Annotated in this window: 54 protein-coding genes (2 of these 54 cut by a window edge); 33 read left to right on the top strand and 21 right to left on the bottom strand. The window is 61.6% G+C overall.

Annotation, left to right across the window (positions count from 1 at the left end; genetic code table 11):
- Positions 1-95, bottom strand: the 5' end (the start) of a protein-coding gene (locus tag HUS66_RS17660) for a hypothetical protein (protein WP_217487946.1). Its footprint begins 223 nt before the window's first position; only the first 95 of its 318 coding nucleotides appear in the window; its start codon is at positions 93-95; its stop codon lies off the left edge, out of view.
- A gap of 14 nt (positions 96-109) precedes the next feature.
- Between HUS66_RS17660 and HUS66_RS07495 the strand changes: the two genes are divergently transcribed.
- Positions 110-382: an acylphosphatase gene (locus HUS66_RS07495; protein WP_175070291.1), complete on the top strand. Its 273-nt coding sequence runs from the start codon at positions 110-112 to the stop codon at positions 380-382.
- Positions 383-435: 53 nt separating this feature from the next.
- Here the strand turns inward: HUS66_RS07495 and HUS66_RS07490 are convergent, their stop codons facing one another.
- From HUS66_RS07490 to HUS66_RS07480, 3 genes are read right to left on the bottom strand one after another with little or no spacing between them, the layout of a single operon-like run.
- The gene (locus HUS66_RS07490; protein WP_175070290.1) at positions 436-1377 is read right to left on the bottom strand and encodes a nucleoside hydrolase; all 942 of its coding nucleotides are present in this window, start codon (positions 1375-1377) and stop codon (positions 436-438) included.
- A gap of 59 nt (positions 1378-1436) precedes the next feature.
- Positions 1437-2375, bottom strand: coding sequence for a ribokinase (locus HUS66_RS07485; RefSeq protein WP_175070289.1), 939 nt, complete (start codon positions 2373-2375; stop codon positions 1437-1439).
- Positions 2368-3309, bottom strand: a complete 942-nt coding sequence (locus HUS66_RS07480) for a D-2-hydroxyacid dehydrogenase (RefSeq protein ID WP_175070288.1) — start codon at positions 3307-3309, stop codon at positions 2368-2370. Before HUS66_RS07480 ends, HUS66_RS07485 begins: the two co-directional genes overlap by 8 nt.
- A 405-nt stretch (positions 3310-3714) precedes the next feature.
- On the opposite strand from HUS66_RS07480, the gene HUS66_RS07475 reads away from it, so the two are divergent.
- The 14 genes from HUS66_RS07475 (at position 3715) to HUS66_RS07410 (ending at position 15463) form a co-directional block, all read left to right on the top strand.
- Positions 3715-3981 (top strand): FmdB family zinc ribbon protein, encoded by a 267-nt coding sequence (locus HUS66_RS07475; RefSeq protein WP_175070287.1) that lies wholly within the window; start codon positions 3715-3717, stop codon positions 3979-3981.
- A gap of 50 nt (positions 3982-4031) precedes the next feature.
- Complete coding sequence (gene aspS, locus HUS66_RS07470; protein ID WP_175070286.1) at positions 4032-5816, top strand: aspartate--tRNA ligase; 1785 nt, start codon at positions 4032-4034, stop codon at positions 5814-5816.
- Between the two features lie 85 nt (positions 5817-5901).
- Positions 5902-6651, top strand: a complete 750-nt coding sequence (locus HUS66_RS07465) for a YebC/PmpR family DNA-binding transcriptional regulator (protein ID WP_175070285.1) — start codon at positions 5902-5904, stop codon at positions 6649-6651.
- Between the two features lie 27 nt (positions 6652-6678).
- On the top strand, positions 6679-7224 hold the full coding sequence (gene ruvC / locus HUS66_RS07460) for a crossover junction endodeoxyribonuclease RuvC (protein WP_175070284.1): 546 nt from the start codon (positions 6679-6681) through the stop codon (positions 7222-7224).
- A gap of 247 nt (positions 7225-7471) precedes the next feature.
- Positions 7472-8086: a Holliday junction branch migration protein RuvA gene (gene ruvA / locus HUS66_RS07455; protein ID WP_175070283.1), complete on the top strand. Its 615-nt coding sequence runs from the start codon at positions 7472-7474 to the stop codon at positions 8084-8086.
- A gap of 79 nt (positions 8087-8165) precedes the next feature.
- The gene (ruvB, locus tag HUS66_RS07450; protein WP_175070282.1) at positions 8166-9215 is read left to right on the top strand and encodes a Holliday junction branch migration DNA helicase RuvB; all 1050 of its coding nucleotides are present in this window, start codon (positions 8166-8168) and stop codon (positions 9213-9215) included.
- Positions 9212-9607: a tol-pal system-associated acyl-CoA thioesterase gene (ybgC, locus tag HUS66_RS07445; RefSeq protein WP_175070281.1), complete on the top strand. Its 396-nt coding sequence runs from the start codon at positions 9212-9214 to the stop codon at positions 9605-9607. Before ruvB ends, ybgC begins: the two co-directional genes overlap by 4 nt.
- 101 nt (positions 9608-9708) lie before the next feature.
- On the top strand, positions 9709-10386 hold the full coding sequence (tolQ, locus tag HUS66_RS07440; protein WP_175070280.1) for a protein TolQ: 678 nt from the start codon (positions 9709-9711) through the stop codon (positions 10384-10386).
- A gap of 15 nt (positions 10387-10401) precedes the next feature.
- The gene (gene tolR / locus HUS66_RS07435; protein ID WP_175070367.1) at positions 10402-10842 is read left to right on the top strand and encodes a protein TolR; all 441 of its coding nucleotides are present in this window, start codon (positions 10402-10404) and stop codon (positions 10840-10842) included.
- 9 nt (positions 10843-10851) lie between these two features.
- Positions 10852-11970, top strand: coding sequence for a cell envelope integrity protein TolA (tolA, locus tag HUS66_RS07430; RefSeq protein WP_175070279.1), 1119 nt, complete (start codon positions 10852-10854; stop codon positions 11968-11970).
- Positions 11970-13253 (top strand): Tol-Pal system beta propeller repeat protein TolB, encoded by a 1284-nt coding sequence (gene tolB / locus HUS66_RS07425; protein WP_175070278.1) that lies wholly within the window; start codon positions 11970-11972, stop codon positions 13251-13253. The genes tolA and tolB overlap by 1 nt, the downstream gene beginning before the upstream one ends.
- Before the next feature lie 54 nt (positions 13254-13307).
- Entirely contained in the window at positions 13308-13847 is a 540-nt protein-coding gene (gene pal, locus HUS66_RS07420) for a peptidoglycan-associated lipoprotein Pal (protein ID WP_175070277.1), read from the top strand.
- Positions 13848-13883: 36 nt separating this feature from the next.
- On the top strand, positions 13884-14675 hold the full coding sequence (gene ybgF / locus HUS66_RS07415; RefSeq protein WP_175070276.1) for a tol-pal system protein YbgF: 792 nt from the start codon (positions 13884-13886) through the stop codon (positions 14673-14675).
- A 26-nt stretch (positions 14676-14701) separates the two neighbouring features.
- Positions 14702-15463, top strand: a complete 762-nt coding sequence (locus tag HUS66_RS07410; RefSeq protein WP_175070275.1) for a YciK family oxidoreductase — start codon at positions 14702-14704, stop codon at positions 15461-15463.
- Positions 15464-15564: 101 nt separating this feature from the next.
- Here the strand turns inward: HUS66_RS07410 and HUS66_RS07405 are convergent, their stop codons facing one another.
- The 3 genes from HUS66_RS07405 to HUS66_RS07395 all read right to left on the bottom strand — a co-directional run bounded on the left by HUS66_RS07405 (position 15565) and on the right by HUS66_RS07395 (position 18532).
- Positions 15565-16233 (bottom strand): HAD-IA family hydrolase, encoded by a 669-nt coding sequence (locus HUS66_RS07405; protein WP_175070274.1) that lies wholly within the window; start codon positions 16231-16233, stop codon positions 15565-15567.
- Complete coding sequence (ubiG, locus tag HUS66_RS07400) at positions 16230-17057, bottom strand: bifunctional 2-polyprenyl-6-hydroxyphenol methylase/3-demethylubiquinol 3-O-methyltransferase UbiG (RefSeq protein WP_175070273.1); 828 nt, start codon at positions 17055-17057, stop codon at positions 16230-16232. Before ubiG ends, HUS66_RS07405 begins: the two co-directional genes overlap by 4 nt.
- 143 nt (positions 17058-17200) lie before the next feature.
- The gene (locus HUS66_RS07395) at positions 17201-18532 is read right to left on the bottom strand and encodes a TRZ/ATZ family hydrolase (RefSeq protein WP_175070272.1); all 1332 of its coding nucleotides are present in this window, start codon (positions 18530-18532) and stop codon (positions 17201-17203) included.
- Between the two features lie 71 nt (positions 18533-18603).
- Between HUS66_RS07395 and mtnA the strand changes: the two genes are divergently transcribed.
- The 3 genes from mtnA (at position 18604) to HUS66_RS07380 (ending at position 21953) form a co-directional block, all read left to right on the top strand.
- Positions 18604-19668 (top strand): S-methyl-5-thioribose-1-phosphate isomerase, encoded by a 1065-nt coding sequence (gene mtnA, locus HUS66_RS07390; RefSeq protein ID WP_175070271.1) that lies wholly within the window; start codon positions 18604-18606, stop codon positions 19666-19668.
- Between the two features lie 92 nt (positions 19669-19760).
- Positions 19761-20651 carry a UTP--glucose-1-phosphate uridylyltransferase GalU gene (galU, locus tag HUS66_RS07385; RefSeq protein ID WP_175070270.1) on the top strand — a complete coding sequence of 297 codons (891 nt, stop codon included), beginning with the start codon at positions 19761-19763 and terminating at the stop codon, positions 20649-20651.
- Between the two features lie 3 nt (positions 20652-20654).
- Positions 20655-21953: a nucleotide sugar dehydrogenase gene (locus HUS66_RS07380; protein WP_175070269.1), complete on the top strand. Its 1299-nt coding sequence runs from the start codon at positions 20655-20657 to the stop codon at positions 21951-21953.
- 49 nt (positions 21954-22002) lie between these two features.
- On the opposite strand, the gene HUS66_RS07375 is transcribed toward HUS66_RS07380, so the two are convergent.
- Positions 22003-23079, bottom strand: coding sequence for an alcohol dehydrogenase family protein (locus HUS66_RS07375; RefSeq protein ID WP_217487945.1), 1077 nt, complete (start codon positions 23077-23079; stop codon positions 22003-22005).
- A gap of 174 nt (positions 23080-23253) precedes the next feature.
- A complete protein-coding gene (locus tag HUS66_RS07370; protein ID WP_175070268.1) occupies positions 23254-23832 on the bottom strand; it encodes a superoxide dismutase in 579 nt (192 codons plus the stop codon).
- A gap of 312 nt (positions 23833-24144) precedes the next feature.
- On the opposite strand from HUS66_RS07370, the gene HUS66_RS07365 reads away from it, so the two are divergent.
- The 4 genes from HUS66_RS07365 (at position 24145) to msrA (ending at position 31590) form a co-directional block, all read left to right on the top strand.
- Positions 24145-24993: a hypothetical protein gene (locus HUS66_RS07365; protein WP_175070267.1), complete on the top strand. Its 849-nt coding sequence runs from the start codon at positions 24145-24147 to the stop codon at positions 24991-24993.
- 1 nt (position 24994) lies between these two features.
- Complete coding sequence (gene tamA, locus HUS66_RS07360) at positions 24995-26866, top strand: autotransporter assembly complex protein TamA (RefSeq protein WP_175070266.1); 1872 nt, start codon at positions 24995-24997, stop codon at positions 26864-26866.
- A gap of 21 nt (positions 26867-26887) precedes the next feature.
- Entirely contained in the window at positions 26888-30889 is a 4002-nt protein-coding gene (gene tamB, locus HUS66_RS07355) for an autotransporter assembly complex protein TamB (RefSeq protein ID WP_175070265.1), read from the top strand.
- A gap of 65 nt (positions 30890-30954) precedes the next feature.
- A complete protein-coding gene (msrA, locus tag HUS66_RS07350) occupies positions 30955-31590 on the top strand; it encodes a peptide-methionine (S)-S-oxide reductase MsrA (RefSeq protein WP_175070264.1) in 636 nt (211 codons plus the stop codon).
- Here the strand turns inward: msrA and HUS66_RS07345 are convergent.
- The 9 genes from HUS66_RS07345 to can form a co-directional block, all read right to left on the bottom strand.
- The gene (locus HUS66_RS07345) at positions 31571-32608 is read right to left on the bottom strand and encodes a hydrolase (RefSeq protein ID WP_175070263.1); all 1038 of its coding nucleotides are present in this window, start codon (positions 32606-32608) and stop codon (positions 31571-31573) included. The two genes, msrA and HUS66_RS07345, sit on opposite strands and share 20 nt — an antisense overlap.
- Positions 32609-32678: 70 nt before the next feature.
- On the bottom strand, positions 32679-33983 hold the full coding sequence (pepQ, locus tag HUS66_RS07340; protein WP_175070262.1) for a Xaa-Pro dipeptidase: 1305 nt from the start codon (positions 33981-33983) through the stop codon (positions 32679-32681).
- Positions 33984-34018: 35 nt separating this feature from the next.
- Positions 34019-34927 carry a LysR family transcriptional regulator gene (locus HUS66_RS07335; RefSeq protein ID WP_175070261.1) on the bottom strand — a complete coding sequence of 303 codons (909 nt, stop codon included), beginning with the start codon at positions 34925-34927 and terminating at the stop codon, positions 34019-34021.
- 76 nt (positions 34928-35003) lie between these two features.
- Positions 35004-35999 carry an ABC transporter ATP-binding protein gene (locus HUS66_RS07330; RefSeq protein ID WP_254628746.1) on the bottom strand — a complete coding sequence of 332 codons (996 nt, stop codon included), beginning with the start codon at positions 35997-35999 and terminating at the stop codon, positions 35004-35006.
- 80 nt (positions 36000-36079) lie between these two features.
- Complete coding sequence (locus HUS66_RS07325; RefSeq protein ID WP_175070259.1) at positions 36080-37102, bottom strand: ABC transporter ATP-binding protein; 1023 nt, start codon at positions 37100-37102, stop codon at positions 36080-36082.
- A gap of 10 nt (positions 37103-37112) precedes the next feature.
- Positions 37113-38048, bottom strand: a complete 936-nt coding sequence (locus HUS66_RS07320; protein ID WP_175070258.1) for an ABC transporter permease — start codon at positions 38046-38048, stop codon at positions 37113-37115.
- 26 nt (positions 38049-38074) lie between these two features.
- A complete protein-coding gene (locus HUS66_RS07315; RefSeq protein WP_175070257.1) occupies positions 38075-39121 on the bottom strand; it encodes an ABC transporter permease in 1047 nt (348 codons plus the stop codon).
- Between the two features lie 108 nt (positions 39122-39229).
- Positions 39230-40804 carry an ABC transporter substrate-binding protein gene (locus HUS66_RS07310; protein ID WP_175070256.1) on the bottom strand — a complete coding sequence of 525 codons (1575 nt, stop codon included), beginning with the start codon at positions 40802-40804 and terminating at the stop codon, positions 39230-39232.
- Positions 40805-40979: 175 nt separating this feature from the next.
- Positions 40980-41636, bottom strand: coding sequence for a carbonate dehydratase (gene can / locus HUS66_RS07305; RefSeq protein ID WP_175070255.1), 657 nt, complete (start codon positions 41634-41636; stop codon positions 40980-40982).
- 148 nt (positions 41637-41784) lie between these two features.
- Here can and gorA point away from each other — a divergent pair, with 148 nt between their 5' ends.
- The 4 genes from gorA (at position 41785) to HUS66_RS07285 (ending at position 45895) form a co-directional block, all read left to right on the top strand.
- On the top strand, positions 41785-43146 hold the full coding sequence (gorA, locus tag HUS66_RS07300; RefSeq protein ID WP_175070254.1) for a glutathione-disulfide reductase: 1362 nt from the start codon (positions 41785-41787) through the stop codon (positions 43144-43146).
- 284 nt (positions 43147-43430) lie between these two features.
- Positions 43431-44009: a diaminobutyrate acetyltransferase gene (gene ectA / locus HUS66_RS07295; protein ID WP_175070253.1), complete on the top strand. Its 579-nt coding sequence runs from the start codon at positions 43431-43433 to the stop codon at positions 44007-44009.
- Positions 44010-44137: 128 nt separating this feature from the next.
- Entirely contained in the window at positions 44138-45403 is a 1266-nt protein-coding gene (gene ectB / locus HUS66_RS07290; protein WP_175070252.1) for a diaminobutyrate--2-oxoglutarate transaminase, read from the top strand.
- A 93-nt stretch (positions 45404-45496) separates the two neighbouring features.
- The gene (locus HUS66_RS07285; RefSeq protein WP_112055311.1) at positions 45497-45895 is read left to right on the top strand and encodes an ectoine synthase; all 399 of its coding nucleotides are present in this window, start codon (positions 45497-45499) and stop codon (positions 45893-45895) included.
- A 183-nt stretch (positions 45896-46078) separates the two neighbouring features.
- On the opposite strand, the gene HUS66_RS07280 is transcribed toward HUS66_RS07285, so the two are convergent.
- From HUS66_RS07280 to HUS66_RS07270, 3 genes are all read right to left on the bottom strand, one after another.
- A complete protein-coding gene (locus HUS66_RS07280) occupies positions 46079-46624 on the bottom strand; it encodes a DUF3833 domain-containing protein (RefSeq protein ID WP_175070251.1) in 546 nt (181 codons plus the stop codon).
- 183 nt (positions 46625-46807) lie between these two features.
- Positions 46808-47155 carry a putative quinol monooxygenase gene (locus HUS66_RS07275; protein ID WP_175070250.1) on the bottom strand — a complete coding sequence of 116 codons (348 nt, stop codon included), beginning with the start codon at positions 47153-47155 and terminating at the stop codon, positions 46808-46810.
- Between the two features lie 126 nt (positions 47156-47281).
- Entirely contained in the window at positions 47282-47482 is a 201-nt protein-coding gene (locus tag HUS66_RS07270; protein WP_175070249.1) for a hypothetical protein, read from the bottom strand.
- Between the two features lie 408 nt (positions 47483-47890).
- Between HUS66_RS07270 and HUS66_RS07265 the strand changes: the two genes are divergently transcribed.
- The 7 genes from HUS66_RS07265 to hisI form a co-directional block, all read left to right on the top strand.
- Positions 47891-49015, top strand: coding sequence for an efflux RND transporter periplasmic adaptor subunit (locus HUS66_RS07265; protein ID WP_175070248.1), 1125 nt, complete (start codon positions 47891-47893; stop codon positions 49013-49015).
- Entirely contained in the window at positions 49015-52080 is a 3066-nt protein-coding gene (locus HUS66_RS07260; RefSeq protein ID WP_175070247.1) for an efflux RND transporter permease subunit, read from the top strand. The genes HUS66_RS07265 and HUS66_RS07260 overlap by 1 nt, the downstream gene beginning before the upstream one ends.
- A 173-nt stretch (positions 52081-52253) precedes the next feature.
- Positions 52254-53102: an ATP-dependent zinc protease family protein gene (locus tag HUS66_RS07255; protein WP_175070246.1), complete on the top strand. Its 849-nt coding sequence runs from the start codon at positions 52254-52256 to the stop codon at positions 53100-53102.
- A 73-nt stretch (positions 53103-53175) separates the two neighbouring features.
- A complete protein-coding gene (locus HUS66_RS07250) occupies positions 53176-54684 on the top strand; it encodes an inactive transglutaminase family protein (protein WP_175070245.1) in 1509 nt (502 codons plus the stop codon).
- 4 nt (positions 54685-54688) lie between these two features.
- Entirely contained in the window at positions 54689-55666 is a 978-nt protein-coding gene (locus HUS66_RS07245; protein ID WP_175070244.1) for an alpha-L-glutamate ligase-like protein, read from the top strand.
- Between the two features lie 126 nt (positions 55667-55792).
- Positions 55793-56263: a Fur family transcriptional regulator gene (locus HUS66_RS07240; RefSeq protein WP_175070243.1), complete on the top strand. Its 471-nt coding sequence runs from the start codon at positions 55793-55795 to the stop codon at positions 56261-56263.
- 12 nt (positions 56264-56275) lie between these two features.
- Positions 56276-56427: the beginning of a phosphoribosyl-AMP cyclohydrolase gene (gene hisI / locus HUS66_RS07235; protein ID WP_175070242.1), read on the top strand. Its footprint extends 289 nt past the window's final position; 152 of the gene's 441 nt are visible here — the first part of the coding sequence; its start codon is at positions 56276-56278; its stop codon lies beyond the right edge, outside the window.

Below are 56427 nucleotides of genomic sequence, written 5' to 3'. Positions count from 1 at the left end.
CCGAAATAGTTGTACATAAAAGCTGTATAAATGTAGCCCAGGTATAATTTTGGCTGTAGCAACATGACCTGGTTGTGCCTGGTTGCTGTGGACATCAAGGAGACCATGAATGAGCAAGTGCTGCCTGAAGGCGCTGGTCACCGGCAAGGTACAGGGCGTCTGGTATCGCAGAGCGACTCAGCAACAGGCGTTAGAGGCAGGGGTGGCAGGACACGCCCGTAACTTGGAAGATGGGCGTGTCGAGGTGTTGCTATGCGGCGAGTCCAGCGACGTCGATGCGGTCGTCCGGTGGCTGTGGGAAGGACCACCGAACGCCCAGGTCACTGATGTGGTTGTAGAAGACGTCGGTTGGCAGGATCTCGACGCCTTCATCACGCTCTAGGCCGCTATTCCCAGGCCTGAGGGCATGGCGCCAAGTCAATTGCCAGTCGAAAGTTACTTGAGCGTATCGACCATCCAGTCAATCACTGCGGGACCATCTGCGCTCAGGCAGGCGGTGATGATTGGCGTCTGGGACCAGCGCGGTGCCAGGAACTCGCGGCTTTCAGGTGCGAACACTGTCTGCCCTTCGGCGATGCCTTCCGTGACCACGTTGAGATGGCCCCTGGCGGTTGTGAAGAGCTCGGGCCGAATGAGATAGGCCAGCGCGCAGCTATCGTGAGGGCAGCAACCGTCAATGCCAAGCGCCTGCTGGTAGAAGGCCCGGTAGAAGGCGTAGCTTTCGGCCAGCACTCGGCCAAGCTCGCCCTGGCCTGCGGCGATGGCGTCCATGTCCTTGGGTGCCAGAACGCAGCGGTGAGTCGCATCCAGTCCCACCATCGTCAGCGGCCAGCCGGCGCTCAGTACCCGGGCAGCGGCATGCGGGTCGTTGAAGATATTGGCCTCGGCGACCGGGGTGACATTGCCGCCTTCCTTGATGGAGCCCCCCATGACGATGACCTGTTTGACCTTCTCGGTAATGCTGGGGTCGAGCTGCAGTGCGGCGGCCAGGTTGCCGAGAGGGCCCACGGCCACCAGGCTGACCTCGCCGGGACGAGCGTTGACGGTGTCGACGATGAATTGAGGGGCGCTGACCGCAAGCGCATTACCTTCGATACTGGGCAGATCGATATTGCCCAGGCCGTTGGCACCATGGATATGCGCCGGAGCTGGATGCTTGGCCTTGACCAGCGGGGCGGCGGCACCTTGGGCGACCGGGATGTTCTGCCCCGCCAGCTCGGCAAGCAGTAGGGCGTTATGGGTGGCAGTATCGATATCGACGTTGCCGTAGGTGGTCGTCATGCCCAGCAGCTCGATCTCCGGGTGGGCAAGGGCAATGGCGATGGCCTGAGCGTCGTCGACGCCCGGATCGGTGTCAAAGATGATCGGTTGGCTCATGGGGCTTCCTTAGCCGAGCGGGTCAATGCCCGCGCATCAGTGATTGAAAATGGGATGGCTCAGCTGCGGCGCAGCGTCAGCGCTGGCCACTCGGCAAGCGCTGCATCCACTGCCGCAGCATCGGGGATGCTCGGCGCGGCGCCTTCGCGCTGCACGCAAATCGCTGACGCCACACTTGCTCGACGCAGGCAGGTCTCGACGTCGCGGCCGGCAAGCCGTGCGGCCATGAAGTGGCCGATAAAGGTATCGCCAGCGGCGGTGGTGTCCCTGGCTTCGACGCGATAAGCGGGCAACTCGAGTCGGGTGTCGCCGTGCTGATAGCAGACACCATCACCTCCCAGGGTCAGCACCAGCTCAATGCTCGGCAGGCGGTCGCCGAGTGCCGCTAGCAAGGCGTTAGCGTCACTGTCTTCGGGCAGACTGACGAGTGCTGCCGCCTCGCCGCGATTGACGAACAACAGTTGGCAGGTCGACAGCGGTAACTCGTTCACGGCCGCGTGCATCGGCGCCGGATTGAAGGCGATTGACAGCCCTCTGGCATGGGCCTGCTCCATGGCGCGAGCCAGGCCGTTGGTCTCGTTCTGCAGCAGCAGCCAGCCGCTGGGCTCGGCATTATCGATGCGGGTGTCGATGTCGGCATCATCAAAGCCGTGGTTGGCCCCCGGATAGAGAATGATGGCATTCTCGGCTTGGTCATCGACCTGAATCAGGGCATGGCCGCTGGGCTCATCGACGAGATCCAGTGCGTCGGCGCCGACGCCTGCATCGGTCAGCAGCGTGAGAGCCCACTGGTCGCTGCGCCCCAGGCGCCCCCAGTGCTCGACCCGCCCACCCGCCAGGGCCATGGCGAGCGACTGGTTGGCCCCCTTGCCGCCAAGTACCTGCTGGTAGCCGGTACTGGCCAGCGTCTCGCCAGGGCGAACCAGGTGGGGTACACGATAGACATGATCGATGTTGATGGAGCCCAGGTTATAGAGTGGGCGATGGATATCAGGCATCCGAGTTTCCTTGCCAGGCGCGGATATTGTCCACGGACAGCCGGACCACATTGGCGCGTGCCTCGGGTGTGATCCAGGCATTGTGCGGGGTGACGATCAGGTTAAGTGGCTCATCGAGGGCCTTGATCAGGGCGTGACCGTCTCGCGGGGGCTCTGCCGGCAGCGAATCAACCCCGAGACCACCCAAGCGCCCCTCACGCAGCGCCTCTAGGGCCGCCTGTTCATCTATGATACCGCCTCGTGCGCAATTGATCAGCAGTGCATCCTCTCTGAGGCGCTCCAGCAGGACGGCATCGACCAGGTGGCGCGTCTGGTCGGTCAAAGGGCAGTGCAGGCTCACAACGTCAGCCTGGGGCGCCAACTCATGAAGGCTAGGGCGCGAGTCGTCGGCCTTGCCGGGACGGGCAGCGAAGCTGACGCGCATCTCGAAAGCTTTCGCCAGCGCTGCCACCCGCGAACCAAGCTCACCCTGGCCGACGATCACCAGGTGCTTTCCCGAGAGCTGCAGGGTGCGGTGATTCAGCAGGCAGAAGAAGGCACTCTGCTGCCAGGCGCCGTCGGCAACCTCTCGTTGGTAGAGCGGAAGCCGATTGGCCAGGGCCAGCATCAGCATCAGCGTGTGCTGGGCGACGCTGGCGGTACCATAGGCGGTGACGTTGCGCACCTCGATGCCCAGCCGCTTGGCAGCCTGCATGTCAATATTATTGGTGCCGGTCGCCAATACGCAGATCAGCCTCAGGCTGGGTAGCGCCTCGAGGGTCTCTGAATTCAATAGCACCTTGTTGACGATGGCCACACTGGCGCCGTCGAGGCGCTCCAGGCACTCCTCTGGGCGAGTGGTGTCATGGACCTTCAGGGTCTCGACTTGGGCGCGCAGCGGGTTCAGGTCGATATCGTCGCCGAGGCTGGCGGCATCAAGGATCACGGCTTTCATGGGAGCGTCCTGATCGTGTTGTGAGGTAGTGTGTCGGGCTGACTGTGAACAACGATGATAATGCGCGCTTGCTCGCCTTGCCCGCCAGGGGGCGCAACACGCTATAATGTCGCGCTTTCGTAGCAGGCTTGGAAAGCGCCTGGGCCGCCCCGATATTGTGTCAAGGCTCGGCCCCAAGCCCGCCACTGGCTCCGCTGGTTGGCAGTGCGGTGTGCCTAAGCTGTCGCTATGCCGGGTGCTTTGCAGGTACAGGTACTTCTTAAAGGTACAGGTACTTCTTAAAGGTACAGGTACTACGACAGGTAGTACGACAAGTACCATGCCCAGCACGATGCCCAGCACTTAGAGCTAGCCGTTGTGATCAAACCGTTGTGCTTATGTAGTCGTGCTCAGGAGAGTTGAACGATGCCCATCTATGAATATGAGTGCAAGGCCTGTGGCCATCGCCTGGAAAAGCTTCAGAAAATCAGCGCCGAACCGCTGACCGATTGCCCAGCCTGCGACAAGGATTCGCTCCAGCGGCTGATCAGCGCGGCGGGCTTCCGGCTGGCCGGCAACGGCTGGTACGAGACCGATTTCAAGTCCGGCAGCAAGAAGAACCTTGCCGGCGAGGGCGGGGCGGATACTAGCGCCTCGCCCAAGACAACGGCCAAGGACGGAGCGGCGGCCTAAGCGCCCCGTCCTTCTTTATTATTCGATAACGCAACAGAACAGGATTTGACATGCGCAGCCATTATTGCGGCCAGCTGAACGAGACTCTGGTGGACCAGCAGGTCACCTTATGCGGCTGGGTTCACCGCCGCCGTGACCATGGTGGAGTAATCTTCCTCGATCTGCGCGACCGTGATGGTCTGGCGCAGGTGGTGGTGGATCCCGATACCGCCGAAGCCTTCGCGACCGCCGACCGTGCACGTAACGAATTCGTGCTGCGCATTACCGGCCGTGTTCGTCTGCGCCCGGAAGGCACCCAGAACCCCAACATGCCGACCGGTATGATCGAGGTGCTGGCCAAGGACGTCGAGGTGCTCAACACCGCCGCCACGCCGCCTTTCCAACTCGATGAACACGGTAAGGTCGGCGAGGAAACCCGCCTCAAGCATCGCTATATCGACCTGCGCCGCCCGGAGATGATCGACAAGCTGCGCCTGCGCTCGCGGATCTCTCACAGCGTACGCGCCTTCCTGGAAGACCAGGGCTTCCTGGATATCGAGACCCCGATCCTGACCCGTGCAACGCCGGAGGGTGCCCGCGACTACCTGGTGCCGAGCCGCACCCACGCCGGCAGCTTCTTCGCGCTCCCGCAATCGCCGCAGCTGTTCAAGCAGCTGCTGATGGTTTCCGGCGTCGATCGCTACTATCAGATCGCCAAGTGCTTCCGTGACGAGGATCTGCGCGCCGACCGTCAGCCGGAATTCACCCAGATCGATCTCGAGGCATCCTTCGTCGACGAAGACGACATCATGGCCATTACCGAGACCATGATCCGTCAACTGTTTCAGGAGGTGCTCGACGTCGAACTGCCGCTGTTCCCGCGCATGCCGTATGCCGAAGCCATGAGCCGCTTTGGTTCCGACAAGCCGGACCTGCGCATCCCGCTGGAACTCACCGATGTCGACGACCTGATGAAAGACGTCGACTTCAAGGTCTTCTCCGGCCCGGCCCAGGCCGACGATGGCCGTGTGGCGGCGCTCAAGGTGCCGGGCGGTGCCAAGCTGTCGCGCAAGGAAATCGACGAGTACACCAAGTTCGTCGGCATCTACGGGGCTCGCGGCCTGGCCTGGATCAAGGTCAACGAACGTGCCAAGGGCATCGAAGGCCTGCAGTCGCCAATCGTCAAGTTCATGGACGGCATCATCGAAGACCTGCTCGACCGGGTCGAGGCACAGGACGGTGACATCATCTTCTTCGGCGCCGATAACGCCCGCATCGTCAACGAGGCGATCGGTGCGCTGCGCGTCAAGCTGGGTGAAGATCTGGAACTCTATACCCGCGAATGGGCGCCGCTTTGGGTGGTCGACTTCCCGATGTTCGAGGAAGACGGCAACGGCCGCATGCAGGCGCTTCACCATCCGTTCACCGCGCCGTCCTGCGATGTCGACACCCTGCGCGACCGCCCGGCCGAGGCGCTGTCCAAGGCCTACGACATGGTGCTCAACGGCACCGAGCTGGGTGGTGGTTCGATTCGTATTCATGACCACGGCATGCAGCGTGCGGTGCTCGACGTGCTGGGCATCGGCGAGGAAGAAGCCGACGAGAAGTTCGGCTTCCTGCTCGACGCCCTGCAGTACGGCGCGCCGCCCCATGGCGGCCTGGCCTTCGGTCTGGATCGCCTGGTAATGCTGATGACCGGTGCCAAAACGATCCGTGAGGTCATCGCCTTCCCGAAAACCCAGAGCGCCGCCTGCCTGATGACCGACGCTCCGGGTGTGGTTTCTCCGACGCAGCTCAAAGAGCTCAATATCCGCCTGCGTCAGAAAGCCAAGCCCGAGGGCGAGCAGGGGGTTTGAGCCACACCTAGCACCTGAATACACGCAATTCCGATCCGCCGGCGCCCTTGGGGCGCCGGCGGCGCATGAAAAGGAGGTTTTTTTCATGGCCGGACACAGCAAATGGGCCAATATCAAGCATCGCAAGGCGGCACAGGACGCCAAGCGCGGCAAGATCTTCTCCAAGCTGATTCGTGAACTGACGGTGGCCGCACGACTGGGCGGTGCTGAGCCAAACGACAACCCGCGTCTGCGGGCGGCCATCGACAAGGCGCTTGGCAACAACATGACCAAGGACACCATCCAGCGTGCCGTCGACCGTGGGGCGGGCAACACCGATGGCGATGCCATGGAGGAAACCGTCTACGAGGGCTATGGCCCGGACGGTGTCGCCGTGCTGGTCGAGTGCATGACCGACAACCGCAATCGCACGGTTTCGGAAGTGCGCCATGCGTTCTCCAAGCATGGTGGCAATTTGGGGACTACCGGTTCCGTGTCCTTCATGTTCCATCATCAGGGCCGGCTGCAATTCAGCGATGGCACTAGTGAAGAAGCGCTGATGGAGGCCACCCTGGAGGCCGGCGCGGAAGACGTGATCAGCCATGACGACGGCAGCATCGAGGTCATTACCCAGCCGGGGGATTTCTGGGCGGTCAAGGAAGCGCTGCTCGAGGCAGGCCTCACGCCATCACACAGCGAGATCGATAAGTATCCCGACAACTACTCGCCGATCAATGAGGTCGAGGTGGCCCAGAAGGTCATCAAGCTGGTGGACATGCTCGAGGACCTCGATGATGTACAGAATGTCTATTCCAACGCCGATTTCGACGAGGCCGTTCTTGAACAACTCGAATGACCGGGTAATCAACGCGGAGGCATGCCCATGCTGATCCTGGGCATCGATCCGGGGTCGCGCATCACTGGCTATGGCGTGCTCGATGTCAGCCAGCCTCGGCCGGTGTATGTCGCCAGCGGCTGCATTCGCCTCAAGGACGATGACCTGGCTCAGCGCCTGGCCCAATGCTACGCCGGCATCAGCGAGTTGATCGCCGTGCATCGACCGGCGGAATTCGCCATCGAACAGGTGTTCATGTCTAACAACGCGGCTTCTGCGCTTAAGCTTGGGCAGGCGCGTGGAGCCGCCATCGTATGTGCCGCCAATCATGGGCTGCCGGTCAGCGAATACGGGCCGCGACAGATCAAACAGGCGGTCACCGGCACAGGGGCTGCCGATAAAAGCCAGGTACAGCATATGGTGACGGCCGTATTGGGGCTTTCGGCAACGCCCCAGGCGGATGCCGCGGATGCCCTGGCTATCGCCCTGACGCATGCCCATGCGCGGCTCGGTCTGGTCAAGCAGGGCGCCTTCGGTGGCCGTAACTCGCGTCAGGCACGAGGCAAGAGCTGGCGGGACTATCGCCCCGGTTGATATGCCGGTCGCACGAAGGCCCCGCCTCTGAAACAAGCCGCATCGTGCGTCTTATTTCCAGGTCAGACAGCTGGCGGTTTTATATTATCAAACGCTGTTTGGATATGCTGGTCAGCCTGTGGGTCGACCAGTATAGTGATTCGACACTTTCTCAGGTATTGGCTCAAGAGCTTGCTCAAGAACGTAGTCAAGAGCTGACTCAAGAACTGACTCAAGAACTCTGAACTCTCTCAAGGATCTTGACGGTATGATTGGACGCCTTCGTGGCACTCTGCTGGAAAAGCAGCCGCCCTGGCTGGTCGTGGATGTGGGCGGGGTAGGCTATGAACTCGAAGCCTCCATGACGACCCTGCTGGCCCTGCCCGGTGTCGGCGAAACGATACAGTTGCACACTCACCTGACCGTACGCGAGGATGCGCACCTGCTGTTTGGCTTCGCCAGAGAGAAGGAGCGTGCGCTGTTCAGGGCGCTGATCAAGGTCAATGGCGTCGGCCCCAAGCTGGCCCTGGCCATCCTCTCCGGCATGGATGAGGACCAGTTCATTCGCTGCGTGATGGATGACGACATCAAGGCCTTGACGCGTCTACCCGGCGTCGGCAAGAAGACCGCCGAGCGGCTAGTAATCGAAATGCGCGACCGTTTCCCGCACTGGACCCAGGCAAGCGAGAACGCCCTTGCCGGGCTCGAACAAGCCGCCGCCCCAGACACGTCGGCGAGCGATGCTCGCGCTGATGCCGAAGCCGCCCTGGTAGCGCTTGGCTACAAGCCCACCGAGGCCGCCAAGATGATCGCCGCTCAAGATGAGGGCCTGTCGACCGAGGCACTGATCAAGGGCGCTCTGGCCCGCAAGTTGGCGGGTTGATGATTCATGACCATGGTAAAAGTGAGCGCATGCGCTTCAAGGCAGTGTCCGCACGGCACCTCCAGGCACTGGAGGACTCATGATTGACAGTGATCGGCTGATCGCCGCTCAGCCCCGCGAAGGGGAAGTGCCGATCGATCATGCCATTCGCCCCCAGCGGTTGGCCGACTATATCGGCCAGCCGGCGGTGCGCGAGCAGCTCGACATCTTCATCAGCGCCGCCCGTGGCCGCGGCGAGAGCCTCGACCATACGCTGGTCTTTGGCCCCCCGGGGCTTGGCAAGACCACCCTGGCCAATATCATCGCCCATGAGATGGACGTCGATATCAAATCCACGTCGGGGCCGGTGCTCGAGAGGGCCGGGGATCTGGCCGCCATGCTGACCAACCTCCAGCCCGGCGACGTCTTGTTCATCGACGAAATTCACCGCCTGTCTCCGGCGGTGGAGGAAGTCCTGTATCCAGCCATGGAAGACTTCCAGCTCGATATCGTCATCGGCGAAGGGCCAGCGGCACGTTCCATCAAGCTCGACCTACCGCGTTTCACCCTGGTCGGTGCCACAACTCGGGCGGGGCTTTTGACCTCGCCGCTGCGTGATCGCTTCGGCATCGTTCAGCGGCTCGAATTCTACAGCCTCTCGGAGCTCACCGAGATCGTCACTCGTTCCGCGCGCCTACTCGGGGTCGAGGCAGACCAGGCGGGTGCGGCCGAGATCGCTCGCCGAGCGCGGGGCACACCGCGTATCGCCAACCGCCTGCTGCGGCGGGTGCGCGATTTCAGCGAGGTACGCGGCAGCGGTGTGCTGGAGGCCAATATCGCCGACCAGGCACTGAACTTGTTGAATGTCGATTCCCATGGTCTCGATCATATGGACCGGCGGCTGCTGCTGGCGATGATCGAGAAGTTCGAGGGCGGTCCGGTGGGCGTCGACAGTCTGGCAGCGGCGATCAGTGAAGAGCGCGACACCATTGAGGATGTCATCGAACCCTATCTGATTCAGCAGGGCTTTATGATGCGCACCGCGAGAGGGCGAGTCGTTACCCGTCAGGCCTACCTGCATTTCGGCTTGAGCCGAGATGAGGGCCTGTCGCCGGATGAATCAACACCTACGCAAGAGGGCGGGGCATGAGTGAATTTCAGCACCCAGTCACCGTCTATATCGAAGATACCGATGCGGGTGGCATCGTCTACTACGTCAATTATCTCAAGTATATGGAACGGGCGCGCAGCGAGTGGCTGAAGCAGTTGGGGATTACCCAGCGCGCATTGCTCGATGACGGCATCCAACTGGTGGTGCATCGCCTGGAATGTCGCTATGCCAAGCCTGCCCGGCTTGACGACGAGCTCAGCGTCAGCGCGGAGCTCAAATCGCACAGTGCCTGTCGACTGAGTTTTCATCAGGTCGTTCAGCACGGTGGGGAACCCCTGTGCCATGCCACGGTCGACATCGCCTGTCTGGATGCGAACAGCCTCAAGCCCAGGCGCTGGCCTGCCGGCCTTAACAAGGCGCTGTCAGCCTGAAGAAATGACCTGCCAGCCTGGGGCGCTAACGTCACAGGCTCGGCCTGAGGTTTTCGTATGACGAACGCGTTTGATAAAAGAGGATTCTCGTGAACGACTCCATGTCCATACCACATCTAATCCTGAACGCCAGTGGCGTGGTGCAGTTCGTGATGCTGCTGCTGATCATCGCCTCGGTGCTGTCCTGGGTGGTGATCTTTCAGCGCAGCTTCGTACTGCGTCGCGCCAAGCGGGCCCACAAGGCCTTCGAGGACCGCTTCTGGTCAGGCATCGATCTCAACGAGCTGTACCGCGAAACCCCTGCAGAGCAGGAAACCCAGGGCGCCGAACACGTGTTCCGCTCAGGCTTTCGAGAGTTCAACCGCCTGCTGCCTAAAACGCGTAACCCTCAGGCGATTCTCGAAGGCGTTCAGCGCTCGATGAGAGTCGCCTGGTCGCGAGAGGAAGAACGCCTGAATCTACACCTGATCTTCCTGGCCACGGTGGCTTCCGCCAGCCCGTATATCGGCCTGTTCGGCACCGTCTGGGGTATCATGGGTTCCTTCCAGAGCCTATCGATGACGCAACAGGCCACGCTTGCCACCGTCGCGCCCTGGATCGCCGAGGCCCTGATTGCCACCGCCATGGGCCTGTTCGCAGCGATTCCGGCGGTTATTTTCTATAACCGCCTGTCGGCCGCGTCCAACAAGCTGCTCGGCAAATACGAAGACTTCGCCGAAGAGTTTCATTCCATCCTGCACCGCAACCTCCAGGGGCGCGGTGACCAGGATGCGGCCTGAGGGAGCAATGCCATGATGCATGGTCCGTTTCACCGTGGTGGCCGTGGCAAGCCAATGGGCGAAATCAACGTGGTGCCCTTCATCGATGTAATGCTGGTGCTGTTGGTCATCTTCATGATCACCGCGCCGATGATGACGCAGGGTGTCCAGGTCGAGCTGCCCAAGACGGCGTCCGAGCCGATTGCCGATATCGAGGACCAGGAGCCGGTGATCGTCTCCGTCGACCGCGAGGGCAGCTATTACATCTCTGTCGGTGACGATAAAGCGACTACCAGCCTTGAGGATATCTCCGACAAGGTGATTGCCATTCTTAATCGGCGCCCCAATACCCCGGTACTGGTTCGCGGTGATCGCAATGTGCCCTATGGCCAGGTCATCACCCTGATGAGCACACTGCAAGTCGCCGGCGTCAGCGATGTCGGCCTGATTTCCGAACCGCCGCCCGCCGACAATTAAGGAGCACGCATGGCCAGACATGACTCCCGCGTGGGCTACGGCCTGCCGGTGGCCCTGGCGCTTGCCCTGCACGTCGGGGTCGTGGTGATCAATGTGCTGGAATTTCCGACCTCTGACGAAGAGCCAAGCTCGGCTTCGGTGGTCAAGGCGACGCTGGTCAGTACCGAAACTGCCACCGACCAGGCGCAGCGTACCGAGGCCGCCAGGGCCCGCGCCGCCGAGCGTGAGGCGCAGGAAGAAGCCGCTGCCGCTGAGCGTCAACGTCAACAGGAAGCCGAACAGGCGGCCGCAGAGCAGCGAGCTCAACAAGCGGCTGAGCAGGAAGCGGCACGCAAGGCCGCCGAAGAGGCACGTAGTCAGGCCGAGGCCGAGGCGCAGCGACGTGCCGAAGAAGCTGCCGCCGCCGAAGCTCGCCGACAGCAAGAGGAACAGGCACGCCAGGAGGCAGAGGCACAGCGCCAGGCGCAGGCTGAGGCTGAGCGTAAGCAACAAGAGGAAGCCCGACGCCAGGAGGCAGAGGCCGAAGCGGAAGCCAAGCGCCAGGAGCAGGCCCGCCAGAAGGCCAAAGCCGAAGCTGAGGCCAAGCGACAGGAAGAGGCGCGCCAGCAGGCCGAAGCCGAAGCTGAGGCCAAGCGTCAAGAAGAGGCGCGCCAGCAGGCTGAAGCGGAGGCCGAGCGCAAGCGTCAGGAAGAGGCTCGCCGTCAGGCCGAAGCCGAGGCCGAACGCAAGCGCCGGGAAGAGGCCGCCAAGCGTGCGGCCGAAGCGGCCAGCAATAGCCTGGATAGTGCGATTGCCGGTGAGGAAGAAGCCATTGCCAATGCCCGTCAGGCGGAGCAGGCCAGTAATAGCTTCCAGAACTTGGTGCGCAGCGCCGTCGAGCAGGCCTGGATTGTTCCGCCTAACCTGAGTTCAGGTGTCGAAGCGTTGGTCCGTCTGACGTTGCTGCCCACTGGCGAGCTGGTCAATACGCAGCTCGTCCAGAGCAGTGGCGATGCGGCCTTCGATCGCTCGGTTCTTCAGGCGGTGGAACGTGCCGCGCCTTTCCGCGAGATGCAAGATCTGCCGCCTGCGGCCCAGCGTCGCTTTCGCGACTTTAACCTGAGATTCAAACCGGGAGATGTGCGCTGATGAAACGTTATATGAGCCTGTGGTGCGGCATGCTGTTGCTGCTGCTGACCAGTCTTGCCCATGCTGACCTGACCATCGAAATCACCCAGGGCAGTGACCGTGCCACGCCGATTGCGGTGGTGCCTTTCGCCGAGCAGGGCGCTCAGTTGCCCACGGACATTGCTAGCGTGATCGCCAACGACCTCGAGCGCAGCGGCCAGTTCAAGCCGCTGTCCCGAGACGACCTGATCGCCACGCCGAGCGCCAGCAGTGAGGTCAACTATCGTGACTGGCGGGCGGTAGATGCCGATTACCTGGTGGTGGGCAAGGTCGGCACCGATGGCAGCATTCAGTACGAGCTGATGGACGTCTACGGCCAGGAGCGCATGCTCGGCAAGGTCATCAATCTCGCCAGCCCCGATCAGTCGCGAGCCGCGGCGCACCGTATCAGCGACGAGATCTTCGAGGCCATCACCGGGATTCGTGGCGCCTTCTCGACCCAGATCGCCTATGTCACCTCACAGGGGGTGGGCGAGGACATCCAGTATGGCCTGCAAGTGGCTGATGCCGACGGCTACAATAGCCAGCAGATTCTGTCCTCCGACGAGCCGATCCTATCGCCGGCCTGGTCGCCGGATGGCCAGAAGCTGGCCTATGTATCCTTTGAAACCGGGCGTCCGGCCATCTATATCCAGAACCTGGCATCCAGTCAGCGGGTGCGAGCCAGCTCATTCGAGGGCATCAATGGGGCTCCGGCCTGGTCCCCGGACGGCCGCAAGTTGGCCATGTCGCTTTCCAAGGATGGCCAGCCGGAAATCTACGTGATGGATGTCGGCGCGGGTAGCTTTCAACGCCTGACACGCAGCGACGCCATCGATACCGAGCCAACCTGGGCGCCAGACGGCAAAAGCCTGGTATTCACCTCGGATCGCAGCGGCGGCCCGCAGCTGTATCGCTATGATTTGGCCAGCGGCGAGGCCAAACGGCTGACCTTCACCGGGAACTATAATTCTCGTGGGCGCTTTTCGCCTGATGGCGAGACCCTGTTCATGATCCATCGCGGCAGCCAGGGGTTCCAGGTCGCCAAGCAGGATCTGGAGACGGGTCGCCTGACGACCTTGACCGACTCACGGGCCGATGAATCACCCAGTGTTGCCCCCAACGGCACCATGGTAATCTTCGCCACCCAGCAGGGCGGTAAAGGGGTGCTCTCAGCGGTCTCGGCGGATGGCAATGCGTCATTCAGGCTACCCGCCGCCCAGGGTGATGTTCGAGAACCCGCCTGGTCCCCGTTTCTGAATTAAACGATGATTGCGTTAATACCCTGCCAGTCACTGGCATCTTTCAAGGAGTCGAATATGCACCTTTCCCCCTATGCCAAGCATCTCGCCGCAGCGCTTTCACTGGTTGTCATGGCCGGCTGTTCCAGCACTGGCGGCACCCAGGACGGTTCCATGGCGGGTAGTGAAGGCGCCGGCAGCACCAGCGGTGGCGCGTCCAGCCAGGGCATGAATTCCGGCCAGGTCGGGTCCAACAGCATGGGCATGCGGGATGGCCAGCAGGACGATATTCCCCAGGTTCGCACCATCTATTTCGATTATGACCGCGACACCATTCGCAGTGAGTTCGAGCCGGTCATGGCCTCGCATGCCCAGTACCTGCGTTCTCACCCCAATGCCAATGTGGTACTTCAAGGACATACCGACGAGCGCGGTACCCGTGAGTACAACCTGGCTCTCGGCGAGCGTCGCGCCAACGCCGTCCAGCGCTTTTTGATGGTGCAGGGCGTTTCTCCGTCACAGCTTGAGGTGGTCAGCTATGGTGAGGAACGTCCGGCCGTGCGTGGCAGCAGCGAAGACAGCTACGCCCAGAACCGTCGTGTGGTGTTCGACTACTGAGTCGCCAGGTACCGCCTGCAGCCGATGGAGTGATACATGAAAGATGGTCTGTCGAGATTGACGTTGACGACCCTTGGCGCCGGGCTTTGCCTGGCGCTGCCACCGCTGGCGAGTGCCGCACCGGTGGTCGAGGATCTCTCGCAGGGCTCCGGTAACTTCTATCAGCGCGCCGAAGTGCGCGAGGAGTCCGGGGGTAGCCTGGTGCTGTTTAACCAGGTGCAAGAGAACCAGGAGGAAATCAAGCGCCTGCGTGGCCAGATCGAAGAATTGCGCTACCAGCTAGACCAGCAGCGCAAGATGGCGCAGCAGCGCTACCTGGACCTCGAGAAGCGCATTCAGTCTGATGATGCAGCAGCCGCCGCAGCGGAGCAGGCAGTGGCTGCGGGCGAAGCAGAAAACGCTACGAGTTCGGCAAGTGAGTCTTCGGCGGGCAGTGAACCGACTACCAGCGATGAAGCACGCGCCGCCTATCAGGCCGCTTTTGCCAAGGTGCAGGCGCGGGACTTTCCCGCCGCCATCACGGCCTTCGAGAGCTTTGTCGCTGACTACCCCAACAGCGGGCTGACCGCCAACGGCCACTACTGGCTGGGTGAGCTATATTCGGCACAGACCGAGCTCGACAAGGCATCCGCGGCTTTCGAGAAGGTGATTCAAGACTTCCCGCAAAGCAGCAAGATGCCCGATGCTCTCTACAAGCAGGGGCTGTTGAGAGCGCGCCAAGGTAAGCCCGACGAGAGCCGTGCCTTGCTCGAGCGGGTACGCAAGGAGTTTCCTGACAGCAGTGCGGCCGGGTTGGCCAATGACTTTCTCAACCGGTCTGCGGACTGAGGCAATTGGCCACTCGAGGAGCATCGATGAGCTGCAAGATCGATTATCAGGCAGGTCCTGACCTGCTAGCGGATCGGGTGATCCTGGTTACCGGGGCCGGCGACGGCATAGGCCGGGCTGCCGCGCTGAGCTATGCCCGTCACGGCGCCACGGTGATTCTGCTCGGTCGCACGACCTCTAAGCTTGAAGCCACCTACGATGCCATCGAGGCGGCGGGTGGCCCTCAGCCGGCCATCTTCCCGCTGAATTTCGAGGGTGCCACCCTCAAGGACTACCACGACATGGCCGAGACCCTCGACAAGGAGTTCGGCCGGCTCGACGGTATCCTGCACAACGCGAGCCTGTTGGGACGGTTGACGCCCTTCGATCAGTACGACCCCGCGCTGTGGGAGCAGGTCATGCAGGTCAATATCAACGGGCCAATCTGGATGACGCAGGCGCTACTGCCGCTGCTGAAGGCCTCTGATGATGCCTCGGTGGTCTTTACGTCCTCGAGCGTGGGACGCAAGGGGCGGGCTTTTTGGGGCGCCTATGCGGTTTCCAAGGCGGCGACCGAGAACTTCAGCGAGCTGCTGGCCGATGAACTGGAGAATGTCTCCAGCATTCGCGTCAACACTTTGAATCCTGGGGCCACACGCACGCAGATGCGTAAAACGGCCTATCCCGCTGAGGATCCGCAGAAACTGCGGACGCCGGATGAGATCATGCCGACTTATCTATGGCTAATGGGGCCCGATAGTCAGGGTCATAGCGGCGAGCGCTTCGACGCCCAGCCACCAAAATCCTGATATCAGGACGCTTTCTCAAGATCCAACGACAATGGCCTGGCGTTTACGCCAGGCCATTGTCGTTGGAGAAGACGTCTGGTGAAACGCCGTTTCAGCCTCGCTTAGTATCCGAGCGCCTTGGCCAGTGCGGCGGGCGTAGCGAAAACATGATCCGCCTCCCAGGCATGGATATCCTCCACTTCGTCCAGATAGCCATAGCCCACCGCGACGGCCGTCATGCCGGCGGCGCGAGCCGCCTCGATATCGCGGCGATGATCACCGATGTACCAACATTCCTCGGCCGTGACGCCTAGCCGGCGCGCGGCTTCCCAAAGCGGCGCCGGGTCGGGCTTCTTGACCGGAAGATCATCGGCGCAGAGGAAAGCTCCGGGAGTCAGGGCCAGCGCCTCGATCAAGGGGGCGGCATAGGCGCGGGGCTTGTTGGTGACGATGCCCCAGGCTCGCGGCGGTTCGGCCCAGGCCGTGATCAAGGGCGCCAGCCCCTCGAAGAGTCGGCTCTCGGCGGCCACATCCTGTCCGTAGGCGTCGAGCAAGAAGCTGCGGGCCGCATCATGCTGGACATGGTCGTGCTCGAGACCGAGTGCCAAGGTGACCAGCGCGCTGCCGCCATTGGAAACCTGCGCCCGAATCGTCTCATAGGGCAGGGCAGGCAGGTCGTGGTGGGCACGCAGGGCATTGGTGGCTCGCGCCAGGTCGGGGGCGGTGTCCACCAGGGTGCCATCCAGATCGAATAGCAGGGCTCGCGGCGGCTTAGGCGTTGCTAGGCTCATGTGGTCTCCCGCCGGGTCTGGATCATGTAGTTTACCGAGACATCGTTGGCATCCAGGCGATAGCGACGTGTCAGCGGGTTGTAGGTCAGCCCGGTCTGCTCACCGAGATGCAGGCCTGCAGCACGCCCCCAGCCAGCAAGCTCGGCGGGACGGATGAACTTCTTATAGTCATGGGTGCCCCGCGGCAGGAGCCGCAGCACGTACTCAGCACCGAGGATGGCAAAGGCATAGGCCTTGGGGTTGCGGTTGATGGTCGAGAAGAACACCTGCCCCCCGGGCTTGACCAGGGTGGCGCAGGCGCGAACCACGGCTGCCGGGTCCGGTACGTGCTCGAGCATCTCCAGGCAGGTGACGATGTCATAGGCGCCGGGCTGCTCGGCGGCCATTTCTTCGGCGCTGGCCTGGCGATAGTCGACGTCCACACCGCTTTCCTCGCGATGCAGCCGGGCTACGGCCAGCGGCGCTTCTCCCATGTCGATGCCGGTGACCCGAGCGCCTCGGTGTGCCATAGCTTCGGCGAGGATGCCGCCGCCACAGCCGACATCGATGACGCGCTTGCCCGCCAGACCTGAGCGGGCGTCGATAAAATCCAGACGCAGCGGGTTGATCTCGTGCAGGGGCTTGAACTCGCTGTCCTTGTCCCACCAACGGCTGGCCAGGGCCTCGAATTTGGCGACTTCCGCGGCATCGACATTATCGCGATAATCGTTGTCGGGGCGGCCATCCCGGTCCTTCTGCGGGGCTTGCTCCGGCGCTCGATCCTCAGCTTGTGCTGAGTCGTCTTGCTGGGGGTCGTGATTAGACGCCTGGGATTCACTGCTCATCTGGTCTTTCTCCCACAAAATGATTGCTGGCCACGCGGCAAGGCGCGTGATCTAGACTCGGTGCCATGGCTGCGACGTGCTCGGCGGTGCCGAAGCACCCACAGCAGAAAAGCTGAAAGGCGAAAGCCCGTGCGCATTCTGGCTTAAGCAGAGCGCATGGCCCGCTCGTACTGACGGGCCTCATGGAGCAATGCCTGATGGTCGAGCCCAACGAGTTCCGAAGCCTCCAGGCGCGCGCGGCCGGCGACCCAGACATGGCTGACCTGATGGCTTTGTACGGCATAGACCGCCGCCGACGCCGGCTGGTGGACGGGAACGCTGTTGAGAGCCTCGAGGTCGACGGCGATCAGGTCGGCATCGAACCCTTCGCGGAGCTGCCCACGACGCTTTTCCATGCCAAGCGCTCTGGCGCTGTCGCGAGTGGCCAGGGCCAGTGCCGCCATGGCCGGCAGGGCGGCAGCGTCACCACTAACGCCCTTGGCGAGTAATGCCGCCGTCTTCATCTCATCGAACATGTCCAGGTCATTGTTGCTGGCGGCACCATCGGTGCCGAGCCCAACCGTGATACCAGCCTTCTGGAGCCTGTCCACCGGGCAGAAGCCACTCGCAAGCTTGAGGTTCGACTGAGGGCAGTGGATGACGGCGGTAGCGGTCTCGCGTAGGAGCGCCAGGTCCTCATCGTCGACCTGGGTCATGTGCACGGCCTGAAAGTGCGTGCCAAGCAGGCCGGCATCAAACAGCCGGCGCAGCGGTCGCTTGCCGTACTGGGTTAGCCCCTGCTCGACTTCATCGCCTGTCTCATGGACGTGCATCTGGATCGGCAGGCCGAGCTGCTCGCGGGCCTCGCGCAGTCTGGCCAGGCTGGCGTCGCCGACCGTGTAGGGCGCATGAGGCCCGAAGGCCAGTGAAATCAGCGAGTGATCATTCAGGTGGGCCTTCAGTGCCTCAGTTTGGCGCACGCCACTCTCGAAGTCCTTCGACCAGGGGGTGGGAAAGTCGATCAGCGGCGTGCAGAGCTGCGCGCGCATGCCGGCTTCCTCGATTACCGGCACCACGGCCTCCGGCGCCAGGTACATGTCGGCGAAGGAAGTGGTGCCTGAGCGGATCATCTCGGCGCAGGCCAGGCGCGTCCCCGCCGCCACGAACTCAGGGTTCACGTGGGCGGCCTCTGCCGGCCAGATATGCTCGTTGAGCCAGGTCATCAGTGGCAGATCGTCGGCGAAGCCCCGCATCAGGCTCATGCCGGCGTGATTGTGGGCATTGATCAGCCCCGGCAGCAGGGCATGGTGCGTTAGGTGCAGGGTGCGCGCCGGTCGAGCGTGCTGGGCGACCTCATCGATCGGCCAAGGGCCCAGCAGGCGGCCGTCATCGATGGCGATGGCATGGTCCTCGAGGGTCGGCAGGCCATCACTCATGGGCAGAATCCAGCGTGCCTCGATTACCAGCTCTACGTCACGCGGTGCGTTAGATGGCATCGCATCACTCCTTCGGTATGATGGCCCCATTCTACCCGCTCCTGCGGATGCTTGCCTGCCCCGGAGAGACCATGACTGCCCACCTGACACCGATTCGCTGGTGCGATGACGACAGCCTCGAACTGCTGGATCAGCGCTGGCTGCCAAGCCGGCGCGAGACGCTGCGAATCGACACTGCCGAGGCGGCCGCCGAGGCGATCACCGCCATGGTGGTGCGCGGTGCGCCGGCGATCGGCATTACCGCGGCCTATGGCGTCGTGCTGGCCGCACGCCAGGCCACGGGGCCGCAGTGGCCGGCAACGCTGGACGCCGCCATGACAAGGCTTGGCGCATCACGCCCCACGGCGATCAACCTGTTCTGGGCGCTGGAGCGCATGCGGGCTGTGGTCACGGCGCACCGCCATGTTGCTGAGCCGCCGGTCGAGCAGCTCCTCGAGACGGCCCGAGATATTCAACGCCAGGATCTTGCCGACTGCCTGGCGATGGGAGCATACGGGGCCGAGCTGCTTGGCCGAGAGGCACCCAAGGCGGTCATGACCCATTGCAATACCGGGGCATTGGCCACCGGCGGTCATGGCACGGCCCTCGGCGTGATCCGCACCGCCTGGGACCGTGGGCTGATTACCCACGTGCATGCCAATGAGACACGCCCCTGGCTGCAGGGCGCTCGCCTGACCGCCTGGGAGCTGGCCGAGGAACGTATCCCCGTGACTCTGGCGGTGGATTCGGCGGCCTCGCTATTGATGGCCCAAGGCAAGATCGGCTGGTTGATCGTCGGCGCCGATCGGGTAACGGCCAATGGCGATGTGGCCAACAAGATCGGTACCTTGGCGTTGGCGGTGCAGGCGCGTCATTTTGGCGTCAAGGTGATGGTGGTGGCACCGACCAGCACCTTCGATGCGAGCCTGGCAAGTGGCGCCGACATTCCTATCGAGACCCGAGAGGCCCGTGAGCTGACCCACCAGGGCGAGCGCGCCGTGGCGCCTGACGGCATCGATATCTACAATCCGGTGTTTGATGTCACCCCGGCTGGACTGATCGATGCCATTGTCAGCGAACAGGGCATCATCGAATCGCCAAATCGGGCCAGCTTGGCGGCCTGGCTGGGAGAGACCTCTCCGGGTGGCTCCGCCTGATGGTCGGCTATGCCATAATGCAGGGATTCGCTCATCGAACAGATGGTTATAGCAAACGCTAATACATACAGTTGATATAGAAAAGGACTGCCATGATTCGCAAGGCTGTGTTGCCCGTCGCTGGCCTAGGTACTCGCTGCTTGCCGGCCTCCAAGGCCATTCCCAAGGAAATGATCACCATCGTTGACAAGCCGGTGATCCAGTACGTGGTCGAAGAGGCCGTGGCGGCTGGCATCAAGGAAATCGTGCTGGTGACCCACTCGAGCAAGGGCGCCATCGAGAACCATTTCGACAAGCATTTCGAACTGGAAACCACCCTCGAGGCCAAGGGCAAGCTCGAGTTGCTCGAGGAGCTGCGTCATATCATCCCCGATGACGTCAAGATCATCAGCGTGCGCCAGCCGGAGCCGCTGGGCCTGGGCCACGCAGTGCTCTGCGCTCGCCCGGTGATCGGCGATGACGAGCCCTTTGCCGTCTTGCTGCCCGATGTGCTGGTCGACAGCCAGGGGCTTGATCAAAATGACCTGGCCGGCATGATCCAGGCATTCGAGCAAAGCGGCCAGTCGCAGATCATGGTCGAGAACGTGCCCCAGGAGCTGGTCTACAAGTACGGTATCGTGGCTCTCGAAGGTGAAACCCCGGAAGCGGGTCATTCCGCAGCGATGGCCAGCGTGGTCGAGAAGCCCGCCGTGGAAGATGCGCCTTCCAGTCTTGCGGTGATCGGCCGCTACCTGCTGCCGGGCTCCATCTTCGCGCTGCTGGCCGAGACCCAGCCCGGCGCCGGTGGCGAAATCCAACTGACGGATGCCATCGATACCCTGATTGCGCGTGAGGGCGTTCAGGCGTTCCGCATGCAGGGAGCGACCTACGACTGCGGGCATCAGCTTGGCTACCTCGAAGCCATCCTGGCCTTTGCCAAGCGCCATCCCAAGTTCGGCGCCGGCTTCCAGGAACTGATGCAACGCTACGTCGCCGAGGACTAAGCCATGCGCGTTGTCGTACAGGGAAGTGAACTTGCCGCCGCGACGGCTGCGGCGGCACTGGCAAGCGTGGGGCATCGCGTCAGCTGGCAGCCTCACCCCGACCAGCCCTGGGCTGAGCTGGAGCAGGCCGATTGGCTGAGTCGCGAACCGGAGTTGATCGCACAGTTAGAGGCGGCCTGTCGAGATGGGGCCCTCACGATCAGCGACACCAGTGCCGAGTTGGCGGCCGGGATAGCCGAGATCGATGTGCTGTGGCTGGCCCTGGCACCGGATCAGCGCGATGCGGCGCAGCAAGCCGTCGAGGAGCTCGCCGCTCGCCAGTCTGAGCCGCTTGTGGTGGTCAACAACTCGACCTTTCCGGTCGGTGAGACCGAACGGCTGGAAGCGCTGATGGGCCATGCCGGCCAGGTCGCCGTAGCACTGCCTGACATGCTCGAGGAGGGGCGTGCCTGGCAGGTCTTCACGCGACCGGTGCGCTGGTTGCTGGGCAGCGAGGATGCCCGCGCCACCGATCAGGTGCGTGAGCTGCTGAGGGCCTTCAATCGACGCAGCGAAGTCTTCCAGTGCATGCCGCGACGTGCCGCCGAGCTGACTAAGCTGGCTATCAACGGCATGCTGGCCACCCGCATCAGCTACATGAACGATATCGCCGGTTTGGCCGACACCCTGGGCGTCGATGTCGAGCATGTTCGCCAGGGCATGGGCGCAGATACCCGCATCGGCTATGAGTATCTCTACCCGGGCTGCGGCTTCGGTGGTCCAAACTTTTCACGGGATCTGATGCGCCTGGCAGACGTGCAGTCGGCCAGTGGGCGGGGCTCGGCGCTGCTAAGCCAGGTGCTGGATATCAACGAGCACAAGAAGGAGACCCTGTTCCGCAAGCTGTGGGCCTATTTCCAGGGCCAACTCGAGGGTCGCACCGTGGCTATCTGGGGCGCAGCCTTCAAGCCCGGCACAGCACGCATCGATCATGCGCCGGTACTGCCCTTGCTCGAGGCGCTATGGGCCCAGGGCGTCAAGGTCCGCTTGCACGACCCGGCCGCGCTTCATGCGCTGCGAGAGCGTGTCGGTGAGCATCCGCTGCTTACGCTGTGCGAGGGTGATCCTTATGCGGCCTGTCAGGGTGCCGACGCGCTGATGCTGGTCACCGAGTGGAAATGCTACTGGAACCCGGACTGGCGACTGCTGGGCAGTCTCTTGGGCGAACGCTTGATCCTCGACGGTCGCAATATCTTCGATCCTGACTTCGTGGCAGGCCGCGGCCTGGTCTACCGAGGCATCGGACGACGCGCCAACCCATGAGTGCCGGCCGCTGCCACTGATTTCCAGTCGGCAGTGGCCACTGTCAGCCTCAATCCTGCCAGGGCAGTAGCACGAATTTGCCGACATGCTGCTTGGTCAGGAATTCCTGCTGGGCGGCGACGATATCGCTCAAGGCGAAGGTCTTGGCGACCAAAGGGCGTATCTCGTTACGCTCGATATAGCGCACCAGATTCGGTATCACCTGTTCGGCCCAGGCGGTCGTGCCGATCAGCCGCACATCCTTGAGGTAGAGCTCGCGCATATCCAGCGTGACCACTGGGCCGGCAATGGCTCCGGATGATACCAGGCGACCGCCACGCTTGAGTAGCTTCAGCATGACCGGAAAGTGCTCGCCTGCCACGTTGTCCACTACCAGGTCCACTGACTCGGCACCGAGCTCGGCCAGCAGGTCAGCGTCGCGGTCAAAGAGATGGTCGGCGCCGATGGCCTTGAGTTTTGCGTGTTTGCTCGCGTGGGCGACCGCCACCACGGTGGCACCACGACGCTTCGCCAGTTGCACGGTGGCCGATCCCACGCCACCCGAGGCGCCAGTAATCAATACCGTCTCTCCCCGGCAGAGCCCCGCCCGAATCAGCATGTTCTCCGAGGTACCGTAGGCGCAGGGAAGGCTGCCTAGCTCGGCATCTGTCCAGTCGCAGTCGACCGCAAAGACCTCGCTGGCTGGAACCTTGACGAACTGGGCAAAGGCTCCATCGAAATCCGAGCCCATCCAGTGATTATCCCAGCGATCGAAACCGTGCTTGCGCATACAGGAGCGCACCAGCACCCGTCTGTCGAGCATACCCGCGTCGGCATCCGGTCCCGCTTCCACCACGATGCCACAGCAATCGGTACCCTGAATGAAAGGGAAGGGGGTTTGCGCGTTCCACCCACCATCATCGATGGCGTCATCGCTATCACTCCCGGCCATAGCGTCGGTGGAAGCCGTCACAGAAGACGAATACCAGCCCAGGCGCGTGTTGATTTCGGTATTGTTGATACCTGCCGCCAGCACCTTGATCAATACTTCGCCCGGCCCGGGTGTCGGAACAGGGACCTCTCGATAATCAAGTTTGTCATATTCGCCGGCACCGGTAGTCACTACCGCTTTCATCATGTCGCTCATGAGCCGCTCCGTTATCTGTATCAAGCGCTTAAGAACCAAAAAACCCCCGCCGATGGCGGGGGCTTTGACGCATAGCACATCCCGTGAGATGGGCTTGTCGAAACCTAAGTCCGGAACCTAAGTCCAAAACCTACGTCCTGAACCTACGTCCTGAACCTACGTCCGAAACAAAAGTTACGCGAAGTTCTGCGCAACGAAATCCCAGTTAAGGATCTTCCACACGTTTTCGAGATACTTGGGACGGGCATTGCGATAGTCGATGTAGTAGGCGTGTTCCCACACATCGATGGTCAGCAGCGGCGTCTGGCCGTGAGCAACCGGGGTGTCGGCATCGTCGGTGTTGACGATATCTACGCCGCCGTCATCGGTCTTGATCAGCCAGGTCCAGCCGGAACCAAAGTTGCCAGCCGCCTTGGCGTTGAAGGCTTCCTTGAATTCTTCGAAGGAGCCGAACTTGGCGTTGATGGCATCGGCCAGTGCACCGGTCGGTTCACCGCCACCATTCGGCGACAGGCAGTGCCAGTAGAAGGTGTGGTTCCAGACTTGAGCTGCCTGGTTGAACAGGCCGCCGGAGGAAGACTTGATGATCTCTTCCAGTGACTTGTTGGCATCGTCGGTGCCATCGGTCATCTGGTTGAGCTTGGTCACATAGGTCTGATGATGCTTGCCATAGTGATATTCCAACGTCTCGGCAGAAATGTGCGGTTCAAGCGCGTTCATTTCGTACGGCAGGGCGGGTAGTTCGAATGCCATGATTTACTTACTCCTCGTCGGTCAAGGGGAGGTACATCCACTCAAGTACTGGAGCCCTCAAAAACATAATTCAAGGAGCGGGAGTCCAATTCGTCAGGGCGGATCCCGAACCTTTAACGAGATGCCAAAGGCATGCCAAGAAGGTGCGTATATGGCAAAAAAACCTTACGATACCAAGCATCTGCGCCTATGTAGTGTCGCCTCATCATAGCACTCTGGGGTATGCTCGCCAATGATCGAGGTTTATGCCTCAATCGTGGCCACTCCGGCCTCACTTTCTTTTTACATTCTCTACCTGGCAAGGAGTCACCTATGGCCGAGCGCCCTGAGGAAGAGCGCCTGACCCACATCGTCCCGGATGTGAATGCCAGCCTAGGCGGCCAGGCTCGCTACACGCCGCCAGCACCGAGACTGTGGCCACTCTGGTGCCTGATTTTGCTGCTGGCGGGAGCCCTTGGCGGATTTGGCTATCTGGCTTGGCAGGAGCGTCTCAACCTCGAGAAGGAGCTCCGTCAGTTGCAGGGTCAGCTATCCAACGTGCACGCGCGCTTCGATGGTTTCGATGCCAACCGCGGCAGCAATCTAGAACGTTTCGAAAATGCTCTGGATGCCCTCGGCGAAGAGCAAGGCCAGCTGGTGCAGCGGCTCAACGAACAGGAAACCCAACTGACGGACTTTCGCGACACGCTTTCCGGCAGCGATGACAGTGAGGCGCTCATCGCGCGCCTGAACGCGCAAGCCGAGCGTCAGGACAATCTCAAAGCGGCACTGGATGCCATTGGCACTTCGCTGGATGCCCTCGAGAACAACGGCAATGATGCCCGGGCGGCCCTGGCCGCGCGCCTGGACGTGATCAAGGGCGACACGACGACGCTTGATGATCGCCTGGACGAGGTCGCAGCCAAGCTTGCGCAAACTGAACAGCGCCAGTCCGCTCAGGAAGTGGTTTCCGCTTCGCTGATGAGCTCGACGCGCTCGCTCGAGACCGACCAGGACGCTCTGACGGAACGCCTCGATGAGCTCGCGACGAACCGAGACGAGGCAGCCACGTCGAGAGAGGCCTTGCTGAAGCGTCTCGATGATTATCGTGCCCAACTGACCGAACTGCGACAGTCGCAGCTGGCCATCAGCGCCCAGCTGGAATCGCTGGAGAGTCGCTAAGATGCGCTGGAGCCCTGGATGGCGACTGTGCGTCTTGAGCATTGGCATTACCGCAGCGCCCATTGCCCAGGCCCTGGACGTGGAGATTGACGGTCTGGACGGCCAAGCCGCTGAGAATGTCGTGCTCTATCTCGACGCCATCGAGGCCTCCCAGTACCGCGAAGAGCGCCTGATGGCCAAGGTGCGCAATCAGACGCTTGAAGCCATGCGTGTGTATGGCTATTACGAGCCCAATGTCGAGATCCGCTTCACGGGTGATCCCATCGATGGAGCCGAGCTTTCCATCACACCGGGTGAGCGGGTCAAGGTTACCGTGCTGGAACTGAACGTAACCGGCGACGCCGAGCAGGATGAAGCCTTCGATAGCGTCCTTGCCGACCCTGGACTCGCCGTTGGTGAACCGCTGGTGCATGCCTCCTACGACAGCCTGCGCAGCAAACTGTCGTCACTGTCTCTGCAGAGGGGCTATTTCGATGCGGATTTTCCGGAGCGACGCATGGAGGTGCGTCCCTGGGAACAGAGTGCGCGTATCTATCTGACGTTTGATAGCGGCCCTCGCTACCGCTTTGGAGATATCGTCATCAAGGGCAGCCAGATCGATGAAGACCGTCTGCGCAGGATGCTGCCCTTCGCGTCTGCCGACCCCTACCTGGCCGGCCAACTGGCTCAGTACAATCAGCGCTTGTCGCAGAGCAACTGGTTTTCTTCGATCAGTGTGCGCCCTCGGCTGGATACCGCCTCTGATCTAGCACTGGAACCGCCCTCGAAGCGATCTCCCTCGCCCTGGTGGCAAGAAGCAGGACTCGAGGATGCTGTCGCCGAGACCGAATCGGCCGCAGCCAGCCGCATCGAGCAAGTCGCGTTGATCGCCGCCGACCGCCTTTTCCCGGACCCGCGCCATGAAGTGCCGGTCGACGTCACCGTCGTACCTGCCGATCGGCATCGCTTCGAGGTGGGGATTGGCTATGCCACCGACGTGGGGCCCCGCACTCGGCTGTCCTGGACGCAGCCCTGGTTGAACAGCGCGGGCCACAGCCTGACCAATGAGCTTTTCCTTTCCGCGCCCGAACAGGAGTTCTCCGGCGAATATCAGATCCCGCTCGAGAACCCGCTGCGCGACAGCTACCGCATCGACTACGGCTTTCAACAGGTCGACAACGAGGATACCCAGAGCTTGGAGATCTCGACGGAAGTGTCTCGGCGCTGGAAGTTCGACAACGGTTGGACCCAGGATGTGTTCGTGCGCACGACTTACGAAGACTTCACACAGGCCAGTGAAGACGATCAGGTACTGCTGTATTACCCCGGCATCAGTTGGTCACGCACCCGCAGCCGCAACCCGATTTTTCCAACCTGGGGAGACCGCCAGCGTCTGTCGCTGGCCTATTCCGACACCGCCTGGGGGTCTGATGCTACCTTCCTGCGGGGCACGCTCGATACCCAGTGGATTCGCATGCTCGGCGACAATAATCGTTTCGTTGGCCGCGTGGGCATGGGGGCCATCGAAACCAATGACTTCGACAAGATCCCCCCGTCGCTGCGATTCTTCGCCGGTGGCGATAGCAGCGTGCGTGGCTATGGCTACGAAAGTCTGTCGCCTGAAAACGCGGATGGCGAACTGACCGGTGGTCAGCAGTTGTTTACGGCCAGCCTAGAGGCCCAGCGCCGGGTCACTGGTGATTGGTGGGGCGCGGCCTTCGTCGATACCGGCAACGCCTTCGATGCCTGGGGAGCCCCTGACTTGAAGACGGGGGCGGGTCTCGGGGTGCGCTGGATTTCCCCGGTGGGCCCGATTCGTTTCGATGTGGCGCATCCCCTGGATGACCCCGACAACGCCTATCGCATTCACTTCTCCATTGGCCCGGAGCTCTAAACCGGAAGGGACAAGACCGGAATGAACATACGCAAGGCATGGGGCCGGGCGCTGTTGCGATTACTGCTGTGGTTGCCCATATGGCTGATCGGCCTGGTTATACTCGCGATGGGGCTGGCACTCTCTCCCTGGGGGACTGGGCTGCTGCTGGAACAGGGACAGTCGAGAGGCTTCTTCACCTATCGTGACGCCTCGGGAGCCCCGCTGGATCATCTGGTGATAGACGGCCTTGCTCTCGAGGCAGGGCCGGCCAGCATCGACGTCGAGCGCCTCGAGCTCGTCTGGGCAGACGACTGCCTACTCGACAGCAAGCTGTGCCTCGACCGTCTAGGCGTCACCGGGGCGCGGATTCGCCTTGCCGCCAGCGAGGCAGGTGAGCCGGATCAGCCCACTTCCGAGAGCGGAGCCGCTCCGACGATCAACGTGCCATTCCCCATCGAGCTGCGTGACATCCTGCTTGATGATGTCGACCTGCGTCTTGCCGATGGCACGCACCTGACGTGGTCGCATTTCCAGACCGGCGCTTCACTGGACGCTGGCACCTTGACCCTGTCACCCACCACGCTGTCCGGCATGCGGCTGAGGTTGCCTTCCAGCGAAGGCCAGGCCCTGGCCCTGGATAACGCGGACCGTACGCCTTCGTCGCTGAGCGCCGGTGCGATCGACGGTGCGGGCAAGGTAGCCCGGCAGATACCACCGGTGGCACGCGATGCAACGACAGCGAGTGAGACCGCTGTCCCGCTTGCCGAGCGCGAGCGTCTCGCCTTGCCGGCCATCACACTGCCGCTTGCCATCGAGGTGCCGAGCCTCGTCATCGAGGATGCCGCACTCACCGGGCCGAGCGCTTATCACATCGATCGTCTGGCGCTGAGCCTGTCAGGACAGGGCAGCGATATCGAGATATCGCCCCTGACCCTTGCCATGCCTGAAGCCGACGCCCGCCTCGAGGCCAATATCACGCTGCGTGATGACTATCCGCTCGAGGCGAGTCTCAATGCCCAGGTCAAGCAGCTAGCCGCTATGCCGGCGCTTGCCGGCGAACGGCTCGACCTGCGTCTTGACGGCAGCCTGGCCGACTTGAAGATATCGCTTTCCGCCAAGGGGCCCGCGACCGCGCAGCTCGACGCCAGTCTCGATGCTCTGGCTCCCACCTTGCCGTTTGAGCTCAAGCTAGAGTCCGATGCTCTGCAATGGCCCTTGTCCGGTGCGGCGCCCAGCGCTGATACACCGTCAGGTGCGGGAAACAAGGGGCAGCCTTACCGGTTGACTGACCTCAGGGCGCGCCTGAACGGCAGCCTGCTCGACTATCGCTTGGCCCTGTCGGCCGAGGCCTCGGGACCGGCGGTGGCGCCCACTCGGCTGGCAGCGACGGGGACCGGCGACGCCGAACACTTTGCCTGGCTACCGTTATCGCTGAAGAGCGGCGAGGGCGCCCTGATCAGCCGGGGCAAGGTCAACTGGGCGGATGGACTGACACTCGATACCACCATCAATCTGGACGGACTCGATCCCGGCGCCTACACCAGTGCCGTGGCTGGCCGTCTGGACGGCGATGCCACCCTGAGCTTCGTGCAGGCAAACGATGGTTGGCGACTCGGCATTCCGGAGCTTGCCATCGACGGCACCCTCAATGACTTGCCGGTCTCTGTGTCGGGCAGCCTCAGCGGCAATAGCGATATGCGCTGGAACATCAAGCAGCTCGACCTGCGCCAGGGCGAGAACCGCCTGACCGCAGAGGGTCAGATCGGCGATCAGATGGATCTATCCGGCTCGCTGCAGGCGTCGGGGCTCAATGCCCTGTCACCGGAGCTTGGCGGCACCCTGCAGGGCGACTTCCAGCTTGGCGGCAGCCTGGACACGCCGACTCTGGCGCTGGACCTGAGCGGCGAACGTCTGGTCTTTGCCGAAAACCGCCTGGGTACCCTGAACCTGCGGGCACGTACGCAGGGGCTCGAGGATCCAGAGCTTGATCTCACCCTGGAGGCAGAGCGCCTAGACGCCGGCGGTCAGCGGTTTTCGCGCCTGACGCTCGGGCTCGACGGCCGCTTGTCCGAGCATCGGCTGACCCTCGAGGCAACGGCCGGGCGAGGCATGCCGCTGTCCCGGGCTGGCCTCACCCTGGAGGGCGGCCTCAACGCCGACGGCGACCGATACCAGGGGCAACTGATGCCGCTGGAGGTCGACGCGGATGCCGGCACGCTGCGCCTGGACGAGGCCCTGAGCTTCGATGTCGACATCGCCAAGTCCGCAGTCAGTCTCTCGCCGTTTTGCCTGGTCCGAGAGGAAGGCGGGCGTCTGTGCAGCACCCAGCCCATCGATGCCTCTGCCAAGCAAGGGCGGGCCAGGCTGCAGCTCACGGAGCTGCCCATGGCCCTCTTGGAGCCTTCTCTGCCGGTTGGCTGGAAGGCAAGCGGTGATAACAACGCCGAGGTCGTGGTCGCCTGGCAGGATCAGGGCACCAGCTGGTCGCTGGATGCCAACCTCGATAGCCGCCTGGACATCGAGGCCCAGAATGCCTTTGGCCAGGCCGTCACGCTGCCCACCACCCAGTTGAAGCTGACCGCCAATGCCACCCCTCAGGCCGCCAATGCCGAGCTGGATCTCGAACTCGAGCAAGGCGGCAACGTCAACCTGACGCTGCGTATCGACGACCCCCAAGGGCAAGGAGCATTGGACGGGCGTCTGCGGCTCCAGAGCCTGCAGCTCTCGCCTTATCAGCCCCTGGCTGGCGATATGGAAACCCTCGAGGGTAGTCTGAATGGCGATATTGCGGTGGGCGGCACCCTGGCCTTGCCCACCCTGACCGGCAACCTGACGCTCGATTCGCTGCAAGCGAAGGGCAGCGGTATTCCGCTCGAGGTGAGAGATGGCGAACTGACGGTGCGTCTGCGTGGCGACAGCGGCCAGATAGAAGGGGTGATCCGTAGCGAACGAGGGCGCTTGGACATTCAGGGTGACGCCCGCTGGCCAAGCCTCGATGAGTGGGAACTGGCGATGTCGCTCGATGGGCAGGAAGAGCCATTGCAGCTGGATATAGCCGATATTGGCCGGCTGCGAATCGCCCCGGATCTCCAAGTCGATGTGCGGCCCGAACGGCTCAGCGTGCGCGGCCAGGTCAAGGTACCCTGGGCGCGGCTGGAGATCGGCCAGATTCCGCCATCGGCGACCAGCCCGAGCCCTGATGAGGTCATCATCACCCGGCGTGACGAACGCCGGGCGCGTCGTGAGGCGACACGGGCCGAGAAGGCCGGCGCCGGCGAGGATACCGCCGACGCTCTGGCCTCGGCGGGTATGGCCACCAGCATCCAGGTCGAGCTGGTGCTGGGCCCTGATATGGATCTCAAGGCCTATGGCCTGGAAACCGGCCTGGACGGCCGCCTGCAGGTTCGCCAGAGCAGCGGCCCCGTTCAGCTGTTCGGCGAAGTCAGCCTGGTAGGCGGCCGCTTCCGCGCCTATGGTCAGGACTTGAGAATCCGACAGGGCCAACTCCTGTTCAGCGGGCCCGCCGATCAACCGCTGTTGCAGTTCGAGGCAATTCGCAACGAAGACAAGACTCAGGACGGCGTGATCGCCGGTCTGCGAGTCTCCGGATCCGCATCGGCGCCTAGCCTATCGGTGTTCTCCGAGCCCGCCATGGAAGAGTCTCGAGCCTTGTCCTATCTGCTGCGGGGGCGCGCGCCCAATGATACCGAATCCGACAACAGTGCTCTGACGTCGGCATTGATCGGGCTGTCTCTGTCCCGCACCGGCGGTGCCATAGGCCAGGTCGGCGAGGTCTTTGGCATTGGCGACCTGGCTCTCGATACGGCCGGCAGCGGTGATGAGTCAGAAGTCGTGGTTAGCGGGCAACTCAGCGACGATCTACGTGTCAGCTATGGTGTCGGTGTCTTCGAACCGATCGCCGAACTGACGTTGCGCTATACCCTGTGGCGCAACCTATACCTTCAGGCAGTGTCGGGTGCCGCCCAGGCCGTTGATCTGGTATATAGCTTCAGTCTCGGCAAGGCGGACGCCAGGCAATGAGCCGGTTGCTCTCACTTTTTCACAAGGTCTTTCATAAGGTCTTTCGTCATCTCAAGGAGCCCATCATGCGCCATGCCGATAAACAGCAACCCGTCAGCCCGGAACGGGCTCTACCGGGGCGCGACACACCGCTGAGCATTAGCGGTATCCATCATGTCAACGGCGCCTCCATGTGCCCGCCGTTTCCGGAAGGCAGTGAAGACATCGTGCTGGGTCTGGGCTGCTTCTGGGGCGCCGAGCGGCTGTTCTGGGAGTTGCCCGGCGTCCTGGTCACGGCCGTCGGCTATGCCGGCGGTTATACGCCCAACCCGACCTACGAAGAGACCTGCAGCGGCTGGACGGGCCATACCGAGGTAGTGCGGGTGGTCTACGACCCGGCCGTTATCTCGTTGCAGAGTCTGCTGCGTGTCTTCTGGGAAGCCCACGACCCCACTCAGGGCATGCGTCAAGGCAATGATATCGGCACCCAGTACCGTTCGGCGATCTACGCGACCAGCGAGTCTCAGCGCCAGGCGGCCGAGCAGAGTCGCGAGCAGTATCAGCACGCCTTGAAGGATGCCGGTGGGGGAGAGATCACGACCGAGCTCGCGCCGCTGGAGGCCTTTTATTACGCCGAGGAGTATCACCAGCAGTATCTGGCAAAAAATCCCAATGGCTATTGCGGTCTGAAGGGAACCGGCGTCAGTTGTCCGACCGGCTAGCCACGAAGGTGGGCCAGTGAGTCGCTGCGCCTGCCGAGGCCCAGTCGTTGAGCTGCCTGGCCACGCGGCGCATCAGCCAGGAGCTTGGCCGACCATGACGGCACTCGATGAAACCGACGTGCCCGCCATGGCGGGCGATCTCGACTCTGACGGAATCCGCGGGAGTGGGGAGGCGCTCGAACAGATCGCCGGGCATGAAGGGATCGTCGGCAGCATGCAACATCAGCATCGGTAGCTCGATATTGCCAAGCAAGCGCCCCGCCGATGCCCGGGCATAGTAGTCGCTGGCGGAACTGAAACCATGCAGCGGTGCCGTCACCTCATTGTCGTAAGCCCAGAAGGTATCGAGCTCTTTGAGCTGATGCGGGTTCAGGGCGATCGGCATGGGCTCAAGACGCATTTTTGCCGCAATCTTGCGTTTTAGATCCTTGAGCAGGTGGCGCTGATAGACTTTGGCAAAGCCACGATTCAGTGCATCGGCACTGGCGGCGAGGTCCAGTGGCGCGCTAATGACGATAGCACCGGCCAAGTCGAGGCCATCGCCTCCCTGCTCGGCCACCAGTTTGGTCAGCATGTTGCCGCCCAGCGAAACGCCAGCGGCAACTTTCAGGGCCTTGGGGTAGCGCTTCGCCAATTGGCCGAGCACCCAGTAGGCATCGGCGGTATCGCCGCTATGGTACGCCCTGGGCAGGCGATTGGGGGCCTTGCCGCAGCCACGAAAGTGCATCAACACGCTTCGCCAACCAAGCCGCGCGGCGGTAGCCATCAGCCCCTTGGCATAGGGGGACTCGACCGACCCTTCCAGGCCATGGAAGAGGATGAACAGCGGAGCGTCTTCTGCCACGGGGGGCGGTAGCCCCCAGGCCAATTCCACGAAATCGCCGTCCGGCAGATTGACGACCTCCGTTTCGAAAGCCAAGCGCGGTGCAGGCAACATCCGCGGCAGTAACGTCTGCAGGTGGCGATTGGCAAGCCCTCTGGCAGGGCGAAAGTCGGCGGGAACGATGGTGCGTGACATGCCTGCCTCGCGAGTGGGGGATACCCCCAAGCTTATCGTGCCTGAGGGATGCTGCAACACTTCTCGCGGGTCAAATGACCGGTGTCAGGTTCTCGCCCCCCTGATCGGTCACCAGCACATTGTCCTCGATACGCACTCCACCATGGGGAGCCAGTGCCTCAACGGTGGCCCAATCAATCTCGCTTCCAGCAGGCGCCTCACGAAGCGGGTCCAGGAGCATCGGGATCACATAGCACCCCGGCTCCATGGTCACCACCATGCCGGCCTCAAGCGTTCGCGTCAGCCGCAGCGCCGGGTGCTCGGCAGGCGGCGGTAAGGCCACTCCATCAGCGCTTTGTCGACCGGCCACATCATGAACCTGAAGGCCCAGCAGGTGCCCCAGCCCATGGGGACAGAAAGCTCGGGTAATGCCCTGTTCAACGGCCGCCGACGCGCTGCAACGAATCATGCCCAGCTCACCGAGTAGCGCCCCCAACCCTTGGTGCATGCGGGCATGCAGCGTTGGATAGTCGACGCCGGGCGCCATATCCCCAATCAGGTTCTGCTGGATCGTGGTCACGCCTTCGATCAGGCCGGCAAAGGCGTCGCTGGCATCGCCACCGGCCCAGGTGCGGGTGATATCGGCCGAGTAGCCACGGTAACGATGCCCGGCATCGATGAGCAGGCTGTGATGATCAGCGGCAGTTGCCAGCGCATAGTGCTGATAGTGCAACACGGCAGCATGCTGATTGACGCCGACGATGCTTTGATAGGGCAGATCCGATTCGCGCTGACGACTGGCCCCCAGGTAGGCGAGCTGGATATCGAGTTCGGCGCCGCCGTCGAAAAAGGCGTCGCGAGCGGCACGGTGACCGAGTCCGGCACGTCGATTCGCCTCGCGCAGACAGTCGATCTCATAAGCGCTTTTCCGCACGCGCCCCTCGTCCAGGGCTTGCGTCAATGCCGGCGGGTTGAGCTCGGCGCCGAGAGCGCTGGCGGTATCTGCACCGACGTCGCCAAGGACGGCATAGCGACCGGCAGGCAGGCTAGGGGGAGTTGACGTGGCCACGGGCTCTACGGCAAAGGCGTCGACCCAAGCCTCCTCGGGCAGCTCGGTGCCCAGATGCCAGAAATCCGTGGGTGCATGCAGCTGAAGTCTCGGCCGTTGTCCTGGACGCACCAGCAACCAGCTGTGAGCCAGGCCCTGCTGGGGAACCCAGTGCATGAAATGGCCGTAAGTGGCAAAGCTCGCGTGCTGATCGTCGGCGAAATGACGCTGCGGATGGCCACTATAGATCAATGCGCCATCGAAGCCATGTGTCGCCAGCAGACGGTCGTAGGCGGCCTGGAGTGCCTCGAGGTGGGCAAGCTGCTTGTGTTCAAGCGTCTCTTTCATGATGTCACTCATCTTGGGTGTCCATAAGGATCGAATCAGACCGCCGGCGCATCAAGGGTCGACCAGAAGTTCTCGAGACCGCTTTGGTGGGCCTCGCGATGCCGATAAAGCCTCACTTCAAGCGCGATATCCCAGTGAGACGCGCCGGCGCGCATCAGTTGCCCCGTTTCCAGGACGTCACGCGCGACTCGCTCGGGTAACCAACCAAGCCCATGGCCCAGGCATACCAGTTCCTTGACGTTGCTGCTTTGAATGCTCTCGGTCAGCACGTTGAAGTGGCAGGCCTGGGGCTGGCGAAGCAGGTGATCCTCGATCGCTGCCTGCATCAACCCACGAGCGTGATAGGCAATCAGCGGCTGGGGAGCGCGCCTCTCCCCCGGCAGCGTGAAGCGGGGTTGCCCGAAACCGTCGGGGATGGTGACCGGCACCAGCCGCTCGGCGCCGATGACCCGGTGCTCGAAGGGCGTCATATCGAGTTCCAGGGGCGTGCGCCCCTTCGGCCAGTAGCAGGCCGCCAGGTCGCACTCGCCGCGCTCCAGCGCCTGGAAGTAGTCGGCGGCCAGCCAACCGGTGGCGCGTAGGTAAGGTTGTAGGGGCGGCTGTCCCATCTCCTCCAGCCAGCCGGACAAGAAGTGCGATAGCAGGCTTTGAGGGGCCGCCAGCAATAATCGGCGTGACTGCGCTTCATTGAGGCGCGTTATACGATCACGGGTAATGCGTAACCGCTCGGTGGTCTGCTCGCACAGCGCAAGAAACTCCTCGCCTGCCGGCGTCAGCGACAATGGCAGGGTCTGGCGGTTGATCAGCGTCGTTCCCATCTCCTCCTCGAGCAGCTTGATGCGGCGGGAGAAGGTTGGCTGGGTGACATTCTGCTCATCCGCAGCCCGCGAGAAATGTCGCGTGCGGGCCAGGGCAATGGAGTCTTCCAGCCATCGTAATTCCATAGCATTCCTGTCGTCTGAGGTGCCGTACCGTGTCTATCCGCGCAGCAAAGCGAGGCGGCAGGAGCCGCCTCATGACTCACAGACGGCCTTCCTCTACACCATGGCAGGCAACCCGGGCTCCATCCTCTACATCGATCAGTGCCGGCACTTCCTGGCGGCAGCGCTCATTGGCATGCGGGCAGCGGCCATGGAAGACACACCCTGATGGCAGGTTAACCGGGGTCGGTACCTCGCCTTGTAGTCGAATATGCTGCGGGCGATCATCTTCCAGTCGCGGAATCGCCGACAGCAAGGCTTGGGTATAAGGATGTCGCGGTTTCGCAAAGAGGGTGCCGGTGGGCGCAATTTCACACACCATGCCCAGATACATCACCGCTACCCGTGTGCCAAAGTGTTCGACCACGGCGAGATCGTGGGTGATGAACAGGTAGGTCAGATTGCGTTTCTGCTGCGCTTCCATCATCAGGTTCAGCACCTGGGCCTGAATCGACACATCCAGGGCCGAGATCGGCTCGTCGGCGACGATGAACTCCGGGTCCACGGCCAGGGCTCTGGCGATGGCGATGCGCTGACGCTGCCCCCCCGAGAACTCATGGCCGAAACGCGAGCCCCAGTCAGGGTCGATGCCCACTGAGTCCATGACGTCGCGCACCTGGTCACGCACGCGCTCCTTTGACCAGTCAGGGTGGTGCAGGCGAATCGGTTCTTCCAGCGTCTGCTGGATGGTCATGCGCGGATTGAGCGAGGCGTAGGGATTCTGGAAGATCATCTGCATACGCCGACGGTAGGGCAGCAGTTCCTTGGCGGACAGGTGATCGACGCGCTGTCCGTCATAGTGGATCTCGCCTTGACTCGGCGATAGCAGCCCCATCACGGTGCGCGCCACCGTGGACTTGCCGCAGCCGGACTCACCCACCACGCAAAGCGCTTCGCCGCGGCGGATGTCGATATCGATGCCGTTGATGGCATGCACGTGCTCCTGCTCACGGACCAGCTTGCCGCCCTTGAACTTGAGCTGCTCGAGGAAGTCGCCAGATAGCGAGAAGCGCTTGTAGAGGTTGCGAATCTCCATCAGCGGTGCAGCGGTATCGTTTTCCCGGTGGCCAGCGAGGGCCGCAGACGCCTTGGGATCGTGCTGTGACACGGCGGCGGTCATAGGATCTCCTCCCGCGAGTCGCGTTGTTGTTGATTGACCAGCTCAGCGACCATGTGACAGGCCACCCGGCAGTTACCCGAATCGACAAACCCCGGAACCTTGTCGAGACAGGCCTTGCGGGGCTCTCCGTTGGCGTCGTTGACGAAGCCACAGCGCGGATGGAAAGCGCAGCCGCTGGGCAGGTTCGATAGCGAAGGCATGCTGCCGGGAATCTGATTGAGCCGTGACCCAGGGGTGGCCATCTGCGGCAAGGCATTGATCAGCCCCTGGGTGTAGGGATGTTGCGGGTCGTTGATGATTTCGCGGGTCGGGCCCTGCTCGATCACTCGGCCGGCATACATCACCAGCATGCGCTGGGTGACCTGGCTGACCACGCCCAGATCATGGGTGATGAGCACCAGGCCCACGTTGTGCTTCTCGCACAGCTCCAGCAGCAGATCCATGATCTCTGCCTGGATGGTCACGTCCAGTGCAGTGGTTGGCTCGTCGGCGATGATGATATCCGGGTCGAGTAGCAGAGCGATGGCGATGATCACCCGTTGACGCATGCCGCCGGAAAGCTCGTGGGGGTATTGATCAAGGCGCGTCTCCGGTGACGGGATCTGCACCTGATTCAGCTTGTGCAGGGAAATCGCCCGAGCCTCTCGAGTCGAGATGCGGCGATGGGCCTTGAGGCATTCGACCATCTGTTCCCCGATCGAGAGCACCGGGTTCAGGGTCATCATCGGATCCTGAAAGATCATCGAAATGCGGTTGCCACGGATGCGTCGCAGGCCGCGATCCTTCATGCCCGACAGCTCCTCGCCGTCGAAGGTGATGCTACCGCCAGCGATATAGCCGGGTTTGGCGATCAGGTTCAACAAGCTGAAGGCCGCGACCGACTTGCCTGCCCCGGACTCACCGACGATCCCCAATCGCTCGCCGCGATCGAGGCTGAAACAGACGTCGCGCAGGGCGCGTACGTCGCCGCCGCGCAGGGCGAAACGAACGTCGAGGTTATTCACTTCCAGAAGTGCCATGGGTGACTCCTCAGCCCTTGTAGAGACGTGGATTGAGGACATCGCGCAGCCAGTCGCCCAGCAGGTTGATGACCAGCACGAGAATGACCAGCACCGCACCGGGGATCAGCGTGATCCACCAGGAACCCGACTGAATGTAATCGAAGCCCGACTTGATCAGCGAGCCAAGCGAGGGGTGCGTCTCCGGCATGCCGAGCCCGAGGAAAGATAGCGCGGCCTCGGAGATGATGGCGTTGGCGACCTGCACGGTCGAGATGACGAAGATCGGCGACAGGGTGTTGGGCAGGATGTGGCGAAACATGATCCGCCGACTCTTCAATCCCATGACCCGTGCAGCATCGACGTACTCCTTGCTGCGCTCGGCCAATACCGAGGCACGCACGGTACGGGCGTACTGCGGCCACTCGGCCAGGCCGATGATCAGCACCAGCAACGGCACCGCGTATTCACTGAAGGTGGCACCGCCGAAGATCGCCTTGACCAGGGCACCGACGATGATCGCCACCATCAGGGTCGAGAAGGACAGCTGGATATCGGCCAGACGCATCAGGAAAGCATCCACGCGCCCTCCCAGATAACCGGCCATCAGACCGAAGCTGACACCGATGGCGGCCTGCATCAGCACGGCACCGAAGCCGATGATCAGCGAGACGCGCAGACCATAGAGAATGGTCGACAGCAGATCACGCCCCTGGGCATCGGTGCCCATCAGGTACTGAGGGTCGGCGCCGTCGATCCAGAAGGGGGGAAGCTCCGAGGCCATAATATCGATCTGAGCGAGATCATAAGGGTTGGCCGGCGCCAGCCAGGGGGCGAATACGGCGGCGAAGATCAGCATGGCAAAGAGCACCAGGCTCACTTGGGCCACCAGGTCGCGCTTGAAGCTATAGAGCAGGTAGGAATCGCGGAAGCGTGCCCACCTGCCGGGAACGATTGTGTCACTCATGGCGTTCTCTCTCATGGCAGCAGGGCTCAGGCGGGCTTGCCGGTGAGCTTGACGGTGGGGTTGACCAGGCCGTAGATCAGGTCGACCAGGGTGTTGGTGATCACGAAGATCAGACCGACGATCATCAGATAGGTAACGATCAGCGGAATATCCGAGCGCTCGATGGCGTCGAGGAACATCAGTCCCATGCCCGGCCACTGAAAGACCGTTTCGGTGAGGATGGTGTAGGCGACCAGGGTACCTATCTGCACCCCGCCCACTGTGATGACCGGCAGCATGGTGTTCTTGAGCGCATGCACGAAGTAGATGCGGCGCAGCGAGATGCCTTTGGCACGGGCGAACTTCACGTATTCCGACTGCAGTACTTCGAGCATCTCGGCCCGAATCAGGCGAATGAACAGGGGCAGCATGATCGAAGCCAGCGAGATGGCGGGCAGCACCAGGTAGGTGAGGCCTTCCAGGGAGCTGAAGTTGGTGTCCCAAGTGCCGAACACATGCACCGGGTTGCCGCGGCCATAGGCGGGCATGCCCCCGTCGGTCGACAGCAGATCATTGAGCCAGGCGCCCCAGGCCGTATCGGCAGGGAAGGGCGTGAAGTCGACGCCAATGGCAAACAGCTGAATCAGCACGATGGCGGTCAGGAACACCGGGATCGAGATACCGACGATCGACACACCCATGAAGGCCCGCGATAGCCAGGCTCGGGGCTTGATGGCGCTGTACACGCCGATCGGCACTGACAGCAGCACGATCAGGAAAGTGGTCGCCGCTACCAGCTCCAGGGTGGCGGGGAGGTGGCGCATGATCACCTGAGTGGTCGGCTCATTGAAGATGTATGAATAGCCGAAGTCGAATTGGGCGGCGTTCTTGGCGAAACGCAGGTACTGGACGAAGAAGGGGTCGTTTAGCCCCAGCTCTTCACGCAGCTCCGCGCGCTCGCTTTCGGGCACGGACTGGCCAACCATCTGCTGGATCGGGTCGCCCAGGTTGTCCTGGATGGCGAAGCTGATCACGCTGATGACAAACATCACCAGGAAAGCGTGGAACAGTCGCTTGATCAGAAAGGCAATCATGGATTGCGTCCTGTAGGCAGGCGGTCCCCATCGCACGGCCAAGTGGCCGTGCGATGACAACGGAATCGGCAAACGCCGGCCCGCAAGGGCCGGCACGGGAGGCGAGGATTACTCCTCGATGACTAGATCCCCGATATAGGGGAAGTTCATGACGTTGACGACCGGCTCGATATCGACGTTTTGCGCCGAAGCCCAGGCCAGATCCTGCCAGTGCAGCGGGATAAAGGCCGCATCGTCGTAGAGCGCCTTCTCCACGGCCTGAAGCATCTCGGCACGCTTCTCCAGGTCGACCTCGACATTGGCTTCGGCGACCAGGGCATCGATCTCCGGGTTGCAGTAGTTGCCGGCGTTGTACTGGCCAGCACCGGTGTCGGGGTCCGGGCACTCGGTGAGATACTGGTAGAAGTTAGCGGAGTCCTCGGTGTCGGCGTGCCAGCCGATCATCATCATATCCGCGGCGCGGTCGTCGAACTCGCCCCAGTACTGAGCCTTGGGCAGTGTCTTCAGGTCGACGGTCACGTTGATGCGCGCCAGCATGGCAGCCACGGCCTGGGCGATCTTGGCATCATTCACGTAGCGGTTGTTGGGCGCCATCATGGTGATGCTGAAGCCGTCCTCATAACCTGCCTCGGCCATCAGTTCCTTGGCCTTCTCCACGTCATAGCGCGGGCTGAGCTCGTCGTTATGGCCCGCATAGCCCGCCGGTGAAAGCTGAGCTGCCGGAGTGGCGAAGCCTTTCATCAGGCGGTCGGCGATGCCTTCCTGGTTGATGGCATAGGCAAAGGCCTGACGCACGCGCGGGTCCTTGAAGGCCTCGACGCGATTCTGGTCCATTTGGAAGGTGATGATCCGCGTGCCCGACATGGTCACCAACTGGACGTCTTCATCGTCGCGGATGCGGTCCAGGTCGTTGGGCGGCACCGGCGCGATGAAGTTGACGTCGCCCGAGAGTAGCGCGGCCACGCGGGTGGCGTTTTCGCCAATCGGCGTCAGTACCACCTTGTCGACGTTGCCCGGGGAGTCGGTGTCCCAATAATCGTCGTACCGCTCGAAGTCGGTTCGCACGCCCTGCTGGCGGTTGGTCACCTCGAAGGGACCGGTCCCTGAGATATGACGAGAGGCGTAGGAGTTACCGTTCTTGACGATTTCGTCCTTGGGGTCGCCGTCCTCATCCGTGCCGCTGTAGAACTGGCTGTCCAGCGGGAAGATGTAGGTCGCCAGGTTCAGCAGCAGCGGGTAGGGCTTGGAGGTGGTGAACTCGACCGTGGTGTCATCGATGGCTGTTACGCTGTCGATAGGGGCGAAGATCGCCTTGAAGTCAGAGCTCTCTTTCAGCCGCTCGACGGTGAAGACCACGTCGTCTGCGGTGAAGGGGTTGCCGCTGTGGAAGGTCACGCCCTCACGCAGCGTCATGCGCATGGTGGTGTCGTCGACCTGTTCCCAGGATGTGGCAAGGCGCGGCTCGAACTCAAGATCCTGGGTCCAGCGCACCAGCGGGTCGAAGGTCATGTGCGACAGCTGAAGGGTGGCGCCGGAGAGCTGCTCGTGGATATCCAGCGATACTGGGTCGGCGTCATAGGCCATGCGCAGGGTGTTTTCCGCACTGGCAGTGGCAGGCAGTAGGGCAGCACCCACGGCGGTGGCCCCGATCACGGTGGCCAGCAGAGTTTTGCGAAAGATCATGTAAGTCCCCAATTGTGGTTGTTATCGACGGTGTCATGCCGTTGTTATGCAGCCTCGCGGGGAGCGAGTGCTCTAAACACCTTAGACAGTCGTTTGAGGACCAGACAATCGAAATTATGACAGGCGTCATTCACTAGCTGAATCGGCCAGCGCATGAGAGGGCAACTCGGGGGCTTCAATCCGTCTGGTCGGCAGGTACCAGGCGGTCGACGCGATACAGCTGCGGCACCTGATCGAGGCCTTCGACGGTGCACTCGAGGTCGGTGACGCGACCATCATTCAAGCCATAGACCCAGCCGTGCACGGCCAGTGGCTGGCCACGTTGCCAGGCCCGTTGAATAATCTTGGTGCGACAGAGGTTGTCGACCTGCGCCTTGACGTTGAGCTCGCACATGCGATCAACCTGCTCTGCGAGGGGAAGCGTCTCGAGAGTTTTACGGTGGCGGCTGTAGAGCTCGCGCACGCTGTGCAGCCAATAGTCGACGATGCCGCATTCCCCGCCTGTCATGGCGGCCTTGATGCCTCCGCAGCCGTAATGTCCCACGACCATGATGTGCTTGACCTTGAGCACATCGACCGCGAACTGCACCACGGACAGGGCATTCATGTCGTTGTGATGCAGCAGATTGGCGACATTGCGGTGCACGAAAACTTCGCCCGGCGGCAGGTCGACGATCTGGTTGGCCGGCACGCGTGAATCCGAGCAGCCGATCCACAGGTAATCGGGGTTCTGCTGGCCGGAGAGCCGCGCAAAGAAACCAGGGTCCTCTTTCTGGACGCTCTCGGCCCAATCGCGATTGCGCTCCAGTAGTGTCTTCATCTGATTCATCATCGTCGAACCCTCTTCGGTGCGGCCGCTGTATTGGGCGCGTCTTGTACCCTTGTGATGCCAGACGGTCAACGCAAGACCTCCCGGCACCTGTTCATCACTGTTATCATCCCCGCATCGGTTTTTTGGTTCCAGTATTCAGGAGAACATCGTGTCCCAGTTCGATTACGACCTCTTCGTCATTGGCGCAGGGTCAGGCGGCGTGCGCGCCGCACGTACGGCCGCGGCCGCCGGTGCCCGTGTCGCTATCGCGGAAGACCGCTATCTTGGCGGCACCTGTGTCAATGTGGGCTGCGTACCCAAGAAGCTTTACTCCTATGCCGCGCATTTCCAGGAAGCCTTTCACGATAGCGCCGGCTTCGGCTGGCAGCTGCCGGAAGCGCCGCGCTTCAATTGGGCGACACTGCGTGACAACAAAATCAAGGAGATCAAGCGGCTGAACGGCATATATGGCCGGCTACTCGATAATGCCGACGTGCGCCTGATCAATGGCCGCGCCACGGTGACCGACGCCAACCACGTGGAAGTGAATGGCGAGAGCTTCAGCAGCGAGAAGATTCTCGTCGCCACCGGCGGCTGGCCTTGGGTTCCGGATTTCCCGGGCAACGAGCACGTCCTCAACTCCAACCAGGTCTTCGACCTCGAGCGCTTTCCCGAGCGTTTCCTGGTACTCGGCGGAGGCTATATCGCGGTCGAGTTCGCCAGCATCTTCAACGGCCTGGGCAGCGAGTCTCATCTGGTCTATCGCGGAGAACTCTTCCTGCGCGGCTTCGATCATGAGGTTCGCGAGTTCACTCGCGATGAAATGGCCAAGAAGGGCGTCAACCTGCACTTCGAGACCAATATCGAACGTATCGATGCCGACGGCGACGCCTACCGGGTCACCCTCACCACTGGCGAGACCCTCGAGGTCGACGCTGTGCTGTCGGCCACTGGCCGCAAGCCGCATCTTGAAGGCTTAGGGCTCGACAAGCTCGACATCGCCCTGGATCGCGACGGCAAGATCGCGATCAATGAGCGCTTCGAAACCTCGACGCCTTCCATTCTGGCGCTGGGCGACGTCACCAGCGGACCGGAACTCACGCCGGTTGCGTTGGAAGAAGCCATGCAGCTCGTTCAGCACCATTTCGGCGACAGCGCGCCCAAGCCTCTGGATTACGCCAGCATCGCAACGGCGGTGTTCTGTCATCCCAATATCGGCACCGTGGGGCTCTCCGAAGAGGAAGCACGCGACAAGTATGCGGCGATTCGCGTCTATGCTGCCGACTTCAAGCCGATGAAGCATACCCTGTCCGGAAGCGACGAGCGCTGCCTCATGAAGCTGATCGTTGATGATGCGAGCGACCGGGTACTCGGTGCCCATATGGTGGGTGAAGAGGCAGGCGAGCTGATTCAGGGCATCGCCATCGCCGTTCGTGCAGGCCTGACCAAGACCGATTTCGACGCCACTGTGGGCATTCACCCCACCGGAGCCGAGGAATTCGTCACCATGCGCAGCGTGACACGCACCTGATCAATAAAGCTCATGTTACCCGCGCGCCTTTACTGAACGCGCTTGCTCAAGGCCATTCCGCATGCGGGATGGCCTTTTTGTATGCCGACGTTGAACCTGTCGCGATTGAGCTGGGCTAAACTGGAATTGAATGTCTGCATGCTGGCAGGCCGCGCCAGGCAGGGCTTGCAGCGCGGTCATAATCTTAAATTATGGATTTTGCGCATCGTAATAAAGGCCCCTTTGATCTGGTCATAACCCTTTGTTATGCTTATGCGCAAATTCGCCAATAGCGAAGCATATCTATGAACGTACCGACGCAGCCTTTCACGACTTCTGCCGAACTAGCACGACCAAGCGTTGCTGATGCCGTAGTGGGCAATGCCAAGACATCTCTGTTCATTCGCAAGCCGAATCCCGACGATGGCTGGGGCATTTACGAGCTCGTCAAGGCGTGTCCACCGCTGGACGTCAATTCCGCCTATGCCTACCTGCTGCTGGCCACCCAGTTCCGAGATAGCTGCGCCGTCGCCACCAATGAAGAGGGCGAGATCGTGGGTTTCGTCTCCGGCTACGTAAAGAGCAATGCGTCGGATACCTATTTTCTGTGGCAGGTCGCCGTGGGTGAGAAGGCACGCGGCACGGGGCTTGCCCGTCGCCTGGTCGAAGCCGTGATGAGCCGCCCCGAACTTGTGGATGTGCGCCACCTCGAGACGACCATCACCCCAGACAATGCGGCATCCTGGGGCCTCTTTACCCGCTTGGCAGATCGCTGGCAGGCACCGCTCAACAGCCGGGAATATTTTTCCACTGACCAGCTCGGTGGCGAACACGACCCGGAAAATCTCGTACGTATCGGCCCCTTCCAGCCCGATCGTATCTAAGCGCCCGCGCATATTTCTGCAACAGCCTGCTGGAGCCACTGGCAGTGGGCTGTATGCTGTCGCGCCCAGATTTTCCTTTACTCCATATTTCTCACTATTTACTCGCTATTCATCACAAGGAGGTCAACATGCAGACCCAGATTTTCGAACAGATGGAATCAGAAGTTCGCACGTACTCACGCTCTTTCCCGGTCGTGCTGACCAAGGCGCAGGGCGCACGCCTGACGGATGAAAGCGGCAAGGTGTATATCGACTTCCTGGCCGGTGCCGGCACGCTCAACTATGGGCACAACCATCCGAAGCTCAAGCAGGCCATGCTGGAGTATCTGGCCGATGACGGTATCGTTCACGGCCTGGACATGTGGACCAAGGCCAAGCGTGAGTACCTCGAAACTCTTGACGAGTTGATCCTCAAGCCGCGTGGCCTCGACTATAAGATCCACCTGCCAGGGCCGACCGGCACCAATGCCGTCGAGGCGGCGATCCGCCTGGCACGCGTGGCCACTGGCCGGCACAACATCGTGACCTTCACCAACGGTTTCCACGGTGTGACCATGGGTGCGCTGGCCACTACTGGTAACCGCAAGTTCCGCGAAGCGACCGGCGGCATTCCGACACAAGGCGCTGCCTTCTTGCCCTTCGACGGTTACCTCGGTGAAGGCGTCGACACCCTCGACTACTTCGAGAAAATGCTTGGTGACAATTCCAGCGGCCTGGATATTCCTGCCGCCGTCATCATCGAGACCGTACAAGGGGAGGGGGGGATCAACCCCGCCGGCATCGAGTGGCTCAAACGCCTCGAACAGATCTGCCGTGACCATCACATCCTGCTGATCGTCGATGACATCCAGGCCGGCTGTGGCCGTACCGGTAAATTCTTCAGCTTCGAGCACGCCGGCCTCAAGCCGGACATCGTCTGCAACTCCAAGTCACTGTCCGGTTTCGGCCTTCCGTTCGCTCATGTGCTGATGCGCCCCGAGCTGGACAAGTGGAAACCCGGCCAGTACAACGGCACCTTCCGTGGTTTCAACCTGGCCTTCGCTACCGCCACCGCAGCCATGCGTGAGTTCTGGAGCGACGACAAGCTTGAGCGTGATGTGATCCGCAAGGGCCGCATCGTCGAACAGCGCTTCCAAGAGTTGGCAGCCTGGCTGACCGAGAAGGGCATCCCGGCCTCCGAGCGTGGCCGTGGCCTCATGCGCGCCCTGGACGTGGGTACCGGTGACATTGCCGACAAGATCACTGAAGAAGCTTTCAAGCGCGGCCTGATCATCGAGACCAGTGGCCATGACGGCCAGGCCATCAAATGCCTGTGCCCTCTGACCATCAGCGACGAAGATTTGCTGGAAGGGCTGGACATCGTCGAAGCCAGCATCAAGCATGTATTTGGTTAAGTCGACGCCGGCCACCCGATAACGTGATGGCAGCGCCATGGGAACCCGGCAAAACCGGGTTCCTGATCAGTATTCCAACAGAGGAAGTTCGCAATGATCGTTCGTAATCTCGAAGAAGCCCGTAAGACAGATCGTCTGGTGAAGGCCGAAAACGGTAACTGGGACAGCACACGTCTCTCGCTGGCCGACGACGGCGGCAAATGCTCCTTCCACATTACCCGTATTTTCGAAGGCACCGAGACCCATATCCACTACAAGAACCACTTCGAAGCCGTTTACTGCATCGAAGGGGAAGGTGAAGTCGAGACTCTGGCCGATGGCAAGATCTGGCCGATCAAGCCAGGCGACATCTACATCCTCGACCAGCACGACGATCATCTGCTGCGTGCCAGCAAGACCATGCACCTCGCTTGTGTCTTCACACCAGGCCTGACCGGAAACGAAGTGCACCGTGAAGACGGCTCCTACGCTGCGCCGGACGACAACAGCTAAGCTCCATGTTTGCCGATGCAGGCGACGTGCACACAGGCGACGTGCACACAGGGCCTGCATGCAAAAGCCCCGATGAGTGGATCATCGGGGCTTTTTGGTTTCTCGCCATTTCGTTTCAGACTACGAAGTCGATCACAAAGCGGGTCAGGTCAATCCTGGCTGATGTGTCCTTGCTTGCCAGGGTCAGGGCGCCTTATCGAAAGACAGGGTCACTTCGCCAAGGGTCACGCCGAACTTCGACATGTTGGTCCGGTTGATCAGGCGGCCATCCGGCTGCAGATACATCCAGTCGTCCATGGTGAAGGTCAGGTTCCGGTCGCCCACGGCAACGTCGAGCGGATAATTCATGTGGAAGACATGGCCGTACTGCCTTGCTTCCACCTCGCCCTCGACGTCGCTGGCCTGGCCGACCCAGCGATGCTCGTCGATGCGCTCGAAGGTCCAGACACGGCGGTCGGTTTCGCCATTGGCATACTGGAAGCGCTCATCAAGCGTCAGTGTATCGCCTTCGACGGTGCCGGTGATATCGACGGTAAAGCGCCGCTGCACTTCGCCTGAGTAGTCTTGGACCATGCCCCAGGCCCGGGTATCGCCTTCAAAATACTCGGCAATATCCAGCCTCGGCTCACTGCCTGCATAATCCTCGACGTCCACGCCGGCGCAGCCCGTCAGGGCAAGGCCGAGAAACGCAAATGCCCAAAGGGGGTATTGCTTGGCAAGATGGCGCATGCATTGCTCCTGATCTGAAAGGTCATGGCGTTGAGAGTCGTGCCTTGGCAACGCGTTCAGTGGCAAAACGCGAAAGAAGGGCGGTTGCACTGATGTCGAACGATGGGCGCAGCGCCGCATATTTCGGCCAGCAGGACAGCGTGCGCCTCGCGCTTTGCGCAATGCCTGGGTCCGATGGCCTGACTAGAATTGCGGTGCATCGAAACCAACCGGTTCATCGGTATAGACGCATACATTAGCGTCTTCGATGTCGCCATCCGTGGATTCCACCTGCGACTGGAAAAACGCCTGAATTTCACGGCGTTGGCAGTGGGCTTCGAAGGCTTCACGATTGGCCCAGACTTCATGGAACACGATCGGATAGCTTTCACCCTGAGCAAAGGGGCTCTCGATCTGGCGAGTCACCGTGTAGCGCAGACAGCCATCTTCACGGTGCGCATTGGGCTCAAGGCTCTGTAGCGCCTTGAAGGCGGCATCTTCGCGGCCAGGCTTGGGCTTGAAACTGGCGATGCAGTAGATCTTCTGCGACATGCGTAACTCCTGGAGGATGAACCGGACATCGGTGTTATACCAGAAACAATGTAACGGCCGGAGTAGCTTGGCTGGGCAACGGCTGGGACATCGCCGCGAGCAAAGCCTATCGAGCCTGACAACTGCTTAAAACGCGGCATCTTCCTCGGCGATGATGCCGTCATGCTTCAGCTGACCTTCGATCATGGATAAGTTGGCTCGGGCGGCGGAAATCTTTTTAATATGGGCCTGACGGTTATTGCCGTCATCTTCTTCCCATGCTTTTTCGGCCAGTTCCAGCGCTTCTTTGGCTTGGGCCAGGTCATGCAGGGAATATTCTGCGCTCATCGGTAGTCTCCTGTTATGAAAGCCGCGAACGGTAGCACTTGCTGCCACAAGTGTCGATTTGACCAGCAGGCGAGTAAAGCCCGTATCCAGTCACTACCAAGGCTACTACTGTAGTAGTCGCTGGTCGCTGGTCGCTGGTCGCTGGCTTGGGCGACGGTGAGCCGATCACGGATATCTCAGTGGCTCTGTTTAGAGCCCCATCCATAGCTTCGCATAATATATATTATGTTAAATTAGATGCGCGAGGCAAAAGAAACTTGCCACTATTGCTGCCTTTTTGCCTTAGGTTACTGGCCATTTGGCCGTCATACTTACATCATTGGACTCTTATAACATCTTCCCTATGCCGCCTCGATGCCTTATGGCGTAGCGGTCATGGTTATTGTCGACGCTTCTCGGGAACACGCTATGAAAACCACAATACGTCTCGTCATTGTCATCATCGTGCTGACGGTGGCTTTGGGCAGCATTTTCGGATGGAAGTACCTGAAAATGCAGGAAATGGGAGAAAAGAACGCACAAGCCCAACCACCGACGTCCGTCGAATCAGTTACCATCGAGCCTCAATCCTGGCGCCCGGGCTTGAGCTCGGTCGGCTCTCTGCGCGCCATCAACGGTGTCGCAGTGGCCAATGAAGTGGCTGGCGTTGTCAGTGAAGTGGCCTTCGAGTCGGGTCAGCGCGTCAGCAAAGGTGATGTGCTGATTCGCCTCGAAGACAGCGTCGATCAAGCCGCGCTTGCGGCTCTGGAAGCCCAGGCACAACTGGCCAACGAGACCTACCAGCGTTATTCGAATCTGTTGCCACGCAATGCGGTCTCCCAGTCTCAGTTCGACGAAGCTCGGGCCAACTATCAGGCTGCCCGCGCCGATGCCGAACAACAGCGTGCCCAGCTCAACAAGAAAACCATCCGCGCTCCCTTCGACGGCGTCGTTGGCCTGCGCCAGGTCGACCTGGGCGAATATATCGCCGTCGGCACGCCGATTGTCGACCTGAACATGCTGGACCCGATCCACGTGGACTACAGCGTGCCGGAGCGCGCGCTTGAGCAAGTGGCCGCCGGGCGCAGCATCGAGATTACCGTCGCCGCCTATCCTGACCGCGTCTTCGAGGGTGAGATTCTGGCCATCGCACCCTCGGTGAATCAATCGAGCCGCACGCTCAATGTGCGTGCCAAGCTCGATAACGCCGACGGCGCACTGCACCCAGGCATGTTCGCCGAGGTCAATACGCTTTCCGCCGATACGCGGGAGGTTCTTACCCTCCCCCGCACGGCGCTGTCCTTCAATACCTATGGCGACTTCGTATTTCGTATTGTCGAAAATGACCAGGGCCAGACCATCGCATCCCGCCAGCAAGTGACGACGGGCAGCACCCGAGGCGATGTCATCGAGATTGTCGATGGCCTCTCAGAAGGCGACCAGGTCGTGGCCACTGGCCTTCTTCGCCTGCGCGATGGTCAGCCAGTCAAGGCGGTCGACATGAATGCGTCAGAGTCTCAAGCGACGAATGCTGACGAGGAGGCGCAGGGCTGATGAAATTCACCGATATCTTCATCCGGCGCCCGGTGCTCGCCACCGTGATCAGCCTGCTGATCCTGCTGATTGGTCTGAGGGCCGCCATGGATATGGAGGTTCGCCAGTATCCGGAGCTTGAAAGCACCGTGATCACGGTGACGACATCCTATCCGGGAGCCAGCTCTGAACTGGTGCAGGGCTTCGTGACCACCCCCTTGCAACAGGCTATTGCCGAAGCCAATGGCATCGACTTCATCGAATCGACCAGCATCCAGGGCTCCTCGACCATCGAAGTCAACATGGAGCTAAACTACGACGCCAACGCCGCCCTGGCTGAGGTTCAGGCCAAGGTGGCCAGCCAGCGCAGCGTACTGCCAAGTTCTGCCGAAAGCCCAGTCATCGAGTCATCGACCGGTGACAGCACGGCACTGATGTACCTGGCGTTCTATTCAGAGCAAATGGAAGTACCACGCATTACCGATTACCTGACGCGCGTGGTACAGCCCAAGCTTCAGGCCCTGCCGGGGGTCGCCAAGGCGAGAAGCTTCGGTCAGAGCATGGCCATGCGTATCTGGCTAGACCCGCAGCGCATGGCGGCCCTGAACGTTAGTCCCAGTCAGGTCATCAATGTCCTGCAAAACAATAACTACCAAGCCGGTGTCGGTAAGACGCGCAGCGAGTTCGTGCTCATCAATCTGACGACCAATACCGACATCACGGACCCCAGTCAGTTCGAAGACCTGGTGGTGCGTAATGACGGAGGCGATCTGGTGCGCCTGAGAGATGTCGCGCGTACCGAACTGGGGTCCGAAAGCTATGACAGTACCGCCTGGTACAGCGGAACGCCCTCCACCTTCATGGCCATTGAGCAGGCGCCCGGCGCCAATCCGCTGGATGTGGCCACGGCCGTTCGCGACACCCTCCCGGAAATCCGCCGACAACTGCCGACTGGCCTCAAGGTCGTACTGCCCTACGATGCCTCTGAGTTCATCGATGACTCCATCAAGGAGGTGGTCAAGACTCTGCTCGAAGCCCTCGTCATCGTCTTGGTGGTGATCTTCCTGTCGCTCGGCTCCTTTCGCGCGGCCCTGGTGCCTGCGGTAGCGGTCCCGCTGTCCTTGATCGGTGCGGCATTCGTGATGCTGATGCTGGGCTTTTCGCTCAACCTGCTTACGCTTCTTTCGATGGTACTGGCCATCGGCTTGGTGGTGGATGACGCCATCATCGTGGTCGAAAACGTACACCGACATATCGAGGCCGGTGAATCCCGTTTCGATGCGGCCATCAACGGCGCGAGGGAAATGGCGGTGCCGATCATCGCCATGACCACCACCCTGGTGGCGGTCTACGCGCCTATCGGCTTCATGGGCGGCCTAGTCGGCTCACTGTTCACGGAGTTTGCGTTCACCCTGGCAGGTGCCGTGGTCGTTTCGGGCATCGTGGCCCTGACGCTTTCACCGATGCTATCTGGCAAGGTGCTGAAGCCTCACGGACAATCGTCGCGCTTCGAAAAAGGTGTCGAGTCTACCTTCAACGGCTTATCGAACGGCTATCGAGGGCTGCTGACGCGCACTCTCGAGACCGTCTCGGTACCGGTAGTGTTCGCCACGGTGGTGCTGGCCTCTATCTATTTCATGTTCATCACCAGCCAGAACGAGCTGGCCCCCACGGAAGATCAGGGCATTATCTTCTTCCAGGGCACCGCACCGCAGACCGGCACCCTCGAGTACCTGGAACGCTATGCCAATGACATCCAGGCCCGAGTGGAAGGCATCGACGGCTACAAGGAGTCGTTCATGATTCTCGGCGGCACCAGCGCCGACACGGTGTTTGGTGGTTTCAAGATGGCGCCCTGGAGCGAACGAGATGTCTCGCAGATGGAAGTCATGCCTAGTCTGCAGGGGGCGCTATCTCAGGTGACCGGCTTGCAGACTGCCGCCTTCGCACGCCCTTCCCTGCCCGGCTCCAGTGGCGGCTTGCCCGTTCAATTCGTACTGACGACGGGCAACAGTTACGAGGAGCTCAATGCCATCGCCGACGATCTGCTCGGACAGGCCATGGGTAGCGGAAACTTCGCCTTCCTGCGCAAATCGATCGATTTCAATCGGCCCAACACCCGCATTCTCGTGGATCGAGACCGGGTGGCGGATATCGGCCTGACCATGGCTGATATTGGCCAGGCACTGTCGACGCTACTCGGTGAAGGCTTCACCAATCGATTCAGCATGGACGGGCGTAGCTACAAGGTCATTCCTCAGGTCGAGCAGCAATACCGCCTCGATGCCTCGATGATCGATAACTACTATGTCGAAGCCGATTCCGGTGAGCAGGTGCCACTGAGCAATCTGGTGCGCTTCGAGGACAGCGTGGAACCCTCTAAACGCAGCCAGTTCCAGCAACTTAACTCGGTCGTCCTCGAGGGCGTACCGCGCCCCGGCGTCACCTTGGGCGATGCCCTTGCCTGGCTCAACCAGACAGCCGCCGAGAGCCTGCCTCCAGCTTACTCGGTCGACTACAAGGGGGAGTCACGGCAGCTGATGAATCAGGGTAGCGCTCTGGTACTGACCTTCTTCCTGTCGCTGATCGTCATCTACCTGGTGCTGGCGGCACAGTTCGAGAGCTGGCGTGATCCACTGATCATCCTGGTTTCGGTCCCCATGTCGGTGGCCGGCGCCATGACGTTCATCACCCTTGGGGTCTCGAGCCTGAATATATACACCCAGGTAGGCCTGATCACCCTGATCGGGGTGGTGGCCAAGAATGGCATCCTGATCGTCGAATTTGCCAACCAGTTGCAGCATGAGGAAGGGCTCAACAAGCGTGACGCCGTCATCACCGCCTCGGCGATTCGCCTGCGCCCGATCCTGATGACATCGGTAGCCCTGATCGTCGCCATGGTGCCGCTGCTGATAGCCACCGGTGCCGGAGCGGTCAGCCGATTCGATATTGGCCTGACCATCGCTTCCGGGCTTGGCATCGGCACCCTGTTTACCTTGTTCGTGCTGCCGGCGTTTTATCTGCTGCTGGCCCGCGATCACAATGCGGCCAAGGATGCCGACGCCGAGGCAAGGACAGCCTCGTGAACGTGCAGGCACCGGGGGCTCCCCGGTGCCTGCACAGCGCGTGCCTACATGGACAGGCTCGTCATCACTCCTTATCATCGCGGAACTCTTCTCGAAGATCGCTGTGAGAAGGCTTAATATTCCGGCGGTGGCTAGGGTCGGATACCAACGACCGGGAAAGGTGCAGGATAAAGATGGGCAATCGCTATTCATGCCTGGCGGCATTATTGGGACTCTCGCTTCTTGCAGGGTGCGCCTGGTCGCCCCAGGCTCAGCAAGAGGCACATGCCAAGCTGGCCACCACGGCCCAGTTGAATGCGCATTTTGCGCAATTGGAAGCAGCGGTTGACGGTCAGTGCGGTGGCCAACAGGAGCGCTACGCCCAGCAGCAGCAGCGACTCGACGGCGTGGATGCCGACATCCGCGAAGTTGGCAGCCTGCTGCGTCGACTGCGGGCTGATCTGGCGCAGGCCGATCGCGAACCGCAGACGGTGGTTAAGGACTGTGCCGTCGATTCGGATATCGGCAACAAGGAGCTTCTGGGGCGCTCCGAATGGGTAGGTCTGCCAAGCATTGGCACCTATCTCCAGGCGAGGATCGACTCAGGTGCCGACACCTCATCACTCTCGGCCCGCGACATCACGCCCTTCGAGCGCGATGGCGATAACTGGGTGAAGTTCAAGCTTGCCCTGGAGCCGGATGACGCCGTGGTCGATGCCGTTCGCGACAAATGGATCGAGGCGCCGATCGAGCGCCGTGTGCGAGTGCTGCAGTCCAATGGCGAGGCCTCACGCCCGGTGATCAGCTTACTGATGACGCTGGGTCCGATTCGCGAACAGGTCGAATTCACTCTGAATGACCGCCGCCAACTCAGCTATCCGGTGCTGCTGGGACGGCGCTTCATGATGGATATCGCCGTTATTGATGTGGCCGAACGTTACCTGCACCCACGCCCGGAATTCCCGGAAGGTGCGCCCGCTAGCGACGCCTCCGCCGACGAGGCGCGCGACATCGATAACGCCAAGACGCCTGACCAGAGCTAAATCCCTCTCTGTCTGCCATCATTACCCCCACCCACCGCTCCGCCGGTGGGTGATGTTTATTTGAGGACTGCGTATGTCACGTCTGCCCTTCTATTTCCTCGTCGGCTTTCTGCTGATCGCCGGCATTGCGCTCAGCGTGCATCGTCATGTTGCCTTCGAGGTGCCCTGGACGCCAGGCGAGCAGCGCCAGGTCTGGGAGGTCGAAGCTCAGGTCAACTTCACTGCCCTGGGCGATCCGGTCATGGTCAATCTGGCGCTGCCATCCACCCAGCAGGGCTACCGGGTGCTGACCGAAAACACAGCCTCTTCCGGCTATGGCCTTGCCTTCCTCGAAGACCAGGGCAGCCGCCAGGCCCAATGGTCGATTCGCGACGCCGCTGGCCCACAGCAGCTCTACTACTCGGTGCAACTGCTGGTAGCCCCTCAGGCAGTTGATCGTGAAGCCGAGCCACCTCCCCTGCCTCGCGAGATCGCCTGGGAGCGTCCTTTCGATACGGCCGCCAGCCAGGTCATCGAGCGTGCTCAGCAGCGTTCTGCGGATGCCGTCACCTTTGCTCGCGAGCTGATCCGTGACTTCACCGGCGATCGTCAGGGCGAAAACGCTCGACTGCTGCTGACCCAGTTCGAGCGCACGCCACTGCTGGTGCGCTTGCTCAATGAGGCCGACGTGCGGGCCCGCGAAGTCAGCGGCCTGGCACTCGATGACGGCCGTCGCCGCCAGTCACTGCAAAGCTGGTTGCAGGTGTTCAGCGACGACGGCAGTGCGGTGCTCTTCAACCCGGTAACCGGCGAACAGGGCAAGCCCGACAACCTGTTGCTGTGGGAAGATCGAGGCGGGGCCGTGCTCGAGGTACAAGGTGGAACCAACTCCCGCGTCAGTTTCTCGATGATTCAACATAATCAGCCGGCCTCCACCGCGGTGCGCAATCAACTGGCCGAAGACACCCTGATCAATTTCTCGATTCATAGCCTGCCACTCGAAGAGCAGGCGCTCTTCCAGACCATTCTGCTGATCCCGATCGGTGCGCTGGTGGTGGTGTTCTTGCGGGTGCTGGTGGGGCTCAAGACCTCAGGCACCTTCATGCCGGTGCTGATCGCCCTGGCGCTCATTCAGACCACCCTACTCACCGGCTTGATCGGTTTCCTGCTGGTGGTCACTGTGGGCCTGATCATCCGAAGTTATCTTTCTCACCTTAACCTACTACTGGTGGCGCGAGTGTCGGCGGTGATCATCACGGTCATCGCCATCATTTCGGTTTTCTCGGTGATGTCCTATCGGTTCGGCCTCAATGCCGGCCTGACCATCACCTTCTTCCCGATGATCATCCTCGCCTGGACCATTGAACGCATGTCGATTCTCTGGGAGGAGGAAGGCCCCAAGGAGGTGCTGATCCAGGGGGGTGGCAGCCTGCTGACGGCGGTACTGGCCTATCTGGCCATGAACAACCCCTGGGTGCGCCATATCACCTTTAACTTCCTGGGCGTGCAGTTGATTCTGATGGCTCTGATCCTGCTGCTCGGCAATTACACCGGTTATCGGCTTCTGGAGCTCAAACGCTTCAAGCCGGTGACGGAGGATTGAGCCCATGTGGACGACTCCCGGCAAGTTGAGAAGCAAGGGCATCATCGGCATGAACCGGCGCAACATCCGCTACATCGGCCGCTACAATAGCCGTAAGCTCTATCCGCTGGTCGATGACAAGCTCAAGACCAAGCTATTGTGCCATGAGCATGGCATCACTACTCCGGCACTGATCGGCACCGTAATTACCCAGTTCGAGGTCAAGCACGTCACCAAAATCCTGCAGGGGCATCCCGGTTTTGTAATCAAACCGGCCAAGGGATCCGGCGGCAAGGGCATTCTGGTCATCGAGCACGTCGATGGCAGTGCCTATATCAAGCCCAGCGGCGCCCACTTGGGCCGTGAGGATATCGAACGCCACGTTTCCAACATCCTATCCGGGCTCTATTCCCTGGGCGGGTCGCCGGACGTGGCCGTCATCGAGTCATTGATCAATTTCGATGACACCCTGACCCAGTACACCTACGAGGGTGTGCCAGACATCCGCGTCATCGTGTTTCAGGGCTATCCGGTGATGGCGATGATGCGCCTGTCCACCGCTGCCTCCGATGGCAAGGCCAATCTCCATCAAGGCGCTGTCGGGGTCGGGCTGGATATCGCTACCGGTACGGCATTGCGCGGCGTACAGTTCGACCGTCCCCGGCATGACCATCCGGACACTGGCCATGAGCTCGCCAGTCTGCGCATTCCCGGTTGGGGGACCCTGCTAGAGCTGGCGGCGAGCTGCTACGAGATGACGGGACTGGGTTATCTGGGGACCGACATGGTGCTGGACCGGGATCATGGCCCGATGCTGCTCGAACTGAATGCTCGTCCCGGGCTCGCCATTCAGATGGCCAACGGTGAAGGGCTTCGCCCTCGCCTGGATCTTATCGAGCAACAGCCCGAGGGCGTCGATGCGGCCTCCAGGGTCGCGTTCGCCCGGCAGCACTTCGCCCGCCGTGCCGAGCTCATCTCATCTGCGGATCCGGCGCCGGCCTGAGGCTAAGTGTCCGGCTGTGTTATCAGCCGGTCGCACCGGCGCCTTCCAGAGGGGGTGGCGCTCTGACTGGCTGAGGGCTCATGTGGCGCGTAGAATGGTCGCTTTCGTTACACCGCTAGGCGCGCCATGCCCCAAACGCAATCACTGATTCAACAAGCCGAGCGCCACTGCGAGTCGCAGGGTGCACGCTTCACGCCGATTCGTCGTCGCGTGCTGGAGATGATCGCCACCACCAGCGGCGGCCTCAAGGCTTACGAGCTGCTCGACCGACTGACCCAGGAGCACGCCGCCGCGCGGCCGCCCACGGTATATCGCGCCTTGGAATTCCTGATTGAACAGGGACTGATTCACCGCATCGAATCCTTGAATGCCTATGTCGCCTGCCCCTGCCCTGAGCACGCCCACGGCTTTCAGCTGCTGATCTGCCGGCACTGCGGTCGCGTGGAAGAGCTGCACCTTGATGACGTCAACGACCAGCTGGCAAGGCGCGCTCGCGATCAGGGGTTTCGCGTCGAGCGTCAGACCATCGAGCTGCTTGGCAGCTGCCACGCTTGCCTGGCGGCCCACCACGAGCCTACCCTTCACGCCCAATCCTGAGTCGAGCCCCTCATGAGCGACGTTTTCAAGCGCCTGGAGCGCGTTCCCACCGGCACTCGCGAATCGCTGGCCACCATCCTGGACAACATCGGCTGGAACGACGCAGGCCTGATCCCGGCTATCGCTCAGCAGCATGACAGCGGCGACGTGCTGATGATGGCCTG

It is taken from the genome of Onishia taeanensis (genome assembly GCF_013349955.1).
In the GTDB taxonomy this organism is placed as follows: Bacteria; Pseudomonadota; Gammaproteobacteria; order Pseudomonadales; family Halomonadaceae; genus Onishia; species Onishia taeanensis_B.
The sequence above is the reverse complement of the archived record's forward strand: the minus strand, read 5'-3'. Positions and strand labels throughout refer to the sequence as shown.

What these genes read in the sequence shown, in the direction of transcription:
- HUS66_RS07275 (WP_175070250.1), bottom strand. Translation starts at nt 47,155, where the DNA reads ATGTCGCAGAAGATCTACTGCATCGCCAGTTTCAAGCCCAAGCCTGGC.
- HUS66_RS07240 (WP_175070243.1), top strand. Translation starts at nt 55,793, where the DNA reads ATGCCCCAAACGCAATCACTGATTCAACAAGCCGAGCGCCACTGCGAG.
- can (WP_175070255.1), bottom strand. Translation starts at nt 41,636, where the DNA reads ATGATGAATCAGATGAAGACACTACTGGAGCGCAATCGCGATTGGGCC.
- msrA (WP_175070264.1), top strand. Translation starts at nt 30,955, where the DNA reads ATGCGCCATGCCGATAAACAGCAACCCGTCAGCCCGGAACGGGCTCTA.
- HUS66_RS07490 (WP_175070290.1), bottom strand. Translation starts at nt 1,377, where the DNA reads ATGAGCCAACCGATCATCTTTGACACCGATCCGGGCGTCGACGACGCT.
- tamB (WP_175070265.1), top strand. Translation starts at nt 26,888, where the DNA reads ATGAACATACGCAAGGCATGGGGCCGGGCGCTGTTGCGATTACTGCTG.
- tamA (WP_175070266.1), top strand. Translation starts at nt 24,995, where the DNA reads ATGCGCTGGAGCCCTGGATGGCGACTGTGCGTCTTGAGCATTGGCATT.
- HUS66_RS07465 (WP_175070285.1), top strand. Translation starts at nt 5,902, where the DNA reads ATGGCCGGACACAGCAAATGGGCCAATATCAAGCATCGCAAGGCGGCA.
- HUS66_RS07475 (WP_175070287.1), top strand. Translation starts at nt 3,715, where the DNA reads ATGCCCATCTATGAATATGAGTGCAAGGCCTGTGGCCATCGCCTGGAA.
- HUS66_RS07485 (WP_175070289.1), bottom strand. Translation starts at nt 2,375, where the DNA reads ATGCCTGATATCCATCGCCCACTCTATAACCTGGGCTCCATCAACATC.
- HUS66_RS07370 (WP_175070268.1), bottom strand. Translation starts at nt 23,832, where the DNA reads ATGGCATTCGAACTACCCGCCCTGCCGTACGAAATGAACGCGCTTGAA.
- HUS66_RS07330 (WP_254628746.1), bottom strand. Translation starts at nt 35,999, where the DNA reads ATGGAGATTCGCAACCTCTACAAGCGCTTCTCGCTATCTGGCGACTTC.
- HUS66_RS07320 (WP_175070258.1), bottom strand. Translation starts at nt 38,048, where the DNA reads ATGAGTGACACAATCGTTCCCGGCAGGTGGGCACGCTTCCGCGATTCC.
- ruvB (WP_175070282.1), top strand. Translation starts at nt 8,166, where the DNA reads ATGATTGACAGTGATCGGCTGATCGCCGCTCAGCCCCGCGAAGGGGAA.
- ectA (WP_175070253.1), top strand. Translation starts at nt 43,431, where the DNA reads ATGAACGTACCGACGCAGCCTTTCACGACTTCTGCCGAACTAGCACGA.
- HUS66_RS07375 (WP_217487945.1), bottom strand. Translation starts at nt 23,079, where the DNA reads ATGAGCGACATGATGAAAGCGGTAGTGACTACCGGTGCCGGCGAATAT.
- HUS66_RS07265 (WP_175070248.1), top strand. Translation starts at nt 47,891, where the DNA reads ATGAAAACCACAATACGTCTCGTCATTGTCATCATCGTGCTGACGGTG.
- HUS66_RS07380 (WP_175070269.1), top strand. Translation starts at nt 20,655, where the DNA reads ATGCGCGTTGTCGTACAGGGAAGTGAACTTGCCGCCGCGACGGCTGCG.
- HUS66_RS07310 (WP_175070256.1), bottom strand. Translation starts at nt 40,804, where the DNA reads ATGATCTTTCGCAAAACTCTGCTGGCCACCGTGATCGGGGCCACCGCC.
- ubiG (WP_175070273.1), bottom strand. Translation starts at nt 17,057, where the DNA reads ATGAGCAGTGAATCCCAGGCGTCTAATCACGACCCCCAGCAAGACGAC.
- galU (WP_175070270.1), top strand. Translation starts at nt 19,761, where the DNA reads ATGATTCGCAAGGCTGTGTTGCCCGTCGCTGGCCTAGGTACTCGCTGC.
- tolB (WP_175070278.1), top strand. Translation starts at nt 11,970, where the DNA reads ATGAAACGTTATATGAGCCTGTGGTGCGGCATGCTGTTGCTGCTGCTG.
- ybgC (WP_175070281.1), top strand. Translation starts at nt 9,212, where the DNA reads ATGAGTGAATTTCAGCACCCAGTCACCGTCTATATCGAAGATACCGAT.
- ruvC (WP_175070284.1), top strand. Translation starts at nt 6,679, where the DNA reads ATGCTGATCCTGGGCATCGATCCGGGGTCGCGCATCACTGGCTATGGC.
- ruvA (WP_175070283.1), top strand. Translation starts at nt 7,472, where the DNA reads ATGATTGGACGCCTTCGTGGCACTCTGCTGGAAAAGCAGCCGCCCTGG.
- HUS66_RS07395 (WP_175070272.1), bottom strand. Translation starts at nt 18,532, where the DNA reads ATGCCATCTAACGCACCGCGTGACGTAGAGCTGGTAATCGAGGCACGC.
- HUS66_RS07405 (WP_175070274.1), bottom strand. Translation starts at nt 16,233, where the DNA reads ATGAGCCTAGCAACGCCTAAGCCGCCGCGAGCCCTGCTATTCGATCTG.
- mtnA (WP_175070271.1), top strand. Translation starts at nt 18,604, where the DNA reads ATGACTGCCCACCTGACACCGATTCGCTGGTGCGATGACGACAGCCTC.
- HUS66_RS07250 (WP_175070245.1), top strand. Translation starts at nt 53,176, where the DNA reads ATGTCACGTCTGCCCTTCTATTTCCTCGTCGGCTTTCTGCTGATCGCC.
- tolQ (WP_175070280.1), top strand. Translation starts at nt 9,709, where the DNA reads ATGTCCATACCACATCTAATCCTGAACGCCAGTGGCGTGGTGCAGTTC.
- HUS66_RS07270 (WP_175070249.1), bottom strand. Translation starts at nt 47,482, where the DNA reads ATGAGCGCAGAATATTCCCTGCATGACCTGGCCCAAGCCAAAGAAGCG.
- HUS66_RS07495 (WP_175070291.1), top strand. Translation starts at nt 110, where the DNA reads ATGAGCAAGTGCTGCCTGAAGGCGCTGGTCACCGGCAAGGTACAGGGC.
- HUS66_RS07280 (WP_175070251.1), bottom strand. Translation starts at nt 46,624, where the DNA reads ATGCGCCATCTTGCCAAGCAATACCCCCTTTGGGCATTTGCGTTTCTC.
- HUS66_RS07255 (WP_175070246.1), top strand. Translation starts at nt 52,254, where the DNA reads ATGGGCAATCGCTATTCATGCCTGGCGGCATTATTGGGACTCTCGCTT.
- HUS66_RS07260 (WP_175070247.1), top strand. Translation starts at nt 49,015, where the DNA reads ATGAAATTCACCGATATCTTCATCCGGCGCCCGGTGCTCGCCACCGTG.
- HUS66_RS07410 (WP_175070275.1), top strand. Translation starts at nt 14,702, where the DNA reads ATGAGCTGCAAGATCGATTATCAGGCAGGTCCTGACCTGCTAGCGGAT.
- ectB (WP_175070252.1), top strand. Translation starts at nt 44,138, where the DNA reads ATGCAGACCCAGATTTTCGAACAGATGGAATCAGAAGTTCGCACGTAC.
- HUS66_RS07480 (WP_175070288.1), bottom strand. Translation starts at nt 3,309, where the DNA reads ATGAAAGCCGTGATCCTTGATGCCGCCAGCCTCGGCGACGATATCGAC.
- ybgF (WP_175070276.1), top strand. Translation starts at nt 13,884, where the DNA reads ATGAAAGATGGTCTGTCGAGATTGACGTTGACGACCCTTGGCGCCGGG.
- HUS66_RS07335 (WP_175070261.1), bottom strand. Translation starts at nt 34,927, where the DNA reads ATGGAATTACGATGGCTGGAAGACTCCATTGCCCTGGCCCGCACGCGA.
- tolA (WP_175070279.1), top strand. Translation starts at nt 10,852, where the DNA reads ATGGCCAGACATGACTCCCGCGTGGGCTACGGCCTGCCGGTGGCCCTG.
- pepQ (WP_175070262.1), bottom strand. Translation starts at nt 33,983, where the DNA reads ATGAAAGAGACGCTTGAACACAAGCAGCTTGCCCACCTCGAGGCACTC.
- HUS66_RS07315 (WP_175070257.1), bottom strand. Translation starts at nt 39,121, where the DNA reads ATGATTGCCTTTCTGATCAAGCGACTGTTCCACGCTTTCCTGGTGATG.
- pal (WP_175070277.1), top strand. Translation starts at nt 13,308, where the DNA reads ATGCACCTTTCCCCCTATGCCAAGCATCTCGCCGCAGCGCTTTCACTG.
- HUS66_RS07245 (WP_175070244.1), top strand. Translation starts at nt 54,689, where the DNA reads ATGTGGACGACTCCCGGCAAGTTGAGAAGCAAGGGCATCATCGGCATG.
- HUS66_RS07325 (WP_175070259.1), bottom strand. Translation starts at nt 37,102, where the DNA reads ATGGCACTTCTGGAAGTGAATAACCTCGACGTTCGTTTCGCCCTGCGC.
- HUS66_RS07345 (WP_175070263.1), bottom strand. Translation starts at nt 32,608, where the DNA reads ATGTCACGCACCATCGTTCCCGCCGACTTTCGCCCTGCCAGAGGGCTT.
- aspS (WP_175070286.1), top strand. Translation starts at nt 4,032, where the DNA reads ATGCGCAGCCATTATTGCGGCCAGCTGAACGAGACTCTGGTGGACCAG.
- HUS66_RS07285 (WP_112055311.1), top strand. Translation starts at nt 45,497, where the DNA reads ATGATCGTTCGTAATCTCGAAGAAGCCCGTAAGACAGATCGTCTGGTG.
- HUS66_RS07365 (WP_175070267.1), top strand. Translation starts at nt 24,145, where the DNA reads ATGGCCGAGCGCCCTGAGGAAGAGCGCCTGACCCACATCGTCCCGGAT.
- tolR (WP_175070367.1), top strand. Translation starts at nt 10,402, where the DNA reads ATGCATGGTCCGTTTCACCGTGGTGGCCGTGGCAAGCCAATGGGCGAA.